Here is a 56,648-nt window from a genome sequence, read left to right as displayed (position 1 = left end):
GACACGATGTTTCCGGTCGTCCCCGGTTGCGACTTCGCGGGCGTCGTCGTGGATGTGGGCCTCGGCGTAACCGAGTTCGTCGCGGGCGACGAGGTGATCGGATTCCAACGTGACGACTACCTGTCCCACGGCACGTTCGGCGACATCGCCGTGGTGCCCACCCGCGCGGTCGCGCACAAACCACCGGGACTGGACTGGCTCGAGTCCGCAGCACTGCCGTTGGCCGGTATTACGGCGTATCAGGCGGTCGTGCGCGTGCTCGACGTGCGGAAGGGACAGACCGTGCTGGTCCATGCCGCAGCGGGTGGGGTGGGCAGCTTCGCGGTTCAGATCGCGGCCCATCGCGGTGCACGAGTGATCGGTACGGCCGGCACGCACAACCACGAGTTCGTGAAATCGCTCGGCGCCGAACCTGTCGATTACCGGTACGGGTTGGCGGAATCGGTTCGGGCGCTGGCTTCCGGCGGAGTCGACGCGGTGCTCGACGCCGCGGGCAAACGGACGGTACGTGCGCTCGGACCGCTGCTCTTGCCGGGGGGCAGGTTGGCCTCGGTCGTCGATCCGAAAGTCCGCTCGGCCGGTGGTCACTATGTGCTGGCGCGCCCACACCGTCCCGACCTGGAAGAGGTGGCACAGATGGCGGCCGATGGCGTGATACAGGTCGAGGTGAGCACGGTCTTTCCGCTGTCCCGAACCGCTCAGGCGCATCGCCTGAGCCAAGGCGGCCACACCCGCGGCAAGATCGTGGTGATCGTCGACGAGTCGATCACGGGCGGGCGGGAGCCACGGACGGGAGAAATCCATGAATGAGGCTCGGCTCGTGCTGCGAGCGCAGCCGCTGGTGAAACAGATGGCCTGGTCACAAGGTGTGGCACGAGTACTGATCGGCACGTCGATGTTCGTGGCGCCCACGCCGGTCGTCGGCTCCTGGACGGGAGCTGCCGATGCTGCGGCCGTGCATCTGCCGATGCGGGCGCTCGGCCTGCGCGACGCCGTGATCGGTATCGGCACACTGTGGTCGCTGCGCCGGGGGCAACCGGTCCGGCATTGGTTCACGCTCGGTGTCGCAATCGAACTCATCGATGCGTCGGTGACGGTGAACAAACGTTACCGCCTCGGCAACACCGGACATCCGGATGCCTGGGAATTGCTGACCGCGGCGGGACTCGTCGGCGGTGTGATCGTGGCTGCGGCACTACGGGATTGACGGCACTACGGGATCGAGGCTCCGGTCAGGCCCCCTGCACGAGCTCTTCCGAAGCCCTCCACAGAAGTTCGGCGCGCGTCCGGTCGTAGGAGGCCGGCGCGCTCGCCACCGGTGTTCGCCCGGTGAAATAGCTACCGGTGACGGCGGAGAGTTCGGGGGCGGTCGCGATCCACGCGAGGTCGGCAGCGGACTCGGCGACGCTGCGCCCGATCGGGAGCAGGCGCCGCACCGCGGGGGCCAGCAACCGATAGGTCTGCCGCATCGCTGTCGGATAGTCGCGAGCCAGCCCGGTCTCCGGCATCAGACCCGGGTTGAAAGCGTTGACGGCTATTCCGCGCGGACGCAGACGCTCGGCCAGCTCGTACGTGAAATACACATTGGCCAGTTTGGAGGTGGCGTAGCGTACCCGTCCGGCGTGGCTGGACGTGCGATGGCGCTGAACTCGGATGTCGGCGAGATCGCTCGGATGTGTCCACGCCGGCCCCGGGAAACCCATCGACTTTCGCGGTCCCTGATGAACATCACTGGACACCACCAGAATCCGCGATCCGGCCGGCAATCCGTCGGTCAGTTGTGTGACCAACTGGAAGTGGCCGAGGTGGTTGGTCGCGAAGGTGAGTTCGTATCCGTCCGCCGATTCTCGGACCCCGTGCACGACCTGCAACCCGGCGTTGCAGATGATCCCGGCCAGCTCGTGGTCGGCAATGATCCGCGCTCCGTGGCGAACCGAGGATAGAGAGGCGAGGTCGATGGGCACGATCCGCACGCCCGCGGCCGAGGCGACGGCACGGATCTCGTGTTCGATCGCGGTTGCCTTGGCGCGATCGCGGCACGCCAGGATCGTGTTGTGGCCCGCCTTCGCGAGTTCCTTCGCGGTCGCCGAACCCAGGCCGGACGACGCACCGGTGATGACGAACCATCCGGACATCAGCTTCCCCCTGTCGACGGACAGTGCTGCGCTCGCACCCATTGTCGGGTGAACGATGCTATGTCGTCGGCGTCTTCGGCGACCCCGTCGATCATCCGGTCCTCGATCGGCTTGCCGAGGACCGGGATGTGCACCGTGACGGTGCCGGCGAAGCGGAGATCACATCGTGAATCATCTCCCCGCAGCAGCAGTTTCGCCGACACCGTAACAGGTGCACCGACGACACGGCCATCCGTCCGGCCCTCGGCGCATCCGTCGACCAGAGCCGACCACTCCTCGGAGTATTCGAACCGGATCCCGGAGGGGCGCAGCAACGCTGCCTTGTCCGGCATTCGTTCCGGTGGAATGAGTTTCGAGACCGCCAGCCGTACGGTGGCGCCGTCGGATTCGAAGAAATCCAGTGACGCTTCCGCGCCGTCGATCTCCGCGACCCGTGCCTCCCAGTATGTCCGGTTCAGGAGGGCATCGTGGAGTTCGGCCGCCGGGAAAGGATATTCGGTGATTCGGACAACCTCTGTGGGCATGATCTGTTCCGCTCCTGGATTTCAATTGGTGACTACCTGGAGGTGGTCGGCGCGAGAGGCGGCGGAGAGGTGCGGACGACGGCCCCGCTCCGCGGCGTAGATTCGGTACACGTCCAGCATGCTGTACTGGATTCGCCCGACCGGGTCGAGCCCGACGACGTTCAGCAGATGCGCATCGACCAGTCGATCCAACGCCTCCTCGACGTCGATCATCCGGTCGAATCCGAGACCGGGAGATGTGGTGACCTCGCCCGGCCGGAGGTTGCTGCCGAGGTGAACGAACATGCGCGCCGATCGGCGGTCGAGCCGGTGGTAGCTCGAGCCGATGTAGGCGCGCACATCCATCGAACCGAACGACAACTCGTCCAGGCGACGGGTCTCGTCGGCGAGACGAGCGTTCAGCTGGCGGAACGTCCGATGCGGCCGGCTCGTCATCCGGCTCGCCACGATGCGCAGAGCCGACGGAAGGCCCGCGCAGTACCCGGCAAGCTCCTCGACCGCGTCCCGTTCGCCGAGCACCCGGGCCCGCCCCATGATTCGGCACAGCATGTCCACGCTGTTCGCGACCGACAGTTCACCCACGGTGTGCCGGCACACCCCCGCGATGGAGAGGGATGTTCGGCTCGTCACGAGCGCCACGCTGCCGCGTCCGCCCGGCAACAACAACCGCAACTGTTCCTCATCGGCGGCATCGTCCAGCACGATCAGGATCCGGCGGCCCGCTACCCGGCTCCGATACGACTCGGCGCGAGCGTCGAGATCGGCGGGTATCGCGCCGGGCGGCGTGCCGAGCGCCCGTAGAAACCTGGTGAGGATTGTCCCCGGATTGGCCGGCAGGGCGTTGGTGGCGCGCAGATCGGCGTAGAGGCAGCCATCGGGAAACGCCGGTCGCACACGGTGTGCGGTCCGGACCGCCAGTGCCGACTTACCCACACCCGGGCCTCCGGTGACCAAGACCGGGCGGGAGTCGGCACGACGGGACAATTCCTCGTTCAGCCACTCGACCTCACGATCGCGCCCACCGAAATCCAAGATGTCCATGGGCAGCAGATCGGGCGCCCGATCTGCTGCCGAGACGATCCGGGTATCGGTCGGTGGCTTGCCGGGCGGTACGAGCGGCCGTCCCTGCAGAATCATCGTGTGGAGCTTGCGAATCGTGGGTGCCAGATCGGCCCCGAGTTCGTCGGCGATGCAGCGTCGCGCGCGATCGTATTGGCGTAGCGCCTCGGCGGTCTGGCCACCCAGGTAATACGCGCGGATGAGCCGCTCGTGCAACTCCTCGGCCAGTGGCTGATCGAGCAGGGCCTTGCGCAGTTCGACGATGGCATAGGAATAGCGGCCGCCGCGGAGTTCCGCATCGGCCCATTCCGCGATGGTCTCGAGTTTGAGCTGCCGGAGCGTATCGCTGAATCGGCGGGCCCACCTGCTGGTCAATCCGGCCAGCGCCTCGCCGCGCCACAGTCGCAGGGCGCGTGCCAGATACTCGGCACGCAGCGGGTCATCGGCCGGTAACGCGCGTGCCTCGTCGGACAGCCCTCGAAAATTCGACAGGTCGATCTGGTCGGGTTGCACGTCCAAGAAATAGCCTCCGCCATTTCTGCACACCGTCACCGGTCGGCCGGTACATTCTGTTGCGGCCTTCAATGCTCGCCGCAGCCGCGCGATATAGGTGTACACGACGCTCCGCACCGCTTCCGGAGGCTCGTCGTCCCAGACTCGATCGATCAGTGATTCGATCGACAGCGGGCGTTCCGGTTCGGCGAGCAGTGCCGCCAGAATTCCGCATTGCCGAGGAGGTCCGAGGTCGACGCGACGCCCTAGTACTCGGAGCTCGACAGGGCCTAACAATCTGAATTCGATCACTGATTTCCCTCGAGACTGCATCCTGCATAATTAAATATGAGCAATCGCGATGCACAGTCCGGCGAGCGCCGAACCCTGCAATGCGAGTCGAGCGTTGATCACGCTGTCCCATTTCTGCTGCAATTCCCGGGCATCAGGGGAGACGACGTGATCGACCGCCGCCCGGGTCAGTTTCTTGTTGACGGGTGCGCTGATCGTGGCGTAGATGCCCAGCCACGCCAGCAGTGCTGCTGTTGCCACACTCGCGGACACGGCGGAAACCGTATTCCGGTCGCGGATCGCGGCCGCCGCACAGAGGGCCGATGTGGTCACGCCGATCGCGCCGGGTACGGGCATCCGCTTGTCTCCGTACCGATGAATGTGCCCCATGACCGCTGTCAGCGTACGATCGTCGACCTGCGTCAGCCCGGGGCGCTGAACGGTCGCGCAGAAGAAGTCGGTGCCATAAATGGCGGCATTGGCAATGACGGACACCGTTCCCAGAACCTTGATCAGATATTGCACGATCGGCCTTTCCGACGTGGTGACGCCCTCTCGGGGATGTCGCTCGGTAGTACGTGGGCAAAGTTCACGCTAGCGCCGACATCTCGCCTGTTTTCTCGAGGAAGCCTTGACAGCCTTCGAAACAGCTTTCTTCCGGAAACTTCCGATCCGGTGCGGGCCCCGACACCATCGAGGTTTCCCTCAGGCGCGCAACTGTCGCTGAACTAGCGCCTAACCGGCTGGTCTGCGCCGGGTTGCACGGGGGTGGCTCCCGCTTCGGGTTGCACTTAGGCTGACTTCTCGAGGGATGGTGGGAGGAAAGGCTACGTGACACAGCAGCAGATACATTACAGAGTGCTCGGCCCGGTTACGGCCTCGCGGGATGCGGAAACCTTCGATCTCGGGCAGGCGAGACAACAGGCCGTTTTCGTGACACTTCTCTTGGAAATGAACCGTCCGGTATCGGTGCATTCGATCGTCGATGCGGTCTGGGGTGAGAGCGGGCCCGGGGGTGGGCGCAACGCCGTCCAGACCTACATCAGCCGGCTTCGGCGTGCCCTGAGGCTCGGGCGGGAGGCAGGCGAGCCTGGACCTGCCCTGCTGTGGACCGAACGCGGGTATGTGTTGCGAGGCGATCCGGCGCTGGTGGATCACGTCCAGTTCGAGCGCCACATGGCCGCCGCGGAACTGAGCGGGCGCCACGGTGATCACACCGCCGCGGCCGAACAGATCCAGGCGGCGCTGGACCTCTGGCGCGGTGAGCCTTTCACCGGTCTGGACGGTCCGCTCGTCGAAGCCGAACGCCGGAGGTTGTCGGAAAGGTATCTCGCTGCCCTCGAGTGTCGAGCGTCGACCGATATCGACCTGCATCATTACGCGGACGCGGTGGCGGAGTTGTCCCGATTGGCGGCGGCCCACCCCCTTCGAGAACGGTTCCAGGCCCTCCTCATGATCGGCTTGCAACGCTGCGGCCGGCAAGCCGAAGCCCTGGCGGTGTTCCAGGACACTCGTCGTCGGCTCAGCGAGGAACTGGGGATCGAGCCCGGGCCCGATCTCCGCAGCGTGCAGCAGCAAGTGCTCCGTGGCGAGTTCGAACGATCTCGGCATCCTCATTCCGAGGTGCTGGTCGGCAGGAATCAGCTGCCGGGCGATATCGCGGACTTCACGGGTCGTCAGGACGAGATGCGCCGGCTGCTCGCCGCCATACCGCGGAACGAGGCACAGGCAACCGTGTTGGTGCAGGCCGTCGACGGCATGGCGGGGGTCGGCAAGACGGCGCTGGTGGTGCACGCGGCTCATCGGCTGCGCAGCCGCTACCCCGACGCACAGCTCTATATCGATCTGCATGGGAACGCGGCCGAGCGGCGACCGACCGAGCCGGCCGCGGCGCTCGATACCTTGTTGCGAGCGATCGGAGTACCGGGCGAGTTGATCCCCGGCGAGCCGGACGAGCGAATGTCCTTGTGGCGCAGCAAACTCGCGGGCCGTTCGGCTCTGATCGTGCTGGACAACGCGGCGGACGCCGATCAGGTTCGTCCGCTGGTTCCCGGCACGCCCACCTGTCTCGTACTGGTCACCAGCCGGCGCCGGCTGATCGACCTGGAGGGGTGCACCACCCTGTCGCTGAATGTGCTGCCACGCGAGGACGCCGTGACGTTGTTCGCGACGATCGTCGGTGACGACCGGGGGTTGGCAGAACCCGCCGCGGTGGCGGAGATCGTCCTGTTGTGTGGCCATCTCCCGTTGGCAATTCGTATCGCGGCCGGTCGGCTCCGCGCGCGGCCGGCCTGGCGCGTTCATGAGATGGCGGAGCGTTTACGCCAACCGCGCCGTCGGCTCGATCATCTCACCGCGGGCTCGCGCAGCGTGACCGCCGCTCTCACCGTGAGCTACAACGATCTGCCCGGCGATCACCAACAGGTATTCCGGCTACTCGGGCTGCACCCCGGGCCGGATTTCGACGCTTGCGCTGCCGCCGCCCTGGCCGATATGGATGTCGTCATCGTCGAGCAAATCCTCGAAGCACTGATCGATGTCCATCTTCTGGAGCAGGCAGTTTCCGGGCGCTACAGCCTGCATGGCCTGGTCGCAGAATATGCCACCATCCTTGCTCAGCAATCCGATTCCGACTGCGAAACGGCCATGACGCGCCTCTTCGATTATTACCGATACGCCGCCTGGACTGCCAGCACGGTCATTTTTCCCGACGCAGCGGTGCGTTCCCTCGACCCGGTCGAGCCTACGACGGCCGTCCCCGCGCTCACCGATCCGCGTGATTGCATCGCATGGTTGCACAGCGAGCGCCCGAACCTCCTGGCCGTCGCCAAATATGCCGCGCGAGCGTCGTGGAACGGATACACGAAGCAGTTCTCCGAGATTCTCTGCCACTACTTGACCGGAATACATTGTTCGGACGAAGCAGTCGAATTGCATTCCGATGCCATCGACGTCGCTCGCCGCGCGGGGGAATGGGGGGAAGAGTGCCGACTGCTGACCAATCTCGGGTTCACGCTGTGGCGGACTCGCCATGGTCCGCAGGCTCTATCGATGCTGAGCGAGGCCGCACATCTGGCTCATGCCAGGGGCGACAGTGCCGCCGAGATCCGGGCGCTGCACCATTGTGGACTGGTCTACTTCCGTTTGGGTCGATATTGCGATGCCTTGATCAGCTACCACCGCGCCCTCTTGTTGTCACGGACCGTCGGCGACCGGTTCTACGAAGGTCATGCGCTGAACGGCTTGGGTCTGGTATACAAATTGATGGACTTCTATGACGAGGCGCTGTCCTGTATTCGGCAGGCGTTGCGTGTCGCCGATGAGACGAAGAATGTCTATCTACGCTCCTCAGCCCTGATTCGAGTGGGAGAAATCCACCTACGAATGGGGAGATCCGATCAGGTTCTCGTGTACCTGCAGGCGGCTCGTCAGGCTCTGGCGCCGCTGCTTCCGAATACACTTTTCCATAACTGGCTATGGGTGCAGATCGGCAACGCGCATTACTGCCTGGGGCAGCACCGGGCGGCACTCTACAACTTGAGAAAGGCTTTGGGGCTCGCCGAGAAGAACGGAGACCTGATTCCGGAATGCTACGCGCATCTGGGAATGGGTAACGTGTATCGACAGCAAGGTCGGTACCATACCGCGGTCGCACACTACACCCGAGCGCTGACCATTTCTCGCGTCACCGCATCTCCCTATGAGGAGATGCTCGCGTATGATGGCATCGCTTCTGTCTATTTTCATACGGCTCGAGTTGTCGACGCTCGTCGCTATTGGAAGAAGGCCCTGGCGGTGGCCTCGAATCTGGGGGTGTCCGAGGCCCAGCGAATCGTAGGCCGACTGGGAGCCGTCGACCCGGATTTTGCTACCGAACAAGCGACTCGATCCGCCCTGTCTCATTCGACGGAGTTCCACGTCGCCGCCTTCTCGATTCGCGGTGATATTTCGCCGCCCCTCGACATGGAGAGCCCTTCGTACATCGTGACCGCCGAAGGAGAGTGCGGCCCGCCGCCGCTCATTCGGTGATCGGATCGTTGAACTCGGCGCCTCGTGGCGCACACGCAGCACAAGGTAACCGCAGCAGATCCGGGTGCACCTCGTCATCGACCGTGACAATGAACTCCGGAAAGCCTTGCGCCAGTTGATCGGCCATGTTCTCGGCTTGCTCGGCACTCGCCTGGAAGTCCAGGCTCGAAGCGCCGGATTCGATGTGGATGCGGCGAACCCGCTGCAAATGGCCGCGGGAGGCGGCGAGGCCGCATGGCGCATGACGCTCCGGCGGAATCCGGTGGCCCGCTGCAATGTCCGCGATCAACAGGTCGTAGGCGTCGGCCACCACGCTCCGCCGGTTTGCGGTGGGGTGGATGCTGCGCCCGAGGGGCTGCGGCGTCGGCTTGGCGCCGGGTACCGGCCTGACCGTAAGCCGGGTTTTCGGGCCGCTACCGGCCGGAATCGGCAAAGCTTCTGAAAAATAGCCGGAGCCGTATAAGGTGCGTCTCAGGGGGTTGAAACCCCTTGACCGGCAACGGGTCCCGAGCGTTTCCGTCGATCTTGCGTATGCACGTTCATCAGAAAAGAGCGGAGAGCAGGATGCACATGACAACCGGCGAGGTCATCCGCCGGATTCGTAAGTCGCTCGGGATGACCCAGAGTGAACTCGGGGCCGTTCTCGGTTACACCCAGCCCGCCATCTCGCAGCTGGAACACGACGGTGCCGCCGTGCACGATGTGCGGGTACTACGTCGTGTGGCCAAAGCGCTGCAGGTACCGCTTGCCATACTGGTAGTGGAGTCGAACGAGGAGGCGGATGTGAACCGTCGCAACTTCCTACGAACCGGGGCTATTGGGGCGGGAGCTACTGTCGGTGCCGGTGCGATGCAACGTACAAATACCGAGGTATCGGCAGCGGGGGCAGGCCGGATTGGTGCCGCAGATATCGCGGAGATACAGCGCAGTGTCAGCCAACTCCACGAACTTGACCTGATCGTCGGTGGTGACCGGCTGTGCTATCTGGCGGCCGGACAAACACGCTACGTCCAGCAGCTGCTGGATGGCGGCAGCTACAGCGATGACGCTGGTCGGGTACTCGCCAGTACGGCGGCCGAGATGATGACCGCCGCAGGATGGGTCCACTACGAAGCCGGTCATCTGGACCAGGCACGACGGTACTATGCGGACGCCGCTCAAGCTGCGACGACCGCCGATGACGGGATCGCTGGTTCGCACGCCCTGCTCAATGCCGGCGTCCTCAACTACCAAGAAAAGGCACGTCACCGGGAAGGTATTCACCTGGTCGAAGCCGCTCAGTCGGCAGCGTCGCGGCGAGGGGGACCGAGGTTGCGGGCGCTCGGGGCCATTCGCGAGGCTGAGGCGTCTGGCGCCGCAGGCGACCGAGCCGCCATGACCAAGGCGATCAACCGTGCCTACCACGCTTATGAGTCCGGCCACGGCTACGACCCTGGATGGGTATTTCTGCCTCCGGCAGAATTGCATGGCCTGACCGGCATGGCGTACATGCAGGTCGGTGATCACCGTCGGGCGACGTCGCATTTGCAGACGGCAATTGACGAGTCCGTGTCCTGGCCGCGTGAGCGCGCCCACTGGCGTATCCGTTCGGCCGAAAACCTGGTCAAGGCAGGTGAGATCGCCGAAGGGTGCTCCATGCTCACCACAAACTTCCATGAGTTCGACGGCTTGACCTCGACTCGCCTGTGGTGGGCGCTCGGCAGCATCGAGCGTGCCGTTCGGCCTCATCTCGGCGTGCCTGAAGTTCGTGAGTTCTTGGGGATGGTGGCGGAGAAGGTCTAACGCCTCCGCTCGAGGTGGCCATGGCTGCCAACGTCGAGCATCCAACGCTCGGCGTATCAGCACTTTGGCCTCCTCGCCCGTAGCGGCCTGTTCGGTCAGAACATTGAATGCCCGCCCATAGATGGCGACTTCGCGCGGCTGGGTAATGGTCAGCTCGGCGGTGGCTCCTTCTACGATGACCTTGCGGTTGTCGAAGAGGACGAAATTGTCCACCGTCACCCGGGCATCGGCCATGAGCGGCACGATGCCGAAAGCCACCCGTGGCATACCGAGGATGGCGTGGAGCCGATCGAGTTGACCGCGCATGATGCCGTCGTCGCCGACGGTCCGGTACGGCGACGCCTGGGGGTGCAGTTGGGACCGGTGTGGGATGGGAAGGCTCGATTACGCCGAACTGCAAGGGCTGGCGCAGTCGATCGTGCCCGGCGCATCCAACGGCGACCACGGGCCGGCGGAACCGGCTGCTGCGGCATACGAGGGTCACCACGCACTACCCGGGCACACCACGCGCCCGCTCCGGTGCCGGTTCGGCTGGGGGTGCTGTGCCGCGGAATCCCTTCGCCCCCTACGGTTGTCGGGCACCCTATCGCGGGGCGGTCAATCGGACCGGGAGGGTGGCCGGGCCGTGGAGCACGCGGGACGGTCTGGGTGTGGCGGGGCCGTTCGGGGCGGCGTCGGGGAAACGGGTGAAGAAGCGGCCGAGTACGGCGTGGGCTTCGGCTCGGGCGAGGGCGGTACCCATGCAGTAGTGGATTCCGGTGCCGAAGGTCAGATGGTGGCCGACATCGGTCCGGGTGGGGTCGAAGTCCTCGGCGTGCGCGAAGACGGAAGGGTCGCGGTTCGCGCCGGCGAGGAGGATCACCACGGGCGTGTGTGCCGGGACCCGGATCCCCTGTACCCGGGTCGGCCGGATCGCGCGTCGCACGACGTACTGCACCGGGGATGCGTGCCGCAGGGTTTCCTCGACGACGGCTCCCCAGTTGCCGCGAGCGGCTCGGCGTTGGCCGGCATCGGCGAGGAGGATGCGTAAGCCGCTGCCGATGAGGTTGACGGTCGTGGCGAATCCGGCGAGCAGCATCATCCCCGAGGTGGCGACGACGTCGCGTTCGGCCATGTCGACGGGGCAGCGTGCGGCCAGGCCCGCAATAAGCCCTTCCCCCTGCCCCGGCTGGTGGGCGGTCGCGGTGATGCGGCGGTGGAAGTAGTCGGTCATCTCGGCACACACGTCGCGGATTCGGCGGGCTTCCGTGTCGCTGCGGGGACCATCCATCAGGGCGGTGATGGCGTGCCCCCACCGGGTGAAGGTCGGCAGGTCCGCGGCCGGGACGCCGAGCAGCCGGCAGATGGTGAACACGGGCACGGGCTCGGCCAGGGTCCGGATCAGGTCGGCGCTGTCACGGTCGGCGAGGGAGTCCAGACAGGAATCGACCACGCTCTCGATATGAGTTCCCCAGGCCGGGGCGCTGTTTCGTGCGAACCACGGTGCGACGGCGGCGCGCAGGCGGGTGTGGTGCGGTGGGTCGAGGGAGAAGAAGGAATCGTCGAGCGGGTGGACCAGATGGTTTCCCCAGTCGGGGAGGTTGCTTCCCGAAACCATGGTCGGCACCGCGCCGAAGTCCTTGCTGCGCAAGATGGCGTTCGCGGTGGTCCACGAGGCGGTGAACAGCAGGCCCTTTCGGCTGTGCACCAGCGGGCCGCGCCGGCGGACCTCCCGGAAGAGGTGGTGGCCGTCGGCGCCCGGCGGGAGCCGCAGGATGCGGGCGCCGACGTCGCCGTGTTCCGCGCTGCCGACCTGCCCGTCGGCGTGCGGTCGGGAATGTTCTGTGGCCGTGTGGTCGTCAGGCATCGGTGGCGGTGGTCAGCAGTTGATCCCCGGAGGAACGGTAGGGCGACCAGTAATACTGACGGTAAAACGTTTCGGCCATCTCCACCCAGGTGCGTAGCTGCTCGGTGGAGTCCAGGAAGTGGTGCATGTTGACCAGGATCCAGCTCCAGATCGCTTGGCTGTCACGGCATTGCGCGCAATCTCCCGAGGTGCAGCAGAACTGGAGGGTGTGGTCGGTGCGGTAGGTGTTGAAGCCGCGCAAGACCGGGTTGCCGTTGGCGATGCGCTCGGCGTGTGCGGGGTGGTCGACGCTGATGCTCGGGCAGGTGTCGTAGCCGAAGCTGTCCCAGTGGGTGTCTCCGCCCACCAATGTCCGGAAATAGTAGGGATGCCCGATCACGGTGTCGGGGTAGGTGTCCCGCATGCGAGTCATCTCCTCCACCGCCCGATCCTCGTCGCGAAGTTTCGTCGGCGCGCCGGAGACGTAGTCGCTGTAGTAACCGAATATGACCTTGTTGCCGTTGTCGTGGACAGCCCGCACGGTCGGCTCGATATAGGGCAGGCTGTCCTGGCTCAGGGTGTATGCCCATACCATGCGGGGATCGTCGCGATAGGCGCGCAGGCTGAGATCGAACAGACCCGTGATCCGCTTGCCGTTCGTGCGGTATCCGCGCAGTTCGTCGTCGATCGGGCCGCCGCCCCAGACCGAGATGAACACCTGGAGGTGCTCGAAATTCCGGTACGGGATCGGCCGAGTTCCGTTGCTGACCACGGTGACATAGGGAAACCGCTCGGCGAATACCGCCATGCGATCGGGGAACAAGGCCGGTTCTCCGCCGATCAGGAAGACGTGCGTTGTTCCCGCCGCCTCGAGCTTCTCCGCGAAGTTCCGCACATCCGCCGGATCACGGATTTCGGCGGCCATCTGGTCCATATCGTGGTCGAAGAACCAGCAGCCCTGGCATCGCAGGTTGCAGGCGTTGGTAATGAACACCTCGGCCGAACGCACACCCGCGGAGAAGGATTTGACGGTTTGAAGCCGTTCCCGCAGGCCGGGGTCGTTGTCGGTCAGTTCGGTCACGCGGCGTAGCAGCCGATCCCGGCTGGGGCGCAACTCGATATCGACTTGTTTTTTCACGATCTTCTTCTTCTCGAGGCGGCGGTTGTAGAGCCAATGTCGCACGCGTTCGGAGGGTGCAGAAGCCATGTGACGCATCGAAATCATGCCCCGCACACATACCGGGGTCCGCACGGTCCATCGCCGCGTACTGCTTCTCGACGATCCGGCGGAGGTGACGATTTTGTTCGATGTGCTGGAACAGCCGTGACAACACCAGGTTGCGGTCACCGGTGACAGTTCCCGGAGATTGCCGCCGAGACATTCCTCGATGAGTTCGCGTGTGCGGCACCGCCATTCCCGCGACATAGCCGGTACGGTGCGCAGCCACAGGTCGGCGAGACAGCGTTCGGTAGGACTGGCCGCCACCGGCACGTCCTGCGTCGGGTCGAGCGGCATGAACTGCCGCAGCCTGGCCCGGTGGGCCTTCGTCGGTGCCGCATTGCCGGTGCGCCGGCAGGATGTCGAACAGGCCGTCGCGCAGTAGCGGGCTGCCGCTCGGGTCGTGTACCTCGTAGTGCGTCCGCAGGGCGCGCCTGGCTGTGTCAGTCGTGTTTCGCCTCGTAGCGCAGCAGGACCGTGCCGCCCGGGAAGGTGCGGTTCTCCAACAGTCGCAGCGAGATCCATGACGGCAGCGTCGGGAAGAACGGGGTGCCGCCGCCCACGGCGGTGGGCGTGACCACGATCCGGTACTCGTCCACCAGACCGGCCTGCACGATCGGTGCGGCCAGCGTCGCGCCGGCCACCTCCAGCCTGCCATCGGTTTCGGCTTTCAGTTTCGTCACCACCTCGACCGGATCGCCGCGTTCCAGGCGGGAGTTCCAATCGACCGACTCCAGGGTGCGCGAGAACACGACCTTGGGCATGTCGCGCCAGATGCGGGCGAAGTCGACGATCAGAGGGGTGGCGTCCGGGGCCTTGTCGGCGGTCGGCCAGTACGCGGACATCAGTTCGTAGAGCCGCCGCCCGTAGAACGACAGGGCGGTCTCCCGCTCGAAGTCGTTCCAGTACTGGAGAAGTTCTTCGCTCGGATCGGACCAGTCGATGCTGCCTTGCGCGTCGGCGATGTACCCGTCCACCGACACGTTGAAGCCATAGATGAGTGTGCCCATGCAGATCAGACTGCGCCGGAGGGCAAAACTCATCGCGACGCCACACGAGATATCGTCAATTCCTTGTAGAAGGGGCCAGCGTCAGGCGGCCTCCTTCGTAGATCGGCGGAGAAGTCATGCGGCCCTTGTTCTCCCGGCGCCGCGCGGCCCTGCTCAGAAACCCTTGGAACGGAGGAAATCGGCGACCGTGACGACGGCCTGTGGGTTTCGTGGGCTTTCGACCAGTGCGGCGTAGGGGAGGGCGATGATGTTGTTCGCGCGGACGGCGGTCGTACCGGCCATCAGGGGCTGGGCGCGTAACTGATCGATTTTCGCCTGTACCGAGTTCTCGGGGCCGGCGCCGTAGTCGACGATCACGATGGCCTGTGGATCGCGCTGTGCCGCGGCCTCCCACGAGGTCGTGGTCCACGAGTCGTTCAGGTCGTCGAAGATGTTGGTGCCACCCGCCTCGCGGATGATCTGCGACGGTGCGGCGGTGCGGCCCGAAGTGAACGGCTCCGGTGTTGCGCTGTCGAACAGGAAGACCCGGGCCGGTTTCTGTCCGGCCGGTGCGCTGTCGGCGGCCCCGGCGACCTGGTCACGGTACTGGGAGATGAGTTCGTCTGCCTTCTCGCGCACATCGAAGATCTCGCCGAGGTTGGCCAGGTCGGCGTACAGGGCGTCGAGCGGTTCCATCACCCCGCGGCGCGTCGTTCCGGACTGCCGGCACGCCTCGGTCAGCTGGTACGGCACCGCGCCGATCGAGCGCACCCAGTCCGGGGTGAGGCCCGTGGACTCCTTGAACCCGTAGTTCCAGCCGGCGAAGACGAAATCGGGTGCGGCGGCCTGGACGACCTCGCGGGTGAAGGCGTCGCCGAGCGCCGTGACGCGTTCGAAGTCGGCCTGCCACGGTGAGGTGGCGATATCGCGTTCCTTACCGGGGTAGCTGGTGTAGCCCGCCAGCCGGTCGGCCAGGCCGAGGGCGAACATCATCTCGGTGATCCCGGTGTCGTTGGTGACCACGCGCTCGGGGATACCGTCGACGGTGAGCGGTGCGCCGCAGTTCGTGATCGTCACCGGTCCGCCGGTCGTGTTCTTCGGGGCCTGCTGCACGTCGGCGCCGCACGCTGTCGTGGCGACCACGCACGCGACGGCCATCGCCGGAACCAGCCGGGTGGATCTCATCTACCGTTCCTCCTCGTCGAAGATGATCTGCGGGACGCCCAGCCGGGGATGGGTGACGATATGGCCGCCGATCGAGAACCAACGGGTGATCGTCTCCGTGGTGATCACCTCGTCCGGGTGGCCCGAGCACACGAGCCGGCCCGCGTGCAGGACGAAGATCCGGTCGCAGTGCTGGGCGGCCAGATTGAGGTCGTGCAGCGCCGCGACCACGGTGATGCCCAGATCTCGTGCCGCGGACAGCACGCTGTACTGGTGATGGACATCGAGGTGATTGGTCGGCTCGTCCAGGACCAGCACGCGGGGCTGCTGGGCCAGTGCCCGCGCGATCAGAACCCGTTGCCGCTCACCGCCCGACAGCGACAGGAAGCCGCGCGATGCGAGATGACCGATGTCGGCCGTCGCCATCGCCGCGGCACAGATCTCCCGGTCGTGACGGTGCGTGCCGCGCAGCAGTGCGGTATGCGGTAGTCGGCCGGTGGCGACGACCTCGGCGGCGGTGAAATCGAACGGCGTGGTCATATCCTGCGTGAGCGCCGCGACTTGGCGGGCGTTGTCCCGCATGCTGATCGCCGAGATATCCGTCTCGTCGACCAGGACTCGTCCCGTCGTCGGAGACAGTGCGCGGTAGAGGCAGCGCAGCAGGGTGGATTTGCCGCTGCCGTTCGGGCCCACGATGCCGATGAACTGTCCCGGCTCGGCAGCCAGGGTCACCGCGTCGACGACCGTCGCGCCGTCGAACTCGACCGTGACATTCTCGTAGTCGACCCGCATCAGCTGTGCTCCACCAGGGCCCCGCGGCGGCGCATCAGCAGCACGAACACGGGGACCCCCACCGCGGCGGTGATCGCGCCCAGGGGTAGCTCCTGCGGTGGTACGAGGGTCCTCGCCACCAGGTCCGCGGTCACCAGGAACACCGCGCCGAGCAGCGGCGTCACGACGGTGAGCCGCCGGTGGCCGGCGCCCACCAGCAGTCTGGCGATATGTGGAACCACCAGGCCGACAAAGCCGATGGCCCCGCATACCGCGACGAAACATCCCGTCATCGCGGCGGAGACGATGAACAGGAGCAGCCGGAACCGGGAGGCGTTCATCCCGAGTGCGGCGCCGACCTCGTCTCCCATCGACAGTACGTCGAGGTGTCGTGCGCACACGGTGATGACCGTCAGTCCGGTGACGGCCACCGCGGCGATCAGGGGCACCATGTGCCAGGTTGCCCCGGCCAAGCTGCCGAGCAGCCAGAACATCACCGAACGTGCGGCATCTCCGTACGGGGCGAGGAACACCAGCACCGTCGTCGCCGCGGAGAAACCGTAGCCGACGGCGGTACCGGTGAGCACCAGCCGCAGCGGTACCAGCCCGGCGGCCGACCGCGCCATCAGGTACACGAGCAGCGTGGCACCGAGCGCCCCGGCGAAGGCCGCGGTCGAGAGCGCGTAGATACCGAGCGCGCCGAAGACTCCGAAGAGCACGACCGCGGTGGCGCCCACCGATGCCCCCGAGGAGATTCCGAGGACGTAGGGGTCGGCGAGCGCGTTTCGCACCATGGCCTGCACCAACAGGCCGACCCCGCCGAGACCGGCCCCGACGAGCGCCGCCAACAGCACACGGGGCAACCGAGAGTCGACGACGATCCGATAGTCGGCCACATCGTCGGCCGTCACGGTGCCTCCGGTGAGTTCGGCCCACAGGAACCACACGGTGTCGCGCCAGGGGATATGTGCGGCGCCCAGCGTCAGCGCGAGGACGGAGACCACCGCCAGCGCCACGATCAGGACCGGGACCAGCACGGCGACGGACAGCCGCCGCCTATCGACAGTTCTCATCGGACCGGCTCTACCGTGCCGTCCCGATCTCGGGTGCGCGCACGCAGGCGCGCGCCGTACAGCTCATCTCTGGTCAACCGCTCCCTCGGAGTCGACAAGGGACCGCGCCGTCGGCTCGGTCACGCGGGCAGGTCTTCGGGCTCGTGGACGGGACGCCGACCGGCGTCGCCTACTGGCGGTCGCTTCCCGGGCTACCGGCCCAGTGCTGATGACCGCGGTCGTTTCCACATACCGCTGCGGGGCAGCTCCGGATTCCCACCGGATTCCCTCTTGCGAACCGCCCGTCACGGACAGGCGGTAACCAGCGCGCCGTCACAGTAGCAGTCGAGCCGCTCGCGGATACGGGCGTGTCGGTGAGCGTCCCGCGACCCGACCGAGCCCGGCCCGACACGGGAATTTCACCCGGATCGGGTGAGCCACGTCCGCTCGAACATCTCCTAAGCTCGGGTAAGGACATGGTGGGAGCGGGTTGACCTCGGGATTCAGGGGAGGTTCGAGCGTGAGCGGCAGTTCGGTGGTGACGGCGCGCAAGAACATGGTTCGCGTGGCCGGGGGTGATTTCGTGATGGGGTCGGCGGACTTCTTTCCCGAGGAGCGGCCTGTGCGTCCGGCCGCGGTGGAGCCGTTCTGGATCGATACGTTTCCGGTGACGAACGCGGCGTTTCGCCGGTTCGTGCGCGAGACCGGCCATGTGACGGTCGCCGAACGCGACCTCGATCCGACGGATTTTCCCGGCGCCCGCGCCGCCGACCTGGTTCCTGGCGCCCTGGTGTTTCGCCCTACCGGCGGCCCGGTGCCGCTGAACGAATGGCGGCGGTGGTGGGCCTATGTGCCGGGCGCACACTGGCGCCACCCGCACGGTCCGGGCAGTGACCTGAGCGGGCGCGATCACCACCCGGTTACTCAGGTCGCCTACCAGGACGCGGCCGCCTACGCGGCGTGGGCAGGCAAGTCGCTGCCCACCGAGGCGCAGTGGGAGTTCGCCGCACGCGGCGGCCTCGACGAGGCGACGTTCAGTTGGGGTGAGGAATTCGCGCCTCGCGGGCGGCGGATGGCCAACACCTGGATAGGCCGATTTCCCTGGGAGTTCCTGCCGGGGCGAGGTCAAAGCGACCATCCTGGCACCACCAAGGTCGGGACCTACCCGCCCAACGGATTCGGATTGTTCGACATGACGGGCAATGTGTGGGAGTGGACCGCCGACTACTTCGGTACCCACCGGGCCGGCTCGCGGACGGGTTCGTGCTGCGCACCGCACAGCTGCGCGCAGTCGCCGGTGCCGGAGGCGGGTGAGCGGTATGCGCGGCGGGTGATCAAGGGCGGGTCCTATCTGTGCGCGCCGAACTACTGCCTGCGCTATCGACCCGCTGCCCGGCAGGGCCAGTCCGAGGACACCGCCACCTGCCACCTCGGATTTCGTTGTGTCGCGCTCGACTGAGAACGCCTGTCCATCACAGCATTTCACCTAACCGCCGGGAGTCGCTCATGGCCGCGGAGTTCGCCGGGAAGATCGCCCACGACGTTCGGGATTCGGTCCCGGACTGGACCCCGTATGTGGAGCCGGCCGCGCCGAAGGACGCGCCGAATGTCCTGTACATCGTGTGGGACGACATGGGCTTCGGGTCGTGGGATGTGTTCGGCGGCCTGATCGAGATGCCGAACATGCAGCGTATCGCCGACGCCGGGATCACCTTCTCCCAGTTCCACACCACCGCCCTGTGCTCACCGACACGGTCGTGCCTGCTGACCGGGCGCAGTGCCGGAACCAACGCGATGACGGTGGTCGGTGAGTTCGCCGACGGGTTCCCCAACTCCTCGTGCCTGATCCCCCCGGAGAACGGATTCATCTCCGAGGTGCTGCGCGAACACGGCTACAACACCATGGCGATCGGGAAGTGGCATCTGTCGCCGGCCACGGAGATGTCGATGGGTGCGTCGAAGCGGACCTGGCCGTTGCAACGAGGGTTCGATCGCTTCTACGGATTCCTCGGCGGCCTGACCGACCAGTGGTACCCCGACCTCTGGTACGACAACCACCAGATCGATCCGCCGGCGCGCCCCAGCGAGGGCTACCACCTTTCGAGCGACCTCGCCGACCGCGCGATCGAGTTCCTGGCCGACTCCAGCGCCACCGCTCCGGGCAAACCGTGGATGATGTACTTCTGTCCCGGCGCCTGCCATGCGCCACACCATGTGTTTCAAGAGTGGTCCGACCGGTACCGCGGCCGTTTCGACGAAGGCTACGAAAAATACCGCGAGGCGGTCCTGGCCCGGCAGAAACGGCTGGGCCTGGTCCCGGATTCGGTGCAACTGCCCGACATCAATCCCCTCGCCGCCGAGACCAGCGCGGACGGAGCGCCGTGGCCGATCTCCGACATCGTCAGGCCCTGGGGCGAACTGAGCGACGACGAACGACGACTGTTCATCCGCCAAGCCGAGGTCTACGCCGGATTCGCCTCCTACACCGACGCCCAGGTCGGCAGGCTGCTCGACTACCTCGAACACACCGGCCAGCTCGACAACACCCTGATCGTGGCGCTGTCGGACAACGGCTGCTCCGCCGAGGGCGGTCAAGAAGGTTCGGTGAACGAAAACCGCTGGTACAACGGCGTCGCCGAGAACATCCACGACAATCTGACAGTGCTCGACGAGCTCGGCACCGAGACCACTCACCCGCACTTCTCCAACGGGTGGGCGATGGCGTTCAACACCCCGTTCAAGATGTACAAGATCAACGCAGCCTGGGAAGGCGGCACCGCCGACCCGATGATCATGTCCTGGCCGCGCGGCGTGAGCGCCCGCGGCGAAGTCCGCGACCACTATCTGCACGCCGAGGACCTGGTTCCCACCATCTACGAACTCCTCGGCATCACGGCACCCGACACGGTGCGCTCGGTACCGCAAAGCCCCCTCGAGGGGGTCAGCATGGCGCCGGTATTGCACGATCCTGCCGCGTCCTCCCCGAAACGATCCCAGTTCTATTCGATCTTCGGCACGCGCGCGATCTGGCGAGATGGCTGGCACGCCAACGCTGTTCACCCGCCGGCTCCCAGCGGCTGGTCGCATTTCGATCAGGACGAGTGGCGCCTCTACCACCTCGACCGAGACCGCAACCAGCTGCACGACCTCGCCGCAGAGAATCCCGAAATCCTCGCGGAGCTACGACAACTGTGGGAACACGAAGCCGAGAAGTACCACGGATACCCCCTCGACGACCGCACCGCGGCCGACCTGGCCCAACTCGATCAGCCCAGCGTCGCCGGCAAGGCCGGCCGCATGGAACTGTTCCCCGGCGCCTCGGAAGTGCCCGAGCGATCCTTCTCGATCGTCGGCCGTTCGTTCTCCATCACCGCCGCACTGCGTATCACCGAACCGAAACCCAACGGAGTGGTCTTCGCCAGCGGCGGACGATTCGGCGGCCACGCCCTCTACCTGCTCGACGGTGTCCTGCACTACGTTTACAACTGGCTCGGCGAACTCGAACAGAAAGTCACCGCCCCCACACCGCTGCCGGCCGGCGAGGTCGTCGTCGGTGTGGAATTCCGCAAAACCGGCGTCGACGGACCTTCTCCGACCGGCACCGCCACACTCCACATCGACAACGACACCGCCATGAGTGCCGCCATCAGGGTTCAACCCGGATACTTCTCCCTCACCGGGGAAGGATCGAACATCGGCCGCGACCGCGGCCAAGCCGTCAGTTCCGACTACACGGGCCCCTTCCCGATCACCGGCGCGACAATCGGCAGCGTCGTACTCACCACCGGCGACGACGTATCCATGGACTACGAACGAGAACTGGCCGCCATGTACGAACGCGACTGACCACCGCGACCGATACCGCCGGGTCGGCCACCACCGTTGATACCCCATTGGGTGGCGGCGTAGACGCCGTTGGTGGCCCTGGCGGTGCGTCCGGCCAGGTCGATAATTCCCGCTGCGCGTAGGTGTCGGAGCCCGGAACGCGCGGTGCCCCGAGCCTTCCGAGTCTGCTTGACCGTGCGCCGATCCGCGGGCTACCGTCGATGACATGAACACTCGCAGCCTTGCTGCGGGATGGAAACAGTGACTGAAGTCCTTACTCCGGACACGTCTTTACTCCGGACACAGTGTCTGTAACTCAGAGTTACATTAAATCCCTCCAGTCCGAGCTGGGGGGTTTCGTCATTTTCGCACCGGCCGCTTCTGGCGTATCGGTCGTCCGGTGGTGACATTCGAGGCCCGGCGTTCAGCTTGCCATAGGGGGCCGATCGTGCCCGTTTCCCCGGCCGTGAACCGCTGTCCGAATCAAGCTTGACACGCCTGTAAGGCCGGGCTAGCTTCAGGTGGCCCAGATCACAATCTGGATCCGGGCCGCCGGAACCGCAGAGGCTGCGGTGCGGCGCGGAATCGGTCGCTCGACGGGGCGGTTCGGCATTCACGCCCGAGCCCCGACCGGCCTGGAAAGGCATTCAGAATGGGTATCAAAACCGGTCGAATCGCCGCTGCGGCATTGGCCGCGGTATGCGTGTTCTCCGTCGTTTCGTGTAGCGACGACAGCAGCTCCGATGGCGGGGGATCGTCCATCGCGCCGGGGGCCGCGGCGAGCGGCGCACCGATCAAGGTGGGGCTGTTCAATCCGTCGAAGGGGCCGGCGACCCAGGCGGGGGTGACCACGGGCAAGAACGCCGCGGTCGAATACATCAACAAGCAGATCGGCGGCATCAACGACCGCCCGATCGAGGTCGTCGACTGCGGGATCGACAACACCTCGCCGGAATCCACCATCTCCTGCGCCAATCAGTTCGTGCAGGCCGGGGTGGTCGCGACGATCGACGGCTACAACGTCGAATCCGCGGCCGCCATGCCGATTCTGACCTCGGCGGGGATACCGCTGATCGGCCAGATTCCGTTCAACACCGCCACCGGAGCGGTCACCGAGAACCGGGTGTACTTCGGCCCGCCCCCGGCTGCCTTCCTGGTCGGCTTCCTGCAGTCGCTCGGGCAGGCCGGGAAGAATTCGCTGACTCTCGTCAATTCCGATCTGCCCCAGGCACATCAGGTGTTCGACCAGCTCCTCGCCCCGGTGGGCAAGCAGCTCGGCATCGACGTGAAGAGCGCCTACTATCCGCCCGCCTCGCCCAACTTCACCGCGCTGGCCTCCACCATCGCCGAGGGCAATCCCGCCGCGGGCGGCCTGATGACCGCGCCCAACGACAACACCTGCAACAAGCTCGCCCAGGCCCTGAAGTCGGTGAAGTACACGGGCACGGTCTTCCTCGCCGCCTGCACCGAATTCGTCGACGTGCTGGGTCCGCAGGCCGTCGGTTCGCAGACCTATTCGCCGGTGTGGCTGCCGCCTGCCGTCGACGCCGCTCCCGAGCCCGCCAAGGCCAATCTGAAGATCGCCGAGCAATTCATCGAGAACGCCGGCGGGACCGGGGGTTTCTACGCCTACGGCACCTTCGCCACACTTGTCGATGTCGCCCGGGCACTCACCGCGAAGCCGCCGGCCGAATTCACCGGACCCGCGATCCTGGCCACCCTCCAGGGGCTCGCCGACTACCAGAGTTTCCTCGGCCCGAAACTGACCTGCGGCAAGGCGACCAGCCCGAACTGCACCACGGAGATGCTGCTGTTCGAGGTCACCGCGGACAAGAAGCAGGCGCCGGTGACCGGTGGTTTCCTCACGCCGAGCCCCGAGGTCCTGAAACTGGTCCCGGGCGCGGCGTAGCCGACCGAGGTGACCGTGGGCGGGCCGTTCGCAGTCGAGCGGCCTGCCCTTCACGACTACGGCCATTCAAGAGAAAAACGGGATCACATGGCCCAGTTCTTGCAGTTCGTCTTTCTAGGTCTGTCGACCGGCGCGGTATACGCCGTCCTGGCCTCCTCGCTGGTCGGCGTGCACGCCGCGACGGGAATCATCAATTTCGCGCAGGGCGCCTTCGCGCTGTGGGCGGTCTATGTCGTGGCCGCGCTGCGCACCGACGGCACCTTCGTCCTGCCCGTCGGCACGATCTCCCTCGGTAGTGCGGACCAGCCGACACCGATGGTGGCGGCCGCGGTGCTCGGCGTCTCCTCGGCGGCGGTCTGGGCGCTGCTCGCGCACCTGCTGGTGTTCCGGCCGCTGCGCCGGGCGCCGGTGCTGGCTCAGGTGGTGGCATCGGTCGGGCTCATGCTGTTCATCCAGGCCCTGGTCGGGTTGCGGTTCGACACCGAAAACCTTTTCGCCACACCGATTCTGCCGGAGAACACCGTGACCGTGGCCGGTGCGACGGTCAATGTGTCGGACCTGATCCTGGCCGCGGTCGCGATCGCCGTCGCGATCGGGCTGCGCGCCTACTTCACGCTTACCACGGCCGGGATCGCCACCCGCGCAGGTTCCGAGGACGAGCTCGCGGCGCGGCTGACCGGCTACGCGCCCGACCGGCTCGCCGCGATCGTGTGGGTGATGACCGGCGCGGCCTGCGGGCTCATCGGCGTCCTCGCCGCCTACACCATCGGCCTCGACGAGACGAGCTACACCTTCTACGTGATCCCCGCGCTGGCCGCGGCACTGGTCGGGCGGCTCGCATCGTTCGGCGCGGCCTGCGCCGCCGGACTGGTGCTCGGGTCGTTCCAGGCGGTCATCCTCTGGGCCGACACCAAGGACTTCTGGCCGAACTGGGCCCAGGCCGGGCTCGGCGACGCGGTGCCTTTCGTGATCGTCATCATCGCGCTGTTCCTGCTCGGCGGGCGGATCCCGGCGCGCGGTTCGCTCGGATCGGTGAAAATGCCCGCCGTCACGGTCCCCCGGATCCGGGTGCTGCCGACGCTGGCCGTGGTCGCGATCGCCGTCGCGGCGATCGTCGCGACCACGGGCACCTGGCGGTTCGGCGTCGTCACCTCGATCATCCTGTCGCTGATCGCGCTCTCGCTGGTGCTGCTGACCGGCTACCTCGGTCAGATATCCCTTGCGAGTACGGCTTTCGCGGGCGCCGCCGGGTTCGCGTTGTCGAAACTGGCGGACAACTGGCACATGCCGTTCCCGCTCGGCATGATCGCGGCGGCGCTGGTCGCCACGGCGCTCGGCATCATGGTCGGCGTGCCCGCGCTGCGCATCCGCGGCGCGCAGTTGGCGGTGGTGACCCTGGCGGCCGCCCTGGCCATCCAGAGTTTCGTATTCAACAATCCGTCGCTGACGCCGGCGCAGGGCAATCTCATCGCCGACCCGACGCTCTTCGGCATCGATCTCGGCGTCCGCGAGGGCACCGACCTGGTCACCCTGCGGTTCGCGCTGATGGTGCTGGTGGTGGTCGCCCTCTGCACGCTCGGGGTCATGCGGATCATGGGCGGCGCCACCGGTCGGGCGCTGCTGGCGGTGCGTTCCAACGAGCGGGCGGCGGCCTCGGTCGGTATCGACGTCGCGGCGACGAAACTGCTCGGGTTCGCCGTCTCGGCCTTCCTCGCCGGCATCGGGGGCTGCCTCATCGGCTACAGCCGCGGGCAGCTCTCGGCAGGGTCGTTCACGGTGATGATCGGCCTGACGATGCTGGCGATGACCTACGTCGGCGGCATCACCTCCGTCACGGGCGCGTTGATCGCCGGCACCGCGGGCCCGCTCGGCGTCGGCTACGTATTCCTCAGTCAGACACTCGAACTCGGCGACTACTACGACCTCATCGCCGCGGGCGTGCTGCTGCTGATGGCGGTGCTCAACCCGGTCGGTGTGGCGGGCGCGATCACCGGGACGACACACCGTCTGAAGGCGGCGATCGCCCGCCGGTCAGGCCGCGCGCCCGCTGCCGCACCGGCGCCGGGTGCGAAGGAGAAGGCGGCGGCGCATGCCTGAGACCACGACCCTGCTGCGGACCGAGCGACTGTCGGTGCGCTACGGCGGCGTCGTCGCCAACTCCGACATCGATCTCACCGTCGGTGCCGGCGAGATCGTCGGCCTGATCGGGCCGAACGGCGCGGGCAAGACCACCTTCGTCGACGCGGTCACCGGCTTTACCGATTCGACCGGGCACGTCACCCTCGTAGGCGTCGCGCTCGACCGGCTCGGACCGCATCGCCGCCGCCGCGCCGGGCTGGCCAGGACCTGGCAGGCCGGAGAACTGTTCGGCGACCTGACCGTGGAGCAGAACCTCGCCGTCGCGCTGCAACGCACCGGTCTGCGTTCCGTGCTGACCGACATCGCCGGGCGGTCGGCGCCACCGCGCGAAATCATCGACGCCGCACTGGATCTGGTAGGCGTGCCCGGTGTCGGCGACCACCGCCCCGGCGAACTCGCCCTGGGCCGGCAGAAACTCGTCGGCGTCGCCCGCGCCCTCGTCGGGGGCTCGCGGGTGGTGCTGCTCGACGAACCCGCCGCCGGGCTCGACACCCACGAGAGCGTCGAATTCGGGCGACACCTGCGCCGGGTCGCGGCCTCGGGTATCGGCGTGCTGCTGATCGACCACGACATGCAGCTGGTGCTCGACATCTGCGCCCGGCTGTACGTCCTGGACTTCGGCGTCGTCATCGCCGGCGGTGAACCGGCCGTGATCCGGGAGGATCCCCGCGTGATCGCCGCCTATCTCGGCACCGCCGCACCCGGCGAGGCCGCGCGACCACCGGCGGCGGCCGATCGACCGGCAGGAGAGAGCGCATGACCGGTCCCGCCGCGGCCCGCCCGGCGCGGTCGCGGACCGCACCCGCCCTGAGTATCGAGGGGCTCACCGTCGGCTACGGCGGCATCCCCGCGGTGCGCGACCTGCACGCACAGGTCGGGCCGGGTGAGATCCTGGCACTGCTGGGCCCGAACGGCGCGGGCAAGACCACCACCCTGCTGGCGTCGGTCGGTGCGCTGCCGATCCTCTCCGGCACCATCACCGCGCTCGGCGAACCGGTGGACCGGCGCGTGGAACGCAACGCGCGCCGCGGCGTGACCCTGGTGCCCGACAGCCGCGGGGTGTTCCACCGCCTTCCGGTCGAGGACAACCTGCGCCTGGCCCGCCGCAAGAACAGTCCCGCCCTGGACGACGTGCTCGACTACTTCCCGAAGCTGCGCCCGCTGCGCGGCCGCCGTTGCGGCACCCTCTCCGGCGGTGAACAGCAGATGCTCGCCCTGGCGAAGGCGCTGCTGTGCGCGCCGAAGGTACTGCTCATCGACGAACTCAGCCTCGGGTTGTCCCCCCTCGCGGTGGAGGAGTTGCTGCCTCGGTTGCGCGAGATCGCCGACGACCAGCACATGGCCGTGGTGCTGGTCGAACAGCACATCGGATTGGCGCTGTCGATCGCCGACTCGGCGGTGGTGCTCCACCACGGCCGGGCAGCGCTGACCGGTTCCGCGGCGGAGTTGCGGGAGCGCCGGGACAGGGTCGAGGCGGCGTACTTCGGTAACCTCGGGAACGCTGCGGAAGGTCCGGCGGAGAACTGACGTTCGCCCCTGATCGAGGACTTCGCAAGCCGGAAAGGGGAGCGAACGTGATCGAGAGCGGACACCGGGATCGCGGGGGCGCGCCCCCGCGCCGTAGCACCCGCAACCGTCCGACCGACACCCAGCTGCTGGACGCGGCGTGTGCGGTGATGGCGGAGGTCGGCGTCGATCGCGCCACCATGGACACCATCGCCCGCCGTGCCGACACCTCGCGGGTGACGCTCTATGCCCACTTCGGCTCGCGCGATGCCCTCGTCCACGCCGTGATCGAACGCGAACTCGAGAAACTCACCACGTGGATGTTCGAGATCTACGATCACGGCGAGGCGATGCACTACGGCCAGCGGGCCAGGTACTCGATCGAGTCGCTGTTCGACTACGCACGCCGCCACCCCCGCGGCTTCCGTGTCCTGCTGGACAACCGATACGCCGACACCCGTCCCGGGCGGCGGCTCTCGGCCGCACTCGAACCCCGGATCGCCGAGGAACTGCGCGCCAACTACGCCGAACGCGGAACCCCCATCGGCCGCGGCGCCGACACCCTCGCCACCATGCTGCTCGGCATCAGTCTCGACATCGCCTACCGGGCGGTCACCGTCGGCGGCGCGGACATCGGCGCGGCCTGCGACCTCGCCGTGACCGCCTCGCTGGCGGCCCTGCGCGCCATCGACCCCGGCCAGCTACGCGCCCTCGACACCACCCCCGCGCACGATTCGTGAACCCACGCCAGCCGGCGGTCGGGTCTGGGACGGCCTGCAATGATGTCTGGTTATGAGTGCTCCGGACCAACCTGAACTGCGTTTGACGGCCCCGGAGTTCGCGGACGGGGCGGCCGACGGGCTCGGTGACATCGAGATCGTCGATGGCCGGGTCGTTCGGTTGATGGCCCAGAGTCCGGTGCACAGCCGAGTGGTGCGGCGGCTGGCAAGGTTGTTGGAAGCCGCGCGACGGGATGGGGGACCGGATCTCAATTCTTTTGGCGCAGCTGCCGTGCGGTGGAGGTGCCCAGGCCGGTGGGGCCGGCGAGACGGCGGGTGGTGGCCGGATCGTCGTGGGCGGGCACCGCACCCCGGGAGTATCGCGCGGTTCGCTCGAACCATGCGTGCCAGCCCGGCACCGAATCCCGCAGAACGTCGATGTATTCGAGCACATCGGCGCTGTCGGCCGGACTCAGGCCGTACTCCTCGAGCATCGTCGGCACCTCGACGCCGGCGACGTGCTCGAACCGGTCCAGGCGGGAGCGGACCAGGTCGGCCGTCGTGTCCACCGCCCGCTGGAGATCGCAGCCGAGGAACTTCCGCAGCACATGCACCATGTTGGCGGGCTCGGCGCCGCTCGCCACCTCCGCCGGGTACGAGTAGAGGTCGTTGACCAGAAGACTCGCGTCGCCGAGGCACTCGATCAGCGAACGGATCGGCGGAGCGTCCGCGACCGCGCCGGGCAGCTCCGCCGCCCGGCCGTATTCGGCCAGGCTCGCGGCCAGCGGACCGGCGTTGGTCCTGCGCTTCAGCTCCAGGTACTCGATCGGGTCGGTGGGGTGTCCGCTCGTGGCGTTGCGCAGTTCCCGGAGATTGCCGCCGAGACATTCCTCGATGAGTTCGCGTGTGCGGCACCGCCATTCCCGCGACATAGCCGGTACGGTGCGCAGCCACAGGTCGGTGAGACAGCGTTCGGTAGGACTGGCCGCCACCGGCACGTCCTGCGTCGGGTCGAGCGGCATGAACTGCCGCAGCCTGGCCCGGTGGGCCTTCGTCGGTGCCGCATCGCCGGTGCGCCGGCAGGTCTCGGCGAAGAAGTCGTCGAGGTAGAACAACCACGTGCACCAGTCGACGAGCGTATCGACCTTGTCGGCGGGAACGTCCGGGAACATATGGCACAGCAGCAGCGGGTAGTCCTGCTTCCGGAACTGCTCCTCGGTCCACGGTGGGATGCCGCCCTGCGGCGCGAACAGGCCCATGTCCCTGGCCCACGTGAGGGCATGTGCGCGAGCCGAGTCGAGGTGCGGGCTCAGCCGGGCCGGGCGCAGCTCGAAGGTCGGCATGCGGTACGACTCCGGCTGCGCGGCAAGCGATGTCCTCGGTCCCGTGCTCAGTTGCCGGGCCAACGTCGCCAGTGCTGCTGCGGCCGCGGGCTCCGGGTTGGCGGCGTGCAGGCAGGCCAGGGCAGAATCCAGCCGACGCTGTATCTCCTGGTGCGCCCAGGTCTGCGCGCCCGCCTCCGCGATCAGGTCGGCGCAGGTCCGGAGCGCGTCGTCGTCCAGAGGCTCGTCACCGAGATACAGCTCCGCAAGCCGTGCCGCGGCGCCGTTGCCGCCGTTGAACGCGGCCACCACCGGCAGCGACTTCTTACGGGCACGCAGGTCGGCCATCACCGGCTTGCCGGTCGCGGCCGGATCGCCCCAAATGCCCTGGAGGTCGTCGACCAGCTGGAAGACCAGGCCGAGGTGCTCACCGAATTGTCGCAGCTGCCAGACCCGTTGCGGTGACGCGCCGGCGGACATGGCGCCGAGCTCGCAAGCGGCGGCGAACAACGCGCTGGTCTTGTCGCGCGCCATCGTCACGCATTCGTCCAGGGGCACATCGGCGCGGCCTTCGAAGGCGAGATCCGCGGCCTGGCCGTCGTTGAGCCGCAGAATCGCCTCGTCGAGCCGGGACACGCCTGCTACGGCGAGCGGTGGGCCGTCGGCCACCAGCGCCTCTGTCGCCAGTGTGGTCAACGTGTCGCCGGCGAGGATGGCGGCGGGGACCCCGAAGACGGTCCACGCGGTGGGGCGGTGCCGGCGGGTGCGGTCGGCGTCCATGATGTCGTCGTGCAGTAGCGAGAAGTTGTGTGCCAGCTCGACCGCGACGGCCGCATTGGTCGCCCGCTCGGCGGTGCCGCCGACCGCTTCCGCCGCGAGCATCGCCAAGACGGGCCGCAGCGCCTTGCCGCCATTGCCGTCCAAGGGATTTCCCTGCTCGTCCCACCAGCCGAAGTGGTACCCGATGACCTGGCGCGTGGCCGAGTTCACCCTGTCCGCCGCGGCCCGCAAGCCAGGAGTGATCAGCCGGCGCGCGCGGGTGAAGGGGTCGGCGTCCGGTTCAGCCGCGATCATCGGTGCTCCCGAGCTGAACGTTCTCCAGCACGGCCAGCGCGTCGGGCACCAGGACGGCCAACGAGTAGTAGCAGGTGATCAGATAGTTGACGATCGCCCGCTCGTCGATGCTCATGAAACGCACGCTCAGACCCGGCTCGTACTCGTCGATCAGGCCGGTCTTACGCAGACCGATGACGCCCCGATCGGTTTCGCCGGTCCGCATCACCATGATCGAGGTGGTGCCGTGTTCGCTGATCGGGATCTTCCAGCAGGGGTACATGGGCACCCCGCGCCATGCGGAGAGCCGACCGCCGGGGACGTGCACGGTCTCCGGGACGATGCCCTGCCGGCTGCACTCGTCGCGGAACGCGGCGATGGCCTCCGGGTGCGCGAGGATGAAGGCCGGGTTCTTCCAGACCTTGTTGAGCAACTGGTCCATATCGTGCGGGGTGGGTGGGCCGCTGCGGGTGTAGAGGCGCTGGCTGAAGTCCGCGTTGTGGAGCAGGCCGAAGTCCTTGTTGTTGACCAGCTCGTATTCCTGGCGCTCGCGCACTGCCTCGATGGTCAACCGGAGCTGTTGCTCGAGCTGGTCGACCGGCTCGTTGTAGAGGTCCTGGACGCGCGTGTGCACCCGCAGGATGGTCTGGGCGATGCTCAGCTCGAGTTCGCGGGGCGCGAGTTCGTAGTCGGCGAAAGTGCCGGACAGGGGCGGCTCACCGCGATGACCGGAAATGATTTCTACGTCCGCCTCGCCGTGGAGGTTCTGGGCTTTGCCCGCGGTTTTCCGGTGCTGGTCGAGGTGGCCGCGCAGCGCCTCGGATTGGTCGAGCACCTCCTGGAAGGCCGTCTTCGGCAACGCCATGACCGTGCATGCCGTGGTGGCCTTGACCGAATAGCCCCACGTGTCGTCGGTGCCGATCAGTGCCTCGGCGCCGAAATAGTCGCCGTCGGCGATGATTTCCAGGGTCGACTCGTCTCCGTATTTGCCTTCGCGAAGTTTGGCGAGACGTCCGTGCACGAGCAGGACGAGTTGATCGGCCTGGCTGTCGGCCGCGGCCAGGACCGCCCCCGGGTCGTATTCGTGTTGCACGAACCTGTCGGCCAGCGCCTCCAGTACGTCGATGTCGCCGAAATGCCGCAACAGCGGGAGCTCGGTCAACTCGGCCGGGATGACCTGCACCCGGCCGCCTGTCGCGAGGAAGTCCAGCCGTCCGTCGCCCAGCGTGTAGTTCAGCCGGCGGTTGACCCGGTACGCGCCACCTCGCGCCTCGACCCACGGCAGAAGTTCGAGCAGCCAGCGGGGCGTGATGCCTTGCATCTGCGGCACGGATTTGGTCGTCGACGACAACTTGCGGGCAGCTGTGGTGCTGAGGCTGAGCTGTCCGGAACCGTTGTGCCCGTGGGACACCGGGTTCGGTTGCGTTCGGATTTCGGGCATGACGCGACCACCAATCGACTACGTGCAAGGGGAGTGTCACAAATCAACGGGCAACCCAACCGACCGGTATTGCCAACGGTTTTCCCGACGGTTGCTTCAAAGAACTTGCCGATCACCATGATAGGGCGAGGCGGACGACGAGGGGCCGGAATCGAACGATCCGGTACGCGCCCAACTACCACCAGTTCCGTTGACCACCCACGTGTTTCGCCCTGACCAGCGGCGCGCGAGCGTCGAGGGCCGGGCGTTGATTCGTCGAGCGGCCGTTGCCGTAGCCCCGCATATGCTGGTCCGGGAGGGCTGTGCTCGCCGGCTCTCCGGGCCGACAGCAGCCCCGGCACCATCTGCGCCCGTGTGGGTTCGAGCACCGTCACGGCGACGCCATCGGAGATCAGGGTCGGGTTGTCGTCCCAGGTCTGCTGGTGGCCGCGGAACACCGCCGGATAGAGGGAGTTGTAGCGCTCCAGGCCGAGCACGGTCTCGGCCACGCACTGGGCGACCTGATCGGGTCAGGGCTTGTATCCGACCGCCGCGAGATTGCCTGCCCGCGACTGGTCGTCGGGATCCACCGGTTCGTCGGTGCGCCAGTCGGAGGCGTAGGCGAGGCCGGGCTCGACGAGCCGCAGGCCGTCGAACAGCGCGGCGACGTCGTCGCGGTCGCGCATCGTGAGGGGATCGGAGGTCTCGGCGTACATGGCGGAGATCTCGGTGGCGAGTTCCTTCAGCTCGTCGCCGACCTCGGACATCGAGGCGTGGCTCATGGCCACGTAGCTGCCGGACGGTAGTCGATCGCGTAACCGGGCCATCAGCTCCCGCGGGCGGTCGGCGTCGGGGATGAACGGCCACACGCTGATGATCAGCAGGCCCAGCGGCCGGTCGAAGTCGATCAGCCGGCGGGTGTCGGGGTGGTCGAGAATCAGGTCGGGGTGGCGCAGGTCGGCCTCGATGACCGCCGTGTCGTCCATGGCCCGTTGCGCGCGTAGCAGCTCGTCGGCGCGATGGACCGCCTCCAGGTCGTTGTCCACGTACACTACTCGGCTCTCGGGTGCCTCGGCGCGGGCGACCTCATGGGTGTTGCCGACGGTGGGCAGGCCCGAACCGATGTCGAGGAACTGCCGGATGCCCTGCGCCACCATGAATTTCACGGCGCGGCGCAGGAACGTCCGGTTGTGGTGGGCCCACACGTCGGCATACGGGAACACCTGGAACAGGTGCTCGCCGAAGATCTTGTCGACCTCGAAGACGGCCTCGCCGGACAGGTAGTAGTGGTACATCCGCGCGGCCGACGGGCGGCTGGCGTCTATTTCACGGGGGTTGTAGTCGGGGGCGTTCATTCCGGGCTCCTCGCTGACATTGTGCTCGGATCGAAACCTTGGCTGCCGGTTGCCATCTCGCGGTGCTCATCGGACCTTCACGGTGATCGCGGTGACCACGTCGACGGCGGCCGCGCAGACGTCCGCCGCGGGATCGCCGTCGCGCAGCGCGTATTCGAACTGGATCGCCCCGCCGGAGGGGACCGACACCCAGATCCTGCAGTTGCGATAGCCGCCGTCCCGGTGTTCGTCGATCAGGAATGCGGGTCGCTGCGCGATGGTGAGCGTGCGGAAGCGCTCCTCGGCGCTGTGTTCGTCGCGGAGCGCGGTGTATTTGTGCCAGGGGTCGGGGGCGAAGTACGAGGCGATCTGGACGGGCGCATCGCTCGGAGTCTGCCAGCGGCAGTAGGAGTTGTATCGTCCCGGCTCGTCCGGGCTCCGGAAACCGAACCGCGCCAGCTCGTCCGGCCCGAGCACGACGCACTGGTGCCCGACGAGCTGGGGCAGTGTCCACGGGGGAGTCGGCGGCAGCGGTGTCTCCGGGCCCGCGACCGTCGGCGGTGGCGCGGGCCGGGCCGTCCCGGATGTGGTTTCGCATCCGGTCGACGTCATCGCCACGAGCAGGCTTCCGACAGCGACGGCGACGCCGACGACGGTGCGACGCGTGCGTGCGTCCCCGATCATGATGGCTCTCCCTCCCCGCCACCATCACACCAGAATTCGTGCTCTCGCGCACCCCCGCACCAGGATTGGCATGTCGGCGAACAACGGTCGGCCCGTTGACGCTTCGCCGTCTGCCGACGCTCGGGACGCCGGTGGCGTCATGGGATGCGTGAGCTGTTCAGATGCCGGCGATGGTCGAGGGTGCGCGCTCGGCCCGGCTCAGTGCGCGCAGGACGGCCGTCGGACCGTGCCGGACCACGGCCAGCCGGGACAGGAGGTCGAGGACCGGTTCGAAGACGTGCGGTGGGAGCGGTGGCGTCGGGACGTCGGCGCTCAGTGCCAGATCGTCGGAGTGCACGGCGATCTCGAGCATGCGGGTGCGCAGGAAATCGTCGAGCAGCAGCGGGATCTCGGCGAAGGAGACGCGGCGGGCGGCCGGTTCGGCCGGCAGCGCGGCACGCTGCTCGGCCAGTACCGCCGCCACGCGTTCGGCCAGCGCGTTCGGCCCGCCGGCCGCGAGCGCCTCGCTGCCCTCCCGGATGCGCACGCTGATCTCCGCATCCACCTCGGCGTCGAATGCGCCGGTCCCGGCGAAGAATTCGACGACGGGCAGCGGTTGCCCGGGCGGCGCCCCGGCCTCCATCACCCCGGAGACGAACAGGACCTGCGCTCCCAGGTGCCCGGCGAGGCCGCGCACGCTGAACTCCTTCAGGACGCTGGGCCGGTCCCACGCCGCGGCGACGGCGGGATCGCGAAGCAGCGCCACGGCCGACGCCGCCGCCTCGACATAGGCATCTCTGATCGTGGTCATTCCCTCGCCCCTCGCAGACCGGTGGCCTCTTGCGCCGAATCTACCGCAGGGCGGCCGACGCCGGGTACGAGTCGCCTCGTCGAGGGCCGCGCACTACGGATCGCTGCGGCGCAGGCTGTTTCGGTGGCATCGCCGTCGAGGTCCACCGGATCGCCACCGCTTGACGGGCGGGCGGTGTCACTCGCCGCCGGACGCGGCATGCGGTTCGCACCGGTGGGCCAGGTCGGTGATCCCGGCTCGATAGTCGGCTCGGGAAATGAGGCCGGTTACCAGCGCGGTGAACAGGACGTTCTCGGTGTCGAGGGTCGGCCGGGCCGGGTCCGGCCGGTCGGCGACGACCGCGACCGGCCGATCGGTGGCGGAGGGGTGCCGCGACATGCTGGCACGGCGCAGGTCGGCGCGCCGCGTGCGGCGGCGGGTGAGCCACGACGCCACCGTCCGCCACACGGCGAAGACGGCGACGACCGCGACGACGAGCACGAGGGCGTCCACGGCTGTCAGTCCTTTCGCGTCGGTCTCGTCTGACAGGTGAGCCGAGTGGCGATATCGGCCGCCCAGACGGCGACGCGCTCGGCGTTGCGGAAGTCGCCGGCGCGGGTCTTGGTTCCGCCGCGTGTCGAACCGTAGGCCACCAGAACCGGATCCTGTGTCACGGCAAGACCTCCTCGCTCGTCGATCCCGGGTGCCTCGATCCCACGCGAACTTCGGGCCGATGGACAGAGCCGAAAGTCACGGCGCGGCACGAGGTCACGTCCCGGCGGACCGGGCAGGCGGTTTGCGTGCGAACCGGTCAGGGCAGCGGTGCGGTCCAGTGCAGCCTGGTGCCGCAGGGCGAGGTGGCGCGCACGGCGCCGGTGCTGAATCGGCCGGCGGCCTGTTCGGCGCGGTGGGCGAGGTTGGTCAGGCCGCTGGGGGTGATGTCGTCGGGTATGCCGGTGCCGTCGTCCTCGATGATCAGGGTGAGTTCGTCGCCGACGGTGACCGAGACGGTCACGGCGGTCGCGCCGGAGTGTCGCACGATATTGGAGACCGCTTCGCGGACAACGGCTTCGGCGTGATCGGCGAGCACGGGATCGACGGCGGACAGCGGCCCGGACACGTGCAGGTCGGCGGCGATGCCGGCCGAGTTCGCGGGCTGGTGCAGCGCCTGTTCGAGGCGCTGCCGCAGCCGGGTGGTCCGGGTGTCGCCGCCGTGCAGGTCGAAGATCGAGGTGCGGACCTCCTGAATGACCTGGTGCAGATCGTCGATCATGCTCGACAGTCGTTGCCGCACTTCGGGATTGTGCGCGCGGGCGGCGGTGCCCTGCGCGGTGAGGCCGATGGCGAACAGCCGCTGGATGACGTGGTCGTGCAGGTCGCGGGCGATGCGGTCGCGGTCGGACAGCACATCGAGTTCGCGCATGCGGTGCTGCGCGTCGGCCATCTGCATGGCCAGGGCGGCCTGATCGGCGAATGCCGCGGCCAGTTCCACGGTCTCGTCGGTGTAGGGCCGCGATCCGCGGTCGCGCACGACGACCAGGACGCCGAGCACCGCCTCGGGAGTATTGAGCGGCAGGATCAGCGCGGGTCCGGCCTGTGCCAGCGGCTCCGCGAGCGGGTTCTCGTGCCGGTCGCTCAGGCGTACGGGCCGGCGCCGCAGATACGCGTCGCCGACCGCGGTACCCGCCAGGGCGAGGGCCGGTCCGTTCCGCTCGGTGGGCGGTCCGGCCGAGTGCGCGACGGTGAGTTCGGTGAGCTCCTCGGGTGCGGTGTCCGGGTTGTCGGGGACGGCGAGTACGGCGTGCCGGGAGCCGGTCAGTGTCCGGGCGTGTTCCACGACATGTCCGAGGACGCGGTCGGAGTCGGCGCCGGCGAGGAACTCGGTGGCGACGTTGCGGGCGGCGGCAATCCATTCCTGGCGGGCCTTGGAGCCCTGGTAGAGGCGGGCGTTGTCGATGGCGACGCCGGCCGCGGCGGCGAGGGCCTGCACGATCACCTCGTCGTCCTCGGTGAACGGTAGCCCGCCGGCCTTCTCGGTCAGGTACAGGTTGCCGTAGACCTCGTCGCGGATGCGGATCGGGACGCCCAGGAACGAGTGCATCGGTGGATGGTTGGGCGGGAAGCCGACCGAGGACGGATGGTGGGCGAGATTGTCCAGGCGGATCGGCTTGGGCTGGCTGAACAGCATGCCGAGCACGCCGCGGCCGCGCGGCAGGTCGCCGATATCCGCGCGGGTGTGCTCGTCGATGCCCTCGTTGATGAATTGTTCGAGGTCTTCGCCGTGACCGCGGACGCCGAGGGCGCCGTAGCGGGCGTCGACCAGGTTGCATGCGGTGTGCACGATGGTGCGCAGGGTGCGGTCCAGATCGAGGCCGGCCGTCACCGACAGCATCGCGTCGACCAGCCCGTCCAACCGGTCGCGGGTGTCGATGACCTGCTCGATCCGGTCGCGGACCTCCGTCAGCAGTTCACGCAATCGCAACTGGGACAGCGTATCCCGCACCGAATGCGCCCCGGCGAGATCGCGACTGGGCGGTTGGTTCGGATAACCCCCCGGGTCATGTGACGGCACAACCTGGCCTCCTGGGTTGGGTGAACGGATCACCTGAGGCCACACTTCCGGACCGCGATGGAGTTTATTCTATTGCACCAGCGGGTACGAAGCGCCGGCCTGCTGCTCGCCGGCGACATCCGGCCGGGCACGACCGTGTCGCCGGCCGGCTTCTGTGGTCGCCGGCTAACTTCTGTGCAGCGTGCCGGTGACCGACCCGCCCGACGCGCTGCTGCGGTAGGCGAGCGATCCGTCGCTGTGCAGCTGAACCGTCGACTGTGCGTCTTCACAACCCGCGGCGCCCGTGGACCGGGCGGACAAGGTCAACTCCGTCTCGGTGGCGGCGACCACCTGTTCGGATCGATCGCAGCGGGCGCCGGAGGCCGTATCGGTCTGCGACGAGGTAACGGCCTGCTCGGCATTCTCGCCGCCGATCGCCAGGACGACGTCGACGGTGCCGCGGCCGTTGTCGGCGACGCCCCGCCATTCACCGAGGAAGGCGGCCGGGACGGGCGGTGCGGAGGAACCGCCCTCCTCCGGATTCCGCATATATGCCACGACGGCGACCACCACGATCAGTATCGCCACGGGTGCGACGATCGCCAGCCGTATCCGATTCTTCCGACGAATTGCCTGATCTTCCGGCGACTCCCACCCATCCCGACCCATCACCCGATTCTATGCCCACCCGGTACCCGGTGCCCACGTTTCCGCGAAGCCGCTACCTGGTCCGTAATACATTGCGACACTGTGTGACTCGTTGTCTCCAGCCCGGCGGCGGGTTCGGCGGAAGTCCTGTGACCGGTCACCGGCCACGCCGGATACGCCGCTGCCCGGAATCCTGCCGTACCGCGCGGCGCCGGAGGTGTGACGGTGTGGGGCGTGACAAATCTTCTGGGGGGCTTGCGGATTCGGGGCTCGGGTTACAGAATGGCCGGATCCGGGGTGGGGAGGAGAACTGATCCGATGCCATATGCCGTCGTGGGCGTGGTTTCGCTCGTGCTGTGGGTGTACTGCCTGATCGATGTGATCATGGCGCCCGAAGGGGAGATCAGGCAGCTGCCGAAGGGCGCGTGGCTGATGATCGTGCTGCTGGTGCCGACCGTCGGGGCGCTGCTGTGGTTGCTACTGGGCCGCCCGCCGTCCTCGCCGGCGCTGCCGCGAGCCACGGCGGCCTACCCGGAATACGACCGTCCGGGGCGTTACGCGGCACGGGATCCGGAGTCCGACGAGGAGTTCCTGCGCCGCCTGCGCGATCGAGCCGAACAGCAACGGCGCGAGGCGAAACGGCAGGAACTGCAACGTCAGGTCGAGTCCGAGCGGCGCCGCGAGGCCGAGGAGTAGATGCACGGCCTGTGCCAAGCCGCCCGTGGTCGCACCGGCTGTCGGTCTCGTCGACCACGTCGATCGCCGCGATCCGGACGGGCCGGGCGCGCGGCCGACCGGCTACTCGTGGTTCTCGACGAGCCGCAGCCCCCGGACGAGGGTCGGCTCGATCCGGAGCACCGTGTCCATGGTCTTGTCCACCCAGGGCGGCAGCAGCTGTTCGTAGTGGGCGACCCGGCCGGGATCGGTGACGGTGCGGGCCAGGCCCGTCACCACCACCGACCAGCCCACGTGCAGCGCCGGATCGATCTCGTCGACCTCGTAGGCGACCACCACGTCCGGATCCTCGCGCACGACCGAGGTGAGCCGCGACGACAACCGGGTGCGCACGACGACGGTGCCGTCGTCGACGAGGTGGTTGACGGCACGGATGGCGGGCAGCGCGTCCTGGGTGTACACCACGCGGCCGAAGGTGCTGGTGGCGAGCAACCGCATCGCCTCATCGGAGTCCATCGGCACCAGGCGGCGGGAGTTGCCGTTGCCGCCGAATTCGGACAGAGGCACGGCCCGGCTCTCTTTCGTTCGGCCCCGGAAGGGGAGTTTACCGAAGCATCACATCACGTCCGTACGGCCGAGAACAGGGGCAAAGGTCCCCTTGCCCGGCAGGTCGCCGCCGTCCCGCCGGGCGGCTCCGGCTACTTCCGCGCGGAGAGGTAGGCGCGCGACTCGGACATATCGGCGACATCGCCCGGCAGTTCCGGGATCGCCTGGTCGTAACGACCGGCGAGGTCGACGACGCTGTACCCGTCCACCGACCAGCCGCGGTCGGTCAGCCAGCGGGTGGGGTCGGGACGCTCGTCGTCGTAGAACAACTCGGTGACGTCGATGTCGCCGAACGGGTTGCGGTCGAACTGGTTGCGGATGATGTCCTGGAACCGCGCGATATCCGGCGGGGCGATGGGGAAGCCCTCGACCGAGAACCGGCTGCCGGGCGCCGACAGGGTGTCGATCCGCTCGAACAGCGCGACCTGCGCCGGACCGGGCAGGTACGGCAGCAGACCCTCGGCCGACCAGGCGGTCGGCAGGTCCGGATCGAAGCCCGCGCCGGCGAGCGCGGCCGGCCAGTCGTCGCGCAGATCGACGGCCACCGAACGCAGTCCGGCGGTGGGCTCGACCTCGTGCTCGGCGAGCACGCGCTGCTTGAACTCGAGCACCTTGGGCTGGTCGATCTCGAACACCGTGGTGCCGACCGGCCAGTCCAGGCGGTAGGACCGTGCGTCCAGGCCGGCGGCGACGATCACCGCCTGCCGGATCCCGGCGGCCGCGGCGAGGTCGAAGAACTCGTCGAAGAACCGCGTGCGCAGGCCGATCACCCGCGGGAGCGAGCCGATCTCCGGTGGGTTGTCGATGATGTCGACGAACTGCGGATCGCCGGCGGACTGGACGAACAGCCGCGCGCAGTGGTCGCGGATCATGGCGTCGGGCAGCTCGGTCTCTATCGCTCGGAACGACGCCACGCCCAGCGCGGTCGCGCCGACGCTGCTGACGATGTCCCAGGTGTCTCCCTCGGTTCGCATTACGGTTTCCCTTCCGGTAAGACTGCGGATGCACCATGGCGCGACCGGTCGGTCTGCGGCCGCCGTCCAGGGTAGGCGGTGAAATGATCTAGGAACACCCGCGCCCCGCTGTGACAATTCCTACGAAACCCGTTGCGTCAGTTGATTATTCACGCAAACGGAACAAGTCGGACACCCACGGTTCGCGCGACGGCCGATCGGCCGCCACGGTACAGTGGCCCGCATGACCGGGCACGAGGGCACCGGCGGCGCCCGTGCGGTGCTGGAACGTTTCCGGCAGGCCGTCATCGACCGGTCCGCCGAGGATATGACGGACCTCTTCGCGGAGGAGGCGGTGCTCGAGTTCCCGTTCCACCGGCCGGGTGTGCCCGCCCGGCTGGACGGGCGTCGGGAGATCGTCGAATTCATGGCCGGGAACTGGACCGGCAGCCCGCTGCGCTACCGGGCTTATCACACCCTGGCCGTCCACGACACCGCCGATCCGGGCACCATCGTCGCGAGCGGCAGGTCACCGGGACGAGCGCGACCACCGGCCCGTTCCGTCTGCCCAACCTGGCCGTCCTGACCGTCCACGACGGCCGGACCACGCACCTGCGCGACTACGTCAACGTCCTCGCGGCGGCCGAGGCCGCCGGGCGCCGGCTGGGCTGAACGCCGGCCGGATCCGGGGCGAACCGGCTGTCCGGGCGGGGGAGGCCGAAATGGTCGCGCAGCGTGGTTCCGGTGTACTCGGTGCGGAACAGGTTGCGGCGCCGCAGGATCGGGACCACGGTCTCCGTGAAGACCTGCAATCCGCCCGGATAGTACGGCGGCATCACGTTGAATCCGTCGGCCGCGCCGTTGCGGAACCAGTCCTCGATCGTGTCGGCGACCTGTTCCGGCGTACCGGCGAACACCCGGTGGCCGCGCGCGCCGGCGAGCCGGTGCAGCAGCCCGCGCAGGGTGGGCCGCTCCCGCTCGACGATCCCGGCCACGACCTGCCGCCGACTGGCCGCGTTGTCGGTGACATCGCCCGCGCCGGAGAACAACTCGACCGGAACCGGTTCGTCCAGCGGCAGGTGCCGCAGCTTCTCCCCGGCGATGCCCTCCAACTGGCCGAGCCCGTACTCGGGCACGGTGAGCTCGTTGAACTCGCGCTCCAGGCGGCGGGCGGCGGATTCGGTGCCGGCGATGAACGGGCTGATGCCGGGCAGGATCTTCAAGTGGTCCGGATTGCGCCCGAACCGCCGGGCCCGGCGCTTGATGTCGGAGTAGAACGCCTCGGCGTCGGCGCGGCGCTGATGGGCGGTGAAGATCGCCTCGGCGTAGCGGGCGGCGAAGGCGCGGCCGTCGTTGGAGGCACCGGCCTGCACCAGGACCGGATGGCCCTGCGGCGTGCGCGCCGAGTTGAACGGCCCACGCACCCGCAGATGTTCGCCGGCGAAATCGATGCGATGGATCTTGTCCGGGTCGGCGTAGCGGCCCGCGGCCCGGTCGAGCAGGATCGCGTCGTCCTCCCAGCTGTCCCACAGCGCGACGACGGCATCGACGAACTCGCGCGCCCGGGCATAGCGTTCGGCGTGCCCGGGATGCCGGTCCAGGCCGAAATTGGCGGCGGCCAGGTCGGTTCCGGTGGTGACGATGTTCCATCCGGCGCGGCCGCCGGAGATGTGGTCGAGCGAGGAGAACAGCCGCGCCAGGTTGTAGGGCTCGTAATAGGTGGTCGAGGCCGTCGCGATGAGCCCGAGCCGGCTGGTGGCGGCGGCGATCGCGGTGAGGAGGGTGATCGGTTCCAGACCGGGCGCGGCGTTGTACTCGACATTGGTGCGCAGGGCGGGGCCGTCGGCGAAGAACACCGCGTCCAGCTTGGCCGCCTCGGCGGTGCGGCCGATCTCCTGGTAGTAGGTGACGTCGTAGATGCGGTCCGGGCTGCTGTCGGGGTGCCGCCAGGCCGCCTCGTGGTGCCCGGCGGGATAGATGAACGCGTTGAGATGCAGCTGTCGTCCGCTCATACCGGTGTGCTCGCCTCCGTACCCGTGGTGTATCCGCTGACTCTCGTGGTGTATTCGCTGACGCCGAGACCGGCGAGCAGGGCCTCGCGGTGCCGGACGAACTCCGCGGCTCCGTGCCGGCGCGGGCGCGTCGTGTCGATGCGCCGGTCGACGGCGATATGTCCGTCGTCGAGCACCAGCACGCGATCGGCCAGCAGGACCGCCTCGTCCACGTCGTGGGTCACCAGCAGCACGCCCGGCGTGTGCCGGGCGCACAGGTCCTGCAGCAGCACGTGCATGCGGAGGCGGGTCAACGCGTCCAGGGCGCCGAAGGGTTCGTCGGCCAGCAGCAGCGCCGGTTCCCGCACCAGCGACCGGGCCAGCGCGACGCGCTGCTGCTCGCCGCCGGAAAGCTCCTTGGGCCAGGCCCTTTCGCGTCCCGCCAGGCCGACCTCGGCCAGCGCCGCGCGGCCGAGGTCACGGGCACGGGGGCCGCCGAGGCCGAGAACCACGTTGTCCAGCACCCGGATCCACGGCAGCAGTCGCGCATCCTGGAACACCACGGAACGATTCGCGGGCACCTCCAGTTCCCCCGAACCCGCGACGCCGTGGTCGAGCTCGGCCAGCGCGCGCAGCAGCGTGCTCTTCCCGGATCCGCTGCGGCCCAGCAGCGCCACGAACTCTCCGCGCGCGATCTCGATCCCTATGTCGCGCAACACGATCCGGTCACCGAAGCGGCGGATCAGGCCGCGGGTGCGCACCACCGTCAGTCCGCCAGCGTCTGCCGCCATGTCAGGGCCCTCCGTTCCACCAGACGCACGGCCAGGTCGCCGAACAAGCCCAGCAGGCCGTAGATCACCAGGCCGACCACGATGACGTCGATCTGCCCGTAGGTGCGCGCCTGGGTCATCAGATAGCCGATGCCGCTGGTCGCGTTGACCTGTTCCACCACGACCAGCGCGATCCACGAGATCGTCACCGCCAGCCGCAATCCGGTGAAGAAGCCGGGCAGCGAACCGGGCAGGGCGACGCGGCGCACGAACTCCCACCGCGACAGTCCCACCGTCTGCGCCAGCTCGACGTAGCGGGCGTCCACGCTGCGCAGCTGCGCGTGCGTGTTGATGTAGATCGGGATCAGCACGCTGATGACGATGACCAGGATCTTCATCTGCTCGCCGATGCCGAACCACACGATGAACAGCGGAATCAGCGCGAGCGTCGGAATGGACCGCTTGATCTGGATGGGCCCGTCGACCACCGCCTCGCCGAGCCGGCTCAGCCCCGCGAGCAGCGCCAGCCCCAGCCCGACCGCCACGCCCAGGGCGAGCCCGGCGGCCGCACGGCGCAGCGAGGTGAGCAGATTCGACTGCAGCCGCCCGTCGGCGAGGAGATCCGCGGCGGTCCGCAGGACCGTCGACGGCGCGGGCAACGTCTGCGGGTCGAGCGCGCCGGTCGCCGATCCGATGATCCAGGCGGCGACGAGCAGCAGCGGGCCGACCGCGATGCCGAACGGAATCGGTTTTCCCGGACCGAGTTTCGGCCGCCCGACGCGGCGCGGCCGCTGTGCGGCGGGGCTGCCGGGCCGCTGTGCGGCGGAGTTGCCGGGCCGCTGTGCGGCGGTGCGGCGGTGCACCCGGTCGAGGACCGCGTTGTCGAGGACGGCCATCAGTTGGCTCCCGTTCCGAACGAGGCGCCGATCTCGGTGACGGTCTGTGTGACGACCTGGTCGAAGCGCAGGTCGAAACCGTCCGCGGCGCGGACCTTGCGGGGTAGTTCACCGGCGGAATCGATGGCATCGATGGTGGCCTGCTGCCGGTCCACCAGGCGCTGGTCCAGATGCGGAAAGGTGTAGGCGCCCAGCGAATCCATGATCCGTTTCGCGTCCTCGGCGGTGACCTTCTGGTTGTCGACGTAGTATCGGCGAGCCCACTCCTCCGGGTGCAGGTTCGACCACTGCTGGGCCCGGATGAGCGCGGCCACCAGGGCACGGGTCGCGGCGGCCTGCGCCGGATCCCGGACGACGTCGCGGCGCGCGTACACATACGACAGGCCCGTGGAGATTCCGGTCAGCTCCGCATCGGGGATCAGCGAGGCACCCGGTGTGCGCAGCAGCCGGGTCACATTCGGCTCGGCCAGGGGCGCGACGTCGACCTGCCCGGTGCGCACCGCGTCCAGGAATTCACCGAGCTGCAACCGCACCAGCTCCACATCGGAGGTCGCCAACCCGGCCTTCGACAGCGCCCGCAGCACACCGGCCTGCTGTGCGGTGCCCTCGGCGTAGGCGATCTTGCGGCCCTTCAGGTCCGCGAGCCGGGTGACCGAACGTCCCGGCGCCACAGCCAGTTTCAGCGACTGCGGGTTGCTCTGGTAGGCGCCGACGATGGGCACGTCCTGCCCGGCGGCCAGCGCGTGGATCGGTGGCACGTCGCCGACCTGGGCCACGTCGGCGGCGCCGGCCCGGAACGCCTCGAGCACCGCCGGACCGCCGACGAAATTGGCGAATTCCACGGTGAACGGCAGCTTCTCCAGCTCACCGGAGGCCCGCAACCAGGTCTGCACCCGCTGCTGCTGGTCGGCGACGACGAGCGTGGTCCCGGGCGGTATCTCGGTGGGCAGCGGCCCGTCGGCGGCCGGGCGCACCGGGGTGTCCTGCGCGCAGCCGGTCAGGGCGGCACCCGCGACGGCCGCCGCGGTGAGCAGCAGTGCCGCCGTCCGGCCGAACCGGATCCGGGATGTGCGCGGGCGAACCATGCGGGAATTGAATCAGGACGAAACGGTCCCGAAAACCGTTAGAGCACCGCGTGATTCCAATTCGGCGGAAGGAAGATCCGCTCGATCGGCGGGAACCCGGCGTGCTCGACGGTGAACCATGAACCGGCCGCCGAGCACGCCGTTGCGCTCGTAGCCGGCCCCGGGAGTCACCGTGCCGGTGCCTGCTCCGCGCGCAGCTTCGAGACGTAGATCGCGGCCTGGGTGCGGCGTTCGAGGCCGAGCTTGGCCAGCAGCCGCGAGACGTAGTTCTTGACGGTCTTCTCGGCCAGGAACATCCGCTCGGCGATCTGCCGGTTGGTGAGCCCCTCACCGAGCAGGTCCAGCAGCTTGCGTTCCTGTTCGGTCAGGGTCGCCAGCGGACCGTCGGGTTCGGTGCTGCGGCGCAGCCGGTCCATCAGCGCGGCGGCCGCGCGGTTGTCCAGCAGCGAGCGCCCGGAACCGACCGCCTTGACGGCCGCGGCCAGATCCATGCCCTTGATGTCCTTGACGACGTACCCGCTGGCACCGGCCAGGATGGCGTCGAGCATGGCCTGCTCGTCGGTGAACGAGGTGAGGATCAGGCAGTGCAGGCCGTCGAGCCGCGACAGCAGTTCGCGGCACAGCTCGATGCCGTTGCCGTCGGGCAGGCGGACGTCGAGCACGGCCACGTCCGGGCGCAGCGCCGGGATGCGGGCCAGCGCGTGGGTGACATCGCCCGCCTCGCCGACGACGGTCAGTGCCGGATCCTCCGACAGCAGATCGACCAGCCCGCGCCGGACGATTTCATGGTCGTCGACCAGGAACACCTTGATCATGGCGGATGTCCGATCCCTTGCACCCCGACAACCGATGGACAACAACCATAAGGTCGGCGGCCAACCGGGCGGTACGGCCGAAAGTCCTTTCCCGGCGGGGCTCAGTGCTGGATGAGTTCGCGGGGCTCAGTGCTGGATGAGTTCGCGGGGCTCAGTGCTGAATGAGTTCCCAGTCCGAGGGCAGCCCGTCGACCTTCACCGTCGTGCCCTTGGCCTGGATGTTCACCGTCGCCGGGCCCAGCCGCAGCTCCGAGAGACGGACCCGGCCGGCGCGCGCGGGCAGCCGCGGCGCGACGGTCAGGGTGCGCCGCGGGACGTCGGGCTCCAGCCCGAGGAACGACCGCATCAGCAGCAGCGACGCGGCGCTCGACCAGGCCTGCGGCGAGCACGAGGTCGGATAGGGCACAGGGGAGGGGAAGGTGTCGCGCTCGAAACCGCAGAACAGTTCCGGCGGGCGGCCGCCGAACGCGAGGACCGCCTCGATCAGACCCGTGGCCAGGCGCTCGGCCAGTTCGGCGGCGCCGGGGATGTGCTGGTAGCGCAGCAGTCCGGCCACCGCGATCGCGGTGTCGTGCGGCCAGACCGAGCCGTTGTGGTAGCTCATCGGGTTGTAGCGGTGCATCCGCGACGACAGCGTGCGCAGGCCGAAGCCGCAGTCCATACCGGATTCGGCCAGCCGCTCGATCAGGATCGCGGCGTGCTCGTCGTCGGCGATGCCGGTCCACAGGCACTGCGCGGCATTGCTGGTCAGCGCGTCCACCGGCCGCTTCTTCGCATCCAGTGCCACGGCGTACCAGCCCGACCGGGGCAGCCAGAACGCCTGCGCGAACCGCTGTTTCAGGTCCGCGGCCTGTTCGCGCAGGCGGGCGGCGGTGGCGGTGTCGCCGGCCGCCTCGGCCAGATCGGCGCGGCCCAGGCGGGCGGCGTAGACGTAGCCCTGCACCTCGCACAGCGCGATGGGCGGGTCGGCGAGGTGGCCGTCGGCGAAGGCGATGGCGTCCCAGCTGTCCTTCCACCCCTGATTGGCCAGGCCCTGTTCGGTCTTGCGGCGGTATTCGACGAAACCGTCGCCGTCGCCGTCGCCGTGGTGGTCTATCCACGACAGCGCCGCGTCGGCCGCGGGCAGCAGGGCCTGCACGGCCGTCTCGTCGGCTCCCCACCGCCGGGATTCGGCGAGCAGCATCACGAAAAGCGGTGTGGCGTCGGCGGTTCCGTAGTAGACGGTACCGCCGAGCACCTCGTCGCCGGCCGGGCCGTGCCGCATCTCGTGCATGATGCGGCCGGGTTCCTCCTCGGTGATCGGATCGACCCGGGTGCCCTGCAGCCCGGCCAGCTGCTGCAGCGTGCCCATGGCCAGATCGGAGTCCAGCGGCAGCGCCATCCAGGAGGTGAGCAGGCTGTCGCGGCCGAACAGCGTCATGAACCACGGCGCGCCCGCGGCGACGTAGGTCGGCGAGCCCGGGCCCTGATCGTCGATGCGCAGCGCGCCCAGATCGCTCTCGGTGCGCTGCAGGATCGTGGTCAGGCCGGGATCGCTGGCGGTCAGGCTGGTGGCGGTGGCGCGCCACTGCTTGATCTTGTAGCTCGGGCTGTCGTGGTCGTCGTCGCTGAAGTTCATCTCGACGCCGCGGTGGCCGACGATCGGCTGGCAGCGCACCGTGGTCTGCCAGTGCCCGCGCGGCGGCACCACCACCTGCCAGCTGAGCGTGCCCTGCTGGGTGCCCGGATTGCCGTCGGCGCTGACGGTCAGGCCGCGGCCCGGGTCCTGGCGGTCGCTCAGGTGCAGTTCGCCGTCGCCGGCGGTGAGTTCGCAGCCACTGGTGCGGATCTGCCCGGCCTTGACCGCGAACAGGTCGGCGAAATCGGAGTCGGCGGTCAGCGTCACCGTCATCGCGGTGGCCTCCTCACCGAGGTTGTAGAGCATGATGATCTCCCGCATGCCGTCGCCGATCATGCGGCGGCGCAGCACCAGCACGGTGCTGTCGGCCACGCCCTGGCGCGGCAGCTTGCGCAGCACGAACCGCGCCCGGAACGCCTCGGGGCTCAGCACCGAAAGCTGTTCGGGCGGATGGCCGTCCAGGCGCAGCTCCCAGCGCGAGATGATCCGGGCGTCGCGGTAGAACAGCCCCTGCGGGGTGCCCGGGTGGATGTCGCCGAGCTGATCGGACAGGCAGAACGTGCTCGCCTCGACCAGCGTCACGACCCCGCCGCCACCACCGTCTACCGGCATGGGCTGGCCGGCGTTGAAGATCGCGTTCACGCGAGGTCACCGCCGCTCGGGCCGGCCGGGTGCGGAGAGGTTGCCGATGGTTGTGGCGGACGGGCCGGACGGGAGCCGCACCGGTACGGCCGGGTGGTTGTCCGGTCGATCACGTATTCCGGGTTCATCCTCGCTCCTGCGGATGTTCGGGGACCTGCCGTGCGTCGGACCGAGTTCAGAGTAACCGACCGGATGCGGCGCCAGGGATCCGTTGCCAAGGTGTTGCTCCGGACATACCCGGGGCCGGTCGCCGCCACACCCGTGCGGACACGGATCCGGCCGGGCCCGCGGTCGGCCGACGCGGCTCGGCGAGCGCATCGAGGCCGGACCGCGGGTCGGCGCTCGGATCGGCGCCTGCCGGTACGGGCGCACGGAAGACAGTGTCACGCAATCGGATATCGAGTAGGAACCCCGGATCTCCCGGACGGACTTGACGTTCGCTTCTGCCTCGCCGCGGCGGACACGCCGGGGGAGCTGTTCACCGACGCGAAATGTCTTGGCGGCACGGCGAAATCGGGCCGATCGGGTACGCGACGGGAGTCCGGCGCGGGCCGAGATCGCGGCCGAGGCCGTATCGTGGAAGGGGTGATGCGGCTACTGAGTCTGTTGGTGTTCGCCTGGCTGATCGCCGGAGTGGTCGCAGTCGTGCAGGACGGCCTGCTCGCCGACGTGTTCAACTCCGAACCCTCCTGCACGACCTTCGCCAATCTCGCCGTGACCGTGGTAGCGGGCGGCCTCAACTACACCGATTTCCAGCCGCGGGTGGGCGATTGCGAACTGCCGCAACCCGATCCGCAGTGAAACGGGAGCGATTCCCAAGGTTTCCGTCTCGTCCGCCAATGGTTACCGTACGTCCATTTCATTTTTGCTGCCGCTAACTAGTTTCGTCGCGTATCCGGCCCCCGTGGATGGGAACAGATATGCGACGCTTCGCACTCGGCGCATGCGCGCCGGCGGTCACGGCCTACCGCTCGGCACCGAGGCCGATCGCGCGCCTGTCGGCACCGGGCCTGACCACGTGCCTGTCGCCGCGGGCCCCGATCATGTGCCTGTCGGCGCTGGCTCTGATCATGTGCCTGTCGGCACCGGGCACCGCGCACGCCGAACCGCCGGGGATCCCTACCGCCGACGCCGCGCGCGGCATGCTCGGCTCCCTGACGGTGGCCGACGAGGGCTCGATGAGCGGCTACGCGCGGGAGAAGTTCCCGCACTGGAGCACGGCGTCGGGGAAGTGCACGACCCGCGAGGCGGTGCTGCAGCGCGACGGCACCGGCGTCGAGGTCGACGCGGAGTGCCGCCCGACAGCCGGCAGCTGGCACTCGCCCTACGACGGCAAGACGGTCACCGACCCTTCCGCCGCCGATATCGACCACGTCGTCCCGCTGGCCGACGCCTGGCGCTCGGGCGCCGCCGAATGGAGCGACGACCAGCGCGAACGCCTCGCCAACGACCTCGAGCATCCGCAGCTGATCGCGGTGACCGCCGCGTCCAACCGGTCCAAGGGCGATCAGGATCCCGCGCAGTGGCTGCCCACCGACACCGGCTTCCGCTGCACCTATGCGTCGATGTGGGTGGCGGTGAAGTCGGCGTGGCAGCTCACCCTGCAACAGTCGGAGAAGGACGCGCTGGACTCGGTGCTGCGCGGATGCTGACCGGGCGGCGGGCCGCAGCGCTCCGGCAGCTACCGCCCTGACCGGCGAAAATACAGCGGATTCCCGCAGTCGGGTTTTACCCCGCACATGGTGGCTACTCGGGGGAGAACGTATGCCCATCGAGACCCACCCGATACGGGAAAGGAACACCACCATGCTGATGCTCACGCCGACGGCGATCGATGTCGTCCGCACCATCACCTCCGCGGAGGGCACGCCGCAGGACGCCGGACTGCGCATCTTCACCGACGACGGCGCCGAGACGCTGCAGCTGGCCCTGGCCGCGGAGCCGTCGGAGAACGATCAGGTGATGTCCGCCGAGGGCTCCCGGATCTTCCTCGACCAGGAGGCCGCCGCCTTCCTCGACGACAAGATTCTCGACGCCGGGGTCGACGGCAACGGTCAGAGCAGCTTCGTGCTGGCGACACAGGGCGAGGAGACCCCCGACCAGTGATCGGCGCGGCCCGCGGTCGATGACGCGGCGGGCCGTCCGAGAGATCCGCGCCGAGCGATGCGAGCCGGTCAGGCTCGATCCGAGTGGTAACGGGCGACGAACCGGCGCAGGATCTCACCCGGCACCGGAACCGATTCGCGGTGGCCGAGGGCGATCAGGTGGTCGGCCTCGGCGGGATCGAAATATCCGGCGTGCCGGTAGGTTTCGATGCGCAGGGCGAGGCCCTCGCCGTCCAGTTCCGGGTGGAACTGGGTGGCGTAGACGTTGCGGCCGACCCGCACCATCTGCACCGGGCATCCCGCCGAGCCGGCCAGTAGGGTCGCGCCGGGCGGGATGTCCTGGCAGGCCTCCTTGTGCCCGACGAAGGCGCGGAACGTGCGCGGCAGGTCGTAGAGCAGCGGGTCGGTGCGAGCGGAGTCGGTGAGTTCGATGGTCTGGGCGCCGGCCGTCTCGGCGTAGCGCTCCCGGCCCACCGTCCCGCCGAGCACGTCGGCGAGGATGCTCAGCCCGTAGCAGGCCCCGAGGTAGGGGAGATCGCGCCGGACGATCTCGGCGACGAGCCTCCGCAGCCGGGGTTCGAATGTGCGCTGGTAGTCGTATTTGCGATCGTCGGGGTCGCCGACGTTGCTGGGTCCGCCGCCCACGATGACCGCCGAGAAGTCCTCCGGGTCGAGATCGGGCAGCCCCCGCTCCATCCGCACTCGGACCAACCGGTCGGCGCTGATCGCGGCCGTACGCTCGATAGCGCGGTACTCGTCGTCGGCGGCCGAATGCTCCGGCCGCAACTGCAGCAGCAGGCACGGTTTGGGCATGCACCAGATTATCGAGCCGCTACGTGTCCGGCCACGGTCCCACCGGGCGCCCCGACCGTGAACAAGAGTCGAAAGTCCTGGGAGTAGAGAGTTTTCCCCACTACCGGCGGTATCGGCGATGCCGTTGGCTGAGATCGATGCCGTGACACGGTGCACCAACCGGAACCGAGGCGAACAGAATGATGCGACCCGATCCGAAGGCGGCACCGACGACAGGCCCGGTCCGTGCGCCGTTGGCCGCCACGGCGGCGCATATGTCGCCACAGTTCGTTCCCAGGCTGGGCCCGTCGGTGGATCGCGCGCGTATCGCCGCGACGGTTCGCCGTGTCCGAACCGCTCGGGCACGCGCCGAAGCCGCGCTGGTCAGGGCCGCGGCAGCGCGTGAATTCGCCGAAGCGGCCTACGGTCGCATCGTGGCGAGCCGACGCGCCGCCGAAGACCTCCGGCGGCCGCCCGGCGCAGCGAGGTTCGACGCGCGACCCGCTTCGCCTGCGGGGCGACCGGAACTCACCGACGACCCGTCGTGACGTACCGCCGCCGGGTCAGCGAGAGCGCCCGGCGGGCTTGGTGGGCAGTGTCGGTTCATCGAAATGCGGTGTGGCGGGCGGGCTTCCGCCGATAGCGGCCACCAGTTCGGCGGCCACGGTGGCGAGTTTGACGTTGCGGCGGTTCGAGATGGCGCGCAGCATGCCGAAGGCGGTATCGCGATCACAGCGCTGCTGTCCCATCAGGATCCCCACCGCTTGATCGATGACCGACCGCGAGTCCAGCGCCGCGCGCAACTGCTCGGTGAGTGCCGTGCGCCGGGCCGTCTCGGTGGCGATCCGCAGCAGCACGCCGAGATGATCCGCGACCATCGCGGCCGCGGAGCGGGTCGGTTCGTCGACGCCGCCGGAACCGCGGCGGTACACGCTCAACGTGCCGATCACGTCGCCGTCGGCGCACAGCGGCCACACGTCGTGTGCGGCTATCCCACCTCGGCGCATCCGTTGCGCGTACTCGGGCCACCGCGGTTCGGCGGCCGTATCGGGCACCGAGACCACCGCCGCCGACTCGGCGGCGGCCCGGTACGGTCCCGGTTGATCGTGATACGGCAGCTCCGCGGCGACGAACGCTCGGGCGTCCGCCGATCCACCGGCGACCGTCTCGTCACCGGTCAGGGCCACGCCCACGAGCGGTGAGCCCGGCAGCATGCCGGAGACGATGTCGGCTATTCCGCTCGGGCGATCGAGGATCGCGCGGTCCGCGAGCAGGGTCGTGAGCTGCGCCATCCCTGCCGCCAGATGGTCGGTCACGGGGCACCTCCGGGGAACTCCACAGTCAGCACAGCCGGTATCCCTCCTCGAGAACTCGGCGGGCGAGTTCGGCCAGCGACATCCCGTCGGCGAAGGCCCGGGCCCGCATCAGCACCAGCGCCGTGTCGATCGAGTACGGCCCCTGCGCGGCCACCATACCCACGGCCTGGTTCACGGTAGTCAGGTAGTCGGCATCATCGAACAGCCCGCCGTCGGCGGCGATGCCGTCCACGGACATCAGCTGCTCGTCCAGCAGCACGTCGTTGGCCAGAGCGTCGGCGATGCGGCCGGCGGTCAGGACGGTGCCTTCCGGCAACCGTGGCTCCTCGGAGAAACCACACAGCGTGCCCAGCCGCCCCAGGCCGGTCGTGAGCGGCACGGCGACAACGGAACCGATGCCGAGATCTATGGCGCCCCTGCCGTATTCCGGCCAGCGCGCGGCCAGGTCGGCCGCTTCCACGACCACCGAATCGATACCGTTCACGACGTCGTGCGAGGGTCCCTGCCCGACGGTGGCCTCGATGTCGTGGGCGGCGCTGGAACGCGCGTCGGACGACGCGGTGAGCAGCTCCTGCCGCCGGTCGTCGAAGAGGGTGATCGCCGCGCCCACCACACCCAGGTCCTCGGCCACCGCGGCCATGAACACCGGCCGTACCGCCGGTGTGTTGCTCGCCCGCCACCGCTGCAAGCGCAGGGCGTGCAACTGGTACAGCCGGGCACAGGCGTAGTGGCGCTGCTCGATGCGGCGGTGCAGAGCGGCCATGCGCTCACGGAACGGTTGCATCGTGCTGGGCGGCCGTGCGGCCTGACCTTCGTAGTTGGCCGCCGTCTCGCCTGCCCGTGCGGCGCGCTCCAGCTCGCGGCGATAGTGATGCCACTGCCTTTTCACGTCGTCGTGGGCGCTCGCTGAAGACGACACGAAGTCAGCCTAGCGTGTGGCGCCGGGGCACGCGCCCGAATTCCCCTCTCACTGATCGGATTGCGCCGCAGGCGGTACCGGCTGCTCCTCCATGAGAAGCACCACGGCATCGCGGATTCCGTCCATGATCGTGCACGTCACGGCGCAGACGATCGAGCGGCCGATGCGGTTGACCGCCGGAACGTCCACCGGGTTGCTGCGGTGTCCGGTTTCGAGGGTGTGCTTGATGGTGTCGTGCAACTGCTCGGTCGGCAGACCGAAATCCAATGCCGTGAACAGCTGATGGCGGACCTCGTCGGCACGCAGTCCCCACAGCTCCTCGGCGCCCCGGTTCCAGCTACGCACCCGCAGGTCGCCGTCGAGCACCACCACTCCGGCCCCGACACTGGACAGAATCCCCTCGAGAAATCCCCGGGCCTCATCGAGCTCGCCGCTGCGGATGCGCAGCTCCTCGTTCATGGTCTCGAGTTCCTCGTTGCCGGATTGCAGTTCCTCGTTGGTGGTTTCGAGTTCCTCGTTGGTCGACTGGAGTTCCTCGTTGGTGGTCTCCAGCTCCTCGATGCTGGATTGCAGTTCCTCGTTGGTGGTTTCGAGTTCCTCGTTGGTCGACTGGAGTTCCTCGTAGGCGGTCTCCAGCTCCTCGCGCTTGTTCTTCACCTCGACGGAAAGCCGGGTCGACACCGTGGTATCGACGAAGCTGACGATGACGCCCACGTGCGGCCCGTCGCCGCTCCACAGCGGCTGCACGTGCACGTCGAAGAACTGGATATCGTCGGGACCGACCCGGCGCTCGACGCTGTTGACGCGGATGACCCGATGCTCGGCGACGGCCTGCTCGATGAGGGACCGCAATTCCACGGGCCGGTAGGAAATCTCCAGCTCGCTCAGGGGCCGGCCGACATCGTGCTGCGTCAACCCGAACATGTTGCGCATCTGGCTGTTGGCGACGGCCACCTTGCCGTCGATATCGACGCCGACCATCGCGACCGGTGTGGATTCCAGCGCGAGCTCGCTCAGCATCCGGCGCTTCACGGCCCCTTGCACTTCCTGCCCGAGGCCGATATCCAGTCGCGGCGCCGCCGGGGTCTGCATGGTGCCGGTCACGCCACCCCGGCGCCGGAAGATGCGCTGCCGCATGTGGGCGACCTCGAACCGCTCACCGTCCGACAGCAGCATTTCGGCCTTGCCGAGAAACAGGAACCCGCCCTCGCGCAGGGCGAAATGGTAACGGTCGACGATCTGGGACTGCGCCTCCACATTGAAATACATCAGGGTGTTGCGGCACACCAGCAGATCCAGCCGCGAGATGGGGGCATCGCGGGTGATGTCGTGACGGCCGAAGATGACCCGGCGCCGCAGATCGCTGCGAAAGATGAACTTGTCGCCGTTGGCCTCGAAATAGCGGTCGCGCAACTCGCTCGACAACGCCTCCAGCGCCTTGGCGCTGTACATCCCGGTGCGGGCGTCGCGCAGCGCCTCCTCGTCCACGTCCGTCCCATAGATCTTCACCCGCTTGACCGCCTCGTCGATGCCGAGCACCTCGGCCAGAGCGATCGCCAGCGAATACGCTTCTTCCCCGCTGGAGCACCCGGCGCTCCAGATGCGGATCTCGGCACCGGGGTCGAGCGTGGTGAGAAGTTCCGGCAGGATCTCGCGCTGCAGGTACTGCCACGCGTCGATGTCACGGAAGAAGCTGGTGACGTTGATGAGGATGGTGTTGAACAGGTACCGGAACTCGTCGGCATTGGTTTCGAGGTAGTCACGGTAGTCCGAATACTTGTCGATCCGGACCTCGTGCATCCGCTTGCGGATCCGGCGCGCCAGCGACGAGCGCTTGTATCCGGTGAAGTCGAAGCCGCGCGAATCGCGGATGAAGATCAGCAGATCCTCGAGCGTGCCGTCGACGTTCGAATCGTCACGGTCGGCAGCGGCGTCACTGCCGGTCATGTTCGCCGCCCTCGACCAGGCCGCGCAGCACGGCGGCGATCTCTCCGAGCGGCAACACGAAATCGACTGCCCCGGTTTCGACCGCAGCGGTCGGCATGCCGTCGAATTCCGCCTCCTCCGGATCCTGCACGATCACCGTGCCGCCGCGGGACTTGACGGCGCCGACCCCCATCGCGCCGTCGCGGCCCGAGCCGGTGAGTACACACGCGATCGCACGCGGGCCGTAGGCACCGGCGACGGATTCGAACAGCAGGTCGGCGGAGGGGCGGACGAAATGCACCAGTTCGCTGCTCGACAGCGACAATATGCCCTGCGAACCCACCAGCAGATGACGATTCGGCGGAGCGATGTAGACCGTGCCCGCCTCGGCCGATTGATCGGCGCCGGCCAGGCGGACCGGCAGCTTCGTCCGCCGGGAGAGAACGTCCGCGATGACCGTTTCGTGACGGGGGTCGAGATGCTGCACGACCAGCACCGGCACCGGGAGGTCGGGCGGCAGGTCACTCAGCACTCGGCTCAGGGCCGTGATTCCCCCCGCCGAGGACGCGATCGCCACGACGGCGTAGCCGTCGGGCGGCATCGTGTCACCGATGTTGTCGGGCGTGGCCGTCATATCGGCAGGCCGCGACGGCGCGGGGTACCGCGACAAGACGAGCGGAATCCGAACACTGCCTCAGCCTAGCGCGGTCGCGGGCACCGGGCGGGCGAGGATCGCCGGGAAACCGGAACGAAATCGAAATACGCACGGTAACAGTACCTTTCGCGATCGATCGATCGCTGCCGGTACCGGCGATCCACGCCGGGTTCCCCTGGGCGCCGGGCGGCTCAGTCGCCGAGCGCCGCGCTCAGCACCGGCCAGGAGTTGTGCAGGTCCTGCTGCCAGTAGCCCCAGGAGTGGGTGCCGTGCGGCCGCAGATCGAAGGTTGCGGGAATGTCCAGCTCCCGGAACCGATCCCGCAGCAGCCCGGTACAGCGGCTCGCGAGGGCGTCCAGCATTCCACCGACGACGAGCTGATCGAGCAGCGTCCCCGAATTGTCGTCGATACCCGGCCCGTCGAGGGTGTCCAGCGGTCCGGGAGCGCCGTTGCCGGAGGCGACGTAGACGGCGGTGCCGCGCAGCCGATCGGCGTGCAGGTACGGGTCGTTGGCGGCCCAGGCGGGGTCGGTCGGCGGGCCCCACATGTTCATCGTGTTGCCCATCATGCCGGTGACGATGGCGTCGACCATGACCTGCGCCGCCGGGTCGCTGGTGCGCGCGCAGCCGCTGTAGGAGCCGATCCCGCGGTACAGGCCCGGCGCCGCGAGCGCCAACTGGAACACCGAGGTGCCGGCCATCGACGGGCCCGCGATGGCGTTGGCGCCGGTGCCGCGAAACGCCGAGTCGACGATGGGCGGCAGCTCGCGGGTCAGGAAGGTGGTCCAGCGCAGCCGCCCGTGCACGGGGTCGTCGGCGCGCCAATCGGTGAAGAAGCTGCCGGCGCCGCCGATCGGGAGCGCCACGTTCACCTGCTTGTCGGCGAAGAAGTCCGCGACGTCGGTGCGGGTGAGCCAGTTCTTGCCGTCGCGCCAGTCGCCGGTCGCGGTGCCGCCGTCGATGCCGTTGAGCAGATACAGCGTCGGGGCCGGGCGCGACGGGTCGGCGGCGGGGAGGATCGCGACGGTCAGGGCCCGGCCCATGGCGGCCGAGTGCACGGTGAGGTCCAGCACGCGGCCGGGGCCCGGTGCGGCCGCCAGCAGCCGAGAGCCGTCGTCGGCCGGCCGGGCGGCGGCCAGGACGTGTGCCGGGGTCATCTCGGCGGCGGGCTCGGCGGCCGCCGGGGCGGTCGCACCGGCGAGCGCCGCGGCCAGCAGGAGCGCGGCGATACGGGCCGCGCCGGGGGTGCGACGCCGTCCGGCGGTGACATCGGGGCACCGTGCGGCGCGGACGTTCGGGGACCGTCCGGCACGGATGGTCGGGCGCTGTCCGGCACGGACATTCATACGACGCCTCCCACCTGCGACCCGACTGTGCCGAACCTAGGACGCCCGCGCCGGGCCGGGCAAGGATCCACCGGACATTTGGGATCGACTTCAGCCGCACCGGTTTTCGTCTGGTAGACACCACAAGGCCGCAGGCCGCGGGAACCCGGAACAAACCACGAGACCTTCGCCCGGTGCGCCGACTGCGGCAGAACCTACTGGAAGGGCGCGCACCACTCTCCGTTTGCGCGCACGCTGCGGGTAACGCGCGGTATGCGGCGCGCGCAATGGTAGGAAGGGGACGTGTCTGCTGCTGGTGACGAACCCCGAACCGAGTCCGCCTCCCGC

General features: G+C 68.3%; 52 protein-coding genes, 3 pseudogenes and 1 riboswitch (2 of these 56 only partly in view). Of the genes and pseudogenes, 19 read left to right on the top strand and 36 right to left on the bottom strand.

Features of this window, described 5'->3' with window-relative positions:
• Both D892_RS0131160 and D892_RS0131155 read left to right on the top strand, forming a co-directional pair.
• On the top strand, positions 1-810 hold the 3' portion of the coding sequence (locus D892_RS0131160) for an NADP-dependent oxidoreductase (protein ID WP_024805006.1). The gene continues 165 nt to the left of window position 1, outside the view; only the last 810 of its 975 coding nucleotides appear in the window; its start codon lies off the left edge, out of view; the stop codon is at positions 808-810.
• Positions 803-1,207: a hypothetical protein gene (locus tag D892_RS0131155; RefSeq protein ID WP_156959751.1), complete on the top strand. Its 405-nt coding sequence runs from the start codon at positions 803-805 to the stop codon at positions 1,205-1,207. Before D892_RS0131160 ends, D892_RS0131155 begins: the two co-directional genes overlap by 8 nt.
• Before the next feature lie 25 nt (positions 1,208-1,232).
• Here the strand turns inward: D892_RS0131155 and D892_RS0131150 are convergent, their stop codons facing one another.
• From D892_RS0131150 to D892_RS0131135, 5 genes and pseudogenes are all read right to left on the bottom strand, one after another.
• A complete protein-coding gene (locus tag D892_RS0131150; protein ID WP_198037020.1) occupies positions 1,233-2,177 on the bottom strand; it encodes an SDR family NAD(P)-dependent oxidoreductase in 945 nt (314 codons plus the stop codon).
• Positions 2,135-2,659: a DUF2505 domain-containing protein gene (locus tag D892_RS0131145; RefSeq protein ID WP_024805003.1), complete on the bottom strand. Its 525-nt coding sequence runs from the start codon at positions 2,657-2,659 to the stop codon at positions 2,135-2,137. Before D892_RS0131145 ends, D892_RS0131150 begins: the two co-directional genes overlap by 43 nt.
• Before the next feature lie 21 nt (positions 2,660-2,680).
• Positions 2,681-4,231 carry a BTAD domain-containing putative transcriptional regulator gene (locus D892_RS0131140; protein ID WP_232236396.1) on the bottom strand — a complete coding sequence of 517 codons (1,551 nt, stop codon included), beginning with the start codon at positions 4,229-4,231 and terminating at the stop codon, positions 2,681-2,683.
• 54 nt (positions 4,232-4,285) lie between these two features.
• Positions 4,286-4,543, bottom strand: a pseudogene (locus D892_RS49800) (winged helix-turn-helix domain-containing protein); the annotation flags it as partial.
• A gap of 9 nt (positions 4,544-4,552) precedes the next feature.
• Complete coding sequence (locus D892_RS0131135; protein WP_036567582.1) at positions 4,553-5,026, bottom strand: DUF1772 domain-containing protein; 474 nt, start codon at positions 5,024-5,026, stop codon at positions 4,553-4,555.
• 306 nt (positions 5,027-5,332) lie between these two features.
• On the opposite strand from D892_RS0131135, the gene D892_RS44115 reads away from it, so the two are divergent.
• A complete protein-coding gene (locus tag D892_RS44115; RefSeq protein WP_156959750.1) occupies positions 5,333-8,530 on the top strand; it encodes a BTAD domain-containing putative transcriptional regulator in 3,198 nt (1,065 codons plus the stop codon).
• Here D892_RS44115 and D892_RS0131125 read toward each other — a convergent pair.
• Complete coding sequence (locus tag D892_RS0131125) at positions 8,520-8,840, bottom strand: hypothetical protein (RefSeq protein ID WP_024804999.1); 321 nt, start codon at positions 8,838-8,840, stop codon at positions 8,520-8,522. The genes D892_RS44115 and D892_RS0131125 overlap by 11 nt on opposite strands.
• Before the next feature lie 260 nt (positions 8,841-9,100).
• Between D892_RS0131125 and D892_RS0131120 the strand changes: the two genes are divergently transcribed.
• On the top strand, positions 9,101-10,312 hold the full coding sequence (locus tag D892_RS0131120) for a helix-turn-helix domain-containing protein (protein ID WP_198037019.1): 1,212 nt from the start codon (positions 9,101-9,103) through the stop codon (positions 10,310-10,312).
• A gap of 60 nt (positions 10,313-10,372) precedes the next feature.
• Here the strand turns inward: D892_RS0131120 and D892_RS49795 are convergent.
• The 3 genes and pseudogenes from D892_RS49795 to D892_RS0131110 form a co-directional block, all read right to left on the bottom strand.
• Positions 10,373-10,666 (bottom strand): annotated as a pseudogene (locus D892_RS49795) (Scr1 family TA system antitoxin-like transcriptional regulator); the annotation flags it as partial.
• Between the two features lie 229 nt (positions 10,667-10,895).
• Positions 10,896-12,158 (bottom strand): cytochrome P450, encoded by a 1,263-nt coding sequence (locus tag D892_RS42540; RefSeq protein WP_024804997.1) that lies wholly within the window; start codon positions 12,156-12,158, stop codon positions 10,896-10,898.
• Entirely contained in the window at positions 12,151-13,344 is a 1,194-nt protein-coding gene (locus tag D892_RS0131110) for a radical SAM protein (protein WP_084161297.1), read from the bottom strand. The genes D892_RS42540 and D892_RS0131110 overlap by 8 nt, the downstream gene beginning before the upstream one ends.
• Positions 13,345-13,525: 181 nt before the next feature.
• Between D892_RS0131110 and D892_RS47135 the strand changes: the two genes are divergently transcribed.
• Positions 13,526-13,741: a hypothetical protein gene (locus D892_RS47135; RefSeq protein ID WP_156959748.1), complete on the top strand. Its 216-nt coding sequence runs from the start codon at positions 13,526-13,528 to the stop codon at positions 13,739-13,741.
• Between the two features lie 58 nt (positions 13,742-13,799).
• Here the strand turns inward: D892_RS47135 and D892_RS0131095 are convergent, their stop codons facing one another.
• From D892_RS0131095 to D892_RS0131080, 4 genes are all read right to left on the bottom strand, one after another.
• Positions 13,800-14,366, bottom strand: a complete 567-nt coding sequence (locus tag D892_RS0131095) for a dihydrofolate reductase family protein (protein WP_024804995.1) — start codon at positions 14,364-14,366, stop codon at positions 13,800-13,802.
• Positions 14,367-14,519: 153 nt separating this feature from the next.
• Complete coding sequence (locus D892_RS0131090) at positions 14,520-15,530, bottom strand: ABC transporter substrate-binding protein (protein WP_051499220.1); 1,011 nt, start codon at positions 15,528-15,530, stop codon at positions 14,520-14,522.
• The gene (locus tag D892_RS0131085) at positions 15,531-16,301 is read right to left on the bottom strand and encodes an ABC transporter ATP-binding protein (RefSeq protein WP_024804993.1); all 771 of its coding nucleotides are present in this window, start codon (positions 16,299-16,301) and stop codon (positions 15,531-15,533) included.
• Entirely contained in the window at positions 16,301-17,353 is a 1,053-nt protein-coding gene (locus tag D892_RS0131080) for an iron ABC transporter permease (RefSeq protein WP_024804992.1), read from the bottom strand. The genes D892_RS0131085 and D892_RS0131080 overlap by 1 nt, the downstream gene beginning before the upstream one ends.
• A gap of 108 nt (positions 17,354-17,461) precedes the next feature.
• Positions 17,462-17,674: riboswitch (cobalamin riboswitch) on the bottom strand.
• Between the two features lie 214 nt (positions 17,675-17,888).
• On the opposite strand from D892_RS0131080, the gene D892_RS0131075 reads away from it, so the two are divergent.
• The 7 genes from D892_RS0131075 (at position 17,889) to D892_RS0131045 (ending at position 27,451) form a co-directional block, all read left to right on the top strand.
• Positions 17,889-18,791 (top strand): formylglycine-generating enzyme family protein, encoded by a 903-nt coding sequence (locus D892_RS0131075; RefSeq protein ID WP_024804991.1) that lies wholly within the window; start codon positions 17,889-17,891, stop codon positions 18,789-18,791.
• Between the two features lie 47 nt (positions 18,792-18,838).
• The gene (locus D892_RS0131070; protein WP_024804990.1) at positions 18,839-21,178 is read left to right on the top strand and encodes an arylsulfatase; all 2,340 of its coding nucleotides are present in this window, start codon (positions 18,839-18,841) and stop codon (positions 21,176-21,178) included.
• 631 nt (positions 21,179-21,809) lie between these two features.
• Complete coding sequence (locus tag D892_RS0131065) at positions 21,810-23,066, top strand: ABC transporter substrate-binding protein (RefSeq protein ID WP_198037018.1); 1,257 nt, start codon at positions 21,810-21,812, stop codon at positions 23,064-23,066.
• Between the two features lie 87 nt (positions 23,067-23,153).
• A complete protein-coding gene (locus D892_RS0131060) occupies positions 23,154-25,163 on the top strand; it encodes an ABC transporter permease (protein ID WP_024804988.1) in 2,010 nt (669 codons plus the stop codon).
• The gene (locus D892_RS0131055; RefSeq protein ID WP_024804987.1) at positions 25,156-25,965 is read left to right on the top strand and encodes an ABC transporter ATP-binding protein; all 810 of its coding nucleotides are present in this window, start codon (positions 25,156-25,158) and stop codon (positions 25,963-25,965) included. Before D892_RS0131060 ends, D892_RS0131055 begins: the two co-directional genes overlap by 8 nt.
• Positions 25,962-26,732 carry an ABC transporter ATP-binding protein gene (locus D892_RS0131050; protein ID WP_024804986.1) on the top strand — a complete coding sequence of 257 codons (771 nt, stop codon included), beginning with the start codon at positions 25,962-25,964 and terminating at the stop codon, positions 26,730-26,732. The genes D892_RS0131055 and D892_RS0131050 overlap by 4 nt, the downstream gene beginning before the upstream one ends.
• A gap of 47 nt (positions 26,733-26,779) precedes the next feature.
• A complete protein-coding gene (locus tag D892_RS0131045) occupies positions 26,780-27,451 on the top strand; it encodes a TetR/AcrR family transcriptional regulator (RefSeq protein ID WP_024804985.1) in 672 nt (223 codons plus the stop codon).
• 248 nt (positions 27,452-27,699) lie between these two features.
• Here D892_RS0131045 and D892_RS47990 read toward each other — a convergent pair whose 3' ends face one another.
• The 9 genes from D892_RS47990 to D892_RS0131000 all read right to left on the bottom strand — a co-directional run bounded on the left by D892_RS47990 (position 27,700) and on the right by D892_RS0131000 (position 37,151).
• Positions 27,700-29,826, bottom strand: coding sequence for a polyprenyl synthetase family protein (locus D892_RS47990; RefSeq protein ID WP_024804984.1), 2,127 nt, complete (start codon positions 29,824-29,826; stop codon positions 27,700-27,702).
• On the bottom strand, positions 29,813-31,246 hold the full coding sequence (locus D892_RS0131035) for a family 2B encapsulin nanocompartment shell protein (RefSeq protein ID WP_024804983.1): 1,434 nt from the start codon (positions 31,244-31,246) through the stop codon (positions 29,813-29,815). The genes D892_RS47990 and D892_RS0131035 overlap by 14 nt, the downstream gene beginning before the upstream one ends.
• 509 nt (positions 31,247-31,755) lie before the next feature.
• On the bottom strand, positions 31,756-32,580 hold the full coding sequence (locus D892_RS0131030; protein ID WP_024804982.1) for an SAM-dependent methyltransferase: 825 nt from the start codon (positions 32,578-32,580) through the stop codon (positions 31,756-31,758).
• Between the two features lie 66 nt (positions 32,581-32,646).
• The gene (locus D892_RS0131025) at positions 32,647-33,243 is read right to left on the bottom strand and encodes a DUF3558 family protein (protein ID WP_024804981.1); all 597 of its coding nucleotides are present in this window, start codon (positions 33,241-33,243) and stop codon (positions 32,647-32,649) included.
• Positions 33,244-33,400: 157 nt separating this feature from the next.
• Positions 33,401-34,033, bottom strand: a complete 633-nt coding sequence (locus D892_RS0131020; protein ID WP_024804980.1) for a maleylpyruvate isomerase N-terminal domain-containing protein — start codon at positions 34,031-34,033, stop codon at positions 33,401-33,403.
• Positions 34,034-34,210: 177 nt separating this feature from the next.
• The gene (locus D892_RS0131015) at positions 34,211-34,525 is read right to left on the bottom strand and encodes a hypothetical protein (protein ID WP_024804979.1); all 315 of its coding nucleotides are present in this window, start codon (positions 34,523-34,525) and stop codon (positions 34,211-34,213) included.
• Between the two features lie 5 nt (positions 34,526-34,530).
• On the bottom strand, positions 34,531-34,686 hold the full coding sequence (locus tag D892_RS47130; RefSeq protein WP_156959747.1) for a hypothetical protein: 156 nt from the start codon (positions 34,684-34,686) through the stop codon (positions 34,531-34,533).
• Positions 34,687-34,823: 137 nt separating this feature from the next.
• Positions 34,824-36,584: a GAF domain-containing protein gene (locus tag D892_RS0131005; protein ID WP_051499218.1), complete on the bottom strand. Its 1,761-nt coding sequence runs from the start codon at positions 36,582-36,584 to the stop codon at positions 34,824-34,826.
• A gap of 165 nt (positions 36,585-36,749) precedes the next feature.
• Positions 36,750-37,151 (bottom strand): hypothetical protein, encoded by a 402-nt coding sequence (locus D892_RS0131000; RefSeq protein ID WP_024804977.1) that lies wholly within the window; start codon positions 37,149-37,151, stop codon positions 36,750-36,752.
• A 378-nt stretch (positions 37,152-37,529) separates the two neighbouring features.
• Between D892_RS0131000 and D892_RS0130995 the strand changes: the two genes are divergently transcribed.
• Entirely contained in the window at positions 37,530-37,907 is a 378-nt protein-coding gene (locus D892_RS0130995; protein WP_024804976.1) for a PLD nuclease N-terminal domain-containing protein, read from the top strand.
• Positions 37,908-38,009: 102 nt separating this feature from the next.
• Here the strand turns inward: D892_RS0130995 and D892_RS0130990 are convergent, their stop codons facing one another.
• Positions 38,010-38,402 (bottom strand): pyridoxamine 5'-phosphate oxidase family protein, encoded by a 393-nt coding sequence (locus D892_RS0130990; protein ID WP_051499952.1) that lies wholly within the window; start codon positions 38,400-38,402, stop codon positions 38,010-38,012.
• 182 nt (positions 38,403-38,584) lie between these two features.
• Complete coding sequence (locus D892_RS0130985; RefSeq protein ID WP_024804974.1) at positions 38,585-39,466, bottom strand: class I SAM-dependent methyltransferase; 882 nt, start codon at positions 39,464-39,466, stop codon at positions 38,585-38,587.
• Between the two features lie 223 nt (positions 39,467-39,689).
• Here D892_RS0130985 and D892_RS42530 point away from each other — a divergent pair, with 223 nt between their 5' ends.
• Complete coding sequence (locus D892_RS42530) at positions 39,690-40,031, top strand: nuclear transport factor 2 family protein (protein ID WP_198037017.1); 342 nt, start codon at positions 39,690-39,692, stop codon at positions 40,029-40,031.
• A 34-nt stretch (positions 40,032-40,065) separates the two neighbouring features.
• On the opposite strand, the gene D892_RS0130975 is transcribed toward D892_RS42530, so the two are convergent.
• The 6 genes from D892_RS0130975 to D892_RS0130950 form a co-directional block, all read right to left on the bottom strand.
• Complete coding sequence (locus D892_RS0130975) at positions 40,066-41,457, bottom strand: LLM class flavin-dependent oxidoreductase (protein WP_024804973.1); 1,392 nt, start codon at positions 41,455-41,457, stop codon at positions 40,066-40,068.
• Complete coding sequence (locus tag D892_RS0130970; RefSeq protein WP_024804972.1) at positions 41,454-42,227, bottom strand: ABC transporter ATP-binding protein; 774 nt, start codon at positions 42,225-42,227, stop codon at positions 41,454-41,456. The genes D892_RS0130975 and D892_RS0130970 overlap by 4 nt, the downstream gene beginning before the upstream one ends.
• A complete protein-coding gene (locus D892_RS0130965; RefSeq protein WP_024804971.1) occupies positions 42,203-43,102 on the bottom strand; it encodes an ABC transporter permease in 900 nt (299 codons plus the stop codon). The genes D892_RS0130970 and D892_RS0130965 overlap by 25 nt, the downstream gene beginning before the upstream one ends.
• The gene (locus D892_RS0130960; RefSeq protein WP_024804970.1) at positions 43,102-44,187 is read right to left on the bottom strand and encodes an ABC transporter substrate-binding protein; all 1,086 of its coding nucleotides are present in this window, start codon (positions 44,185-44,187) and stop codon (positions 43,102-43,104) included. The genes D892_RS0130965 and D892_RS0130960 overlap by 1 nt, the downstream gene beginning before the upstream one ends.
• A 167-nt stretch (positions 44,188-44,354) precedes the next feature.
• Entirely contained in the window at positions 44,355-45,002 is a 648-nt protein-coding gene (locus D892_RS0130955) for a response regulator transcription factor (protein ID WP_024804969.1), read from the bottom strand.
• A 151-nt stretch (positions 45,003-45,153) separates the two neighbouring features.
• On the bottom strand, positions 45,154-47,232 hold the full coding sequence (locus D892_RS0130950; protein WP_051499949.1) for a glycogen debranching N-terminal domain-containing protein: 2,079 nt from the start codon (positions 47,230-47,232) through the stop codon (positions 45,154-45,156).
• 618 nt (positions 47,233-47,850) lie between these two features.
• Between D892_RS0130950 and D892_RS0130945 the strand changes: the two genes are divergently transcribed.
• The 3 genes from D892_RS0130945 to D892_RS0130935 all read left to right on the top strand — a co-directional run bounded on the left by D892_RS0130945 (position 47,851) and on the right by D892_RS0130935 (position 49,368).
• Entirely contained in the window at positions 47,851-48,063 is a 213-nt protein-coding gene (locus D892_RS0130945) for a hypothetical protein (RefSeq protein WP_036567579.1), read from the top strand.
• A gap of 119 nt (positions 48,064-48,182) precedes the next feature.
• Positions 48,183-48,914: an HNH endonuclease family protein gene (locus D892_RS0130940; RefSeq protein ID WP_232236209.1), complete on the top strand. Its 732-nt coding sequence runs from the start codon at positions 48,183-48,185 to the stop codon at positions 48,912-48,914.
• Between the two features lie 112 nt (positions 48,915-49,026).
• A complete protein-coding gene (locus D892_RS0130935) occupies positions 49,027-49,368 on the top strand; it encodes a hypothetical protein (protein ID WP_232236208.1) in 342 nt (113 codons plus the stop codon).
• Positions 49,369-49,436: 68 nt separating this feature from the next.
• Here the strand turns inward: D892_RS0130935 and D892_RS0130930 are convergent, their stop codons facing one another.
• From D892_RS0130930 to D892_RS0130895, 6 genes are all read right to left on the bottom strand, one after another.
• Positions 49,437-50,180, bottom strand: a complete 744-nt coding sequence (locus tag D892_RS0130930; protein WP_024804964.1) for a glutamine amidotransferase — start codon at positions 50,178-50,180, stop codon at positions 49,437-49,439.
• A 542-nt stretch (positions 50,181-50,722) separates the two neighbouring features.
• Positions 50,723-51,475, bottom strand: a complete 753-nt coding sequence (locus tag D892_RS44110; protein WP_156959746.1) for a GAF and ANTAR domain-containing protein — start codon at positions 51,473-51,475, stop codon at positions 50,723-50,725.
• Positions 51,476-51,500: 25 nt separating this feature from the next.
• On the bottom strand, positions 51,501-52,394 hold the full coding sequence (locus D892_RS0130910; RefSeq protein WP_156959745.1) for an ANTAR domain-containing protein: 894 nt from the start codon (positions 52,392-52,394) through the stop codon (positions 51,501-51,503).
• A 48-nt stretch (positions 52,395-52,442) separates the two neighbouring features.
• Positions 52,443-54,341 carry a CheR family methyltransferase gene (locus tag D892_RS0130905; RefSeq protein WP_024804960.1) on the bottom strand — a complete coding sequence of 633 codons (1,899 nt, stop codon included), beginning with the start codon at positions 54,339-54,341 and terminating at the stop codon, positions 52,443-52,445.
• A complete protein-coding gene (locus D892_RS0130900) occupies positions 54,328-54,954 on the bottom strand; it encodes a chemotaxis protein CheB (RefSeq protein WP_024804959.1) in 627 nt (208 codons plus the stop codon). Before D892_RS0130900 ends, D892_RS0130905 begins: the two co-directional genes overlap by 14 nt.
• A 212-nt stretch (positions 54,955-55,166) precedes the next feature.
• Positions 55,167-56,321 carry an alpha/beta hydrolase family protein gene (locus D892_RS0130895; protein WP_024804958.1) on the bottom strand — a complete coding sequence of 385 codons (1,155 nt, stop codon included), beginning with the start codon at positions 56,319-56,321 and terminating at the stop codon, positions 55,167-55,169.
• A gap of 153 nt (positions 56,322-56,474) precedes the next feature.
• Here D892_RS0130895 and D892_RS49790 point away from each other — a divergent pair.
• Both D892_RS49790 and D892_RS0130890 read left to right on the top strand, forming a co-directional pair.
• Positions 56,475-56,594 (top strand): annotated as a pseudogene (locus D892_RS49790) (Mut7-C RNAse domain-containing protein); the annotation flags it as partial.
• 9 nt (positions 56,595-56,603) lie between these two features.
• Positions 56,604-56,648, top strand: the 5' end (the start) of a protein-coding gene (locus D892_RS0130890; protein ID WP_024804957.1) for a M20/M25/M40 family metallo-hydrolase. The gene runs 1,317 nt beyond the window's last position; the window shows 45 of its 1,362 coding nt (coding positions 1-45); it begins with the start codon at positions 56,604-56,606; its stop codon lies beyond the right edge, outside the window.

Source organism: Nocardia sp. BMG51109 (assembly GCF_000526215.1).
Taxonomy (GTDB): Bacteria; Actinomycetota; Actinomycetes; order Mycobacteriales; family Mycobacteriaceae; genus Nocardia.
Note: the sequence above shows the minus strand (reverse complement) of the source record. Positions and strands in the feature narration are given on the sequence as shown.

Coding starts and splice junctions, on each gene's coding strand:
- D892_RS0131155 (WP_156959751.1), top strand. CDS start 803: ATGAATGAGGCTCGGCTCGTGCTGCGAGCGCAGCCGCTGGTGAAACAG.
- D892_RS0131150 (WP_198037020.1), bottom strand. CDS start 2,177: ATGGGTGCGAGCGCAGCACTGTCCGTCGACAGGGGGAAGCTGATGTCC.
- D892_RS0131145 (WP_024805003.1), bottom strand. CDS start 2,659: ATGCCCACAGAGGTTGTCCGAATCACCGAATATCCTTTCCCGGCGGCC.
- D892_RS0131120 (WP_198037019.1), top strand. CDS start 9,101: ATGACAACCGGCGAGGTCATCCGCCGGATTCGTAAGTCGCTCGGGATG.
- D892_RS42540 (WP_024804997.1), bottom strand. CDS start 12,158: ATGCCTGACGACCACACGGCCACAGAACATTCCCGACCGCACGCCGAC.
- D892_RS0131110 (WP_084161297.1), bottom strand. CDS start 13,344: ATGGCTTCTGCACCCTCCGAACGCGTGCGACATTGGCTCTACAACCGC.
- D892_RS47135 (WP_156959748.1), top strand. CDS start 13,526: ATGAGTTCGCGTGTGCGGCACCGCCATTCCCGCGACATAGCCGGTACG.
- D892_RS0131095 (WP_024804995.1), bottom strand. CDS start 14,366: ATGGGCACACTCATCTATGGCTTCAACGTGTCGGTGGACGGGTACATC.
- D892_RS0131090 (WP_051499220.1), bottom strand. CDS start 15,530: ATGAGATCCACCCGGCTGGTTCCGGCGATGGCCGTCGCGTGCGTGGTC.
- D892_RS0131085 (WP_024804993.1), bottom strand. CDS start 16,301: ATGCGGGTCGACTACGAGAATGTCACGGTCGAGTTCGACGGCGCGACG.
- D892_RS0131080 (WP_024804992.1), bottom strand. CDS start 17,353: ATGAGAACTGTCGATAGGCGGCGGCTGTCCGTCGCCGTGCTGGTCCCG.
- D892_RS0131075 (WP_024804991.1), top strand. CDS start 17,889: ATGGTTCGCGTGGCCGGGGGTGATTTCGTGATGGGGTCGGCGGACTTC.
- D892_RS0131070 (WP_024804990.1), top strand. CDS start 18,839: ATGGCCGCGGAGTTCGCCGGGAAGATCGCCCACGACGTTCGGGATTCG.
- D892_RS0131065 (WP_198037018.1), top strand. CDS start 21,810: ATGGGTATCAAAACCGGTCGAATCGCCGCTGCGGCATTGGCCGCGGTA.
- D892_RS0131060 (WP_024804988.1), top strand. CDS start 23,154: ATGGCCCAGTTCTTGCAGTTCGTCTTTCTAGGTCTGTCGACCGGCGCG.
- D892_RS0131055 (WP_024804987.1), top strand. CDS start 25,156: ATGCCTGAGACCACGACCCTGCTGCGGACCGAGCGACTGTCGGTGCGC.
- D892_RS0131050 (WP_024804986.1), top strand. CDS start 25,962: ATGACCGGTCCCGCCGCGGCCCGCCCGGCGCGGTCGCGGACCGCACCC.
- D892_RS47990 (WP_024804984.1), bottom strand. CDS start 29,826: ATGATCGCGGCTGAACCGGACGCCGACCCCTTCACCCGCGCGCGCCGG.
- D892_RS0131035 (WP_024804983.1), bottom strand. CDS start 31,246: ATGCCCGAAATCCGAACGCAACCGAACCCGGTGTCCCACGGGCACAAC.
- D892_RS0131030 (WP_024804982.1), bottom strand. CDS start 32,580: ATGAACGCCCCCGACTACAACCCCCGTGAAATAGACGCCAGCCGCCCG.
- D892_RS0131025 (WP_024804981.1), bottom strand. CDS start 33,243: ATGATCGGGGACGCACGCACGCGTCGCACCGTCGTCGGCGTCGCCGTC.
- D892_RS0131020 (WP_024804980.1), bottom strand. CDS start 34,033: ATGACCACGATCAGAGATGCCTATGTCGAGGCGGCGGCGTCGGCCGTG.
- D892_RS0130995 (WP_024804976.1), top strand. CDS start 37,530: ATGCCATATGCCGTCGTGGGCGTGGTTTCGCTCGTGCTGTGGGTGTAC.
- D892_RS0130990 (WP_051499952.1), bottom strand. CDS start 38,402: ATGGACTCCGATGAGGCGATGCGGTTGCTCGCCACCAGCACCTTCGGC.
- D892_RS0130985 (WP_024804974.1), bottom strand. CDS start 39,466: ATGCGAACCGAGGGAGACACCTGGGACATCGTCAGCAGCGTCGGCGCG.
- D892_RS42530 (WP_198037017.1), top strand. CDS start 39,690: ATGACCGGGCACGAGGGCACCGGCGGCGCCCGTGCGGTGCTGGAACGT.
- D892_RS0130975 (WP_024804973.1), bottom strand. CDS start 41,457: ATGAGCGGACGACAGCTGCATCTCAACGCGTTCATCTATCCCGCCGGG.
- D892_RS0130970 (WP_024804972.1), bottom strand. CDS start 42,227: ATGGCGGCAGACGCTGGCGGACTGACGGTGGTGCGCACCCGCGGCCTG.
- D892_RS0130965 (WP_024804971.1), bottom strand. CDS start 43,102: ATGGCCGTCCTCGACAACGCGGTCCTCGACCGGGTGCACCGCCGCACC.
- D892_RS0130960 (WP_024804970.1), bottom strand. CDS start 44,187: ATGGTTCGCCCGCGCACATCCCGGATCCGGTTCGGCCGGACGGCGGCA.
- D892_RS0130955 (WP_024804969.1), bottom strand. CDS start 45,002: ATGATCAAGGTGTTCCTGGTCGACGACCATGAAATCGTCCGGCGCGGG.
- D892_RS0130950 (WP_051499949.1), bottom strand. CDS start 47,232: ATGCCGGTAGACGGTGGTGGCGGCGGGGTCGTGACGCTGGTCGAGGCG.
- D892_RS0130945 (WP_036567579.1), top strand. CDS start 47,851: ATGCGGCTACTGAGTCTGTTGGTGTTCGCCTGGCTGATCGCCGGAGTG.
- D892_RS0130940 (WP_232236209.1), top strand. CDS start 48,183: ATGCGACGCTTCGCACTCGGCGCATGCGCGCCGGCGGTCACGGCCTAC.
- D892_RS0130935 (WP_232236208.1), top strand. CDS start 49,027: ATGCCCATCGAGACCCACCCGATACGGGAAAGGAACACCACCATGCTG.
- D892_RS0130930 (WP_024804964.1), bottom strand. CDS start 50,180: ATGCCCAAACCGTGCCTGCTGCTGCAGTTGCGGCCGGAGCATTCGGCC.
- D892_RS0130905 (WP_024804960.1), bottom strand. CDS start 54,341: ATGACCGGCAGTGACGCCGCTGCCGACCGTGACGATTCGAACGTCGAC.
- D892_RS0130900 (WP_024804959.1), bottom strand. CDS start 54,954: ATGACGGCCACGCCCGACAACATCGGTGACACGATGCCGCCCGACGGC.
- D892_RS0130895 (WP_024804958.1), bottom strand. CDS start 56,321: ATGAATGTCCGTGCCGGACAGCGCCCGACCATCCGTGCCGGACGGTCC.